General features: G+C 73.5%; 48 protein-coding genes and 6 tRNA genes (2 of these 54 only partly in view). 28 read left to right on the plus strand and 26 right to left on the minus strand.

Features of this window, described 5'->3' with window-relative positions; genetic code table 11:
* A protein-coding gene (locus AC3EVP_RS26965) for an SLATT domain-containing protein (RefSeq protein ID WP_435134098.1) crosses the window boundary here: on the minus strand, positions 1–173 show its start. The gene continues 517 nt to the left of window position 1, outside the view; the window shows 173 of its 690 coding nt (coding positions 1–173); it begins with the start codon at positions 171–173; the stop codon falls past the left edge of the window.
* 241 nt (positions 174–414) lie between these two features.
* Between AC3EVP_RS26965 and purD the strand changes: the two genes are divergently transcribed.
* The 5 genes from purD to AC3EVP_RS26990 all read left to right on the plus strand — a co-directional run bounded on the left by purD (position 415) and on the right by AC3EVP_RS26990 (position 7911).
* A complete protein-coding gene (purD, locus tag AC3EVP_RS26970) occupies positions 415–1674 on the plus strand; it encodes a phosphoribosylamine--glycine ligase (protein ID WP_335970206.1) in 1260 nt (419 codons plus the stop codon).
* Positions 1675–2196: 522 nt separating this feature from the next.
* On the plus strand, positions 2197–3891 hold the full coding sequence (locus AC3EVP_RS26975; protein WP_435134101.1) for a M48 family metalloprotease: 1695 nt from the start codon (positions 2197–2199) through the stop codon (positions 3889–3891).
* A 177-nt stretch (positions 3892–4068) separates the two neighbouring features.
* A complete protein-coding gene (locus AC3EVP_RS26980; protein ID WP_335970211.1) occupies positions 4069–5568 on the plus strand; it encodes a N,N-dimethylformamidase beta subunit family domain-containing protein in 1500 nt (499 codons plus the stop codon).
* 163 nt (positions 5569–5731) lie between these two features.
* On the plus strand, positions 5732–6655 hold the full coding sequence (locus AC3EVP_RS26985; RefSeq protein ID WP_335970215.1) for a phosphoribosylaminoimidazolesuccinocarboxamide synthase: 924 nt from the start codon (positions 5732–5734) through the stop codon (positions 6653–6655).
* A gap of 161 nt (positions 6656–6816) precedes the next feature.
* Complete coding sequence (locus AC3EVP_RS26990) at positions 6817–7911, plus strand: esterase-like activity of phytase family protein (RefSeq protein ID WP_435134104.1); 1095 nt, start codon at positions 6817–6819, stop codon at positions 7909–7911.
* 74 nt (positions 7912–7985) lie between these two features.
* Here the strand turns inward: AC3EVP_RS26990 and AC3EVP_RS26995 are convergent.
* From AC3EVP_RS26995 to AC3EVP_RS27010, 4 genes are all read right to left on the minus strand, one after another.
* Positions 7986–8061: transfer RNA gene (locus AC3EVP_RS26995), tRNA-Gly, on the minus strand.
* Positions 8062–8194: 133 nt separating this feature from the next.
* A tRNA-Gly gene (locus AC3EVP_RS27000) sits at positions 8195–8270 on the minus strand.
* 57 nt (positions 8271–8327) lie between these two features.
* Positions 8328–8399: transfer RNA gene (locus AC3EVP_RS27005), tRNA-Gly, on the minus strand.
* Positions 8400–8562: 163 nt separating this feature from the next.
* Entirely contained in the window at positions 8563–8880 is a 318-nt protein-coding gene (locus tag AC3EVP_RS27010) for a histone-like nucleoid-structuring protein Lsr2 (protein ID WP_335970218.1), read from the minus strand.
* A 327-nt stretch (positions 8881–9207) separates the two neighbouring features.
* Here AC3EVP_RS27010 and purS point away from each other — a divergent pair, with 327 nt between their 5' ends.
* Genes purS through purL form a run of 3 tightly spaced genes read left to right on the plus strand, consistent with a single transcriptional unit; the run spans position 9208 to position 12400 of the window.
* Positions 9208–9453 carry a phosphoribosylformylglycinamidine synthase subunit PurS gene (purS, locus tag AC3EVP_RS27015; protein WP_335970220.1) on the plus strand — a complete coding sequence of 82 codons (246 nt, stop codon included), beginning with the start codon at positions 9208–9210 and terminating at the stop codon, positions 9451–9453.
* On the plus strand, positions 9450–10154 hold the full coding sequence (purQ, locus tag AC3EVP_RS27020) for a phosphoribosylformylglycinamidine synthase subunit PurQ (RefSeq protein ID WP_435134108.1): 705 nt from the start codon (positions 9450–9452) through the stop codon (positions 10152–10154). Before purS ends, purQ begins: the two co-directional genes overlap by 4 nt.
* Complete coding sequence (gene purL / locus AC3EVP_RS27025; RefSeq protein WP_435134110.1) at positions 10151–12400, plus strand: phosphoribosylformylglycinamidine synthase subunit PurL; 2250 nt, start codon at positions 10151–10153, stop codon at positions 12398–12400. The genes purQ and purL overlap by 4 nt, the downstream gene beginning before the upstream one ends.
* A 78-nt stretch (positions 12401–12478) precedes the next feature.
* On the opposite strand, the gene AC3EVP_RS27030 is transcribed toward purL, so the two are convergent.
* The gene (locus tag AC3EVP_RS27030; protein ID WP_435134112.1) at positions 12479–12880 is read right to left on the minus strand and encodes a PIN domain-containing protein; all 402 of its coding nucleotides are present in this window, start codon (positions 12878–12880) and stop codon (positions 12479–12481) included.
* Positions 12865–13119 carry a type II toxin-antitoxin system Phd/YefM family antitoxin gene (locus AC3EVP_RS27035; RefSeq protein ID WP_335970231.1) on the minus strand — a complete coding sequence of 85 codons (255 nt, stop codon included), beginning with the start codon at positions 13117–13119 and terminating at the stop codon, positions 12865–12867. The genes AC3EVP_RS27030 and AC3EVP_RS27035 overlap by 16 nt, the downstream gene beginning before the upstream one ends.
* 180 nt (positions 13120–13299) lie before the next feature.
* Here AC3EVP_RS27035 and AC3EVP_RS27040 point away from each other — a divergent pair, with 180 nt between their 5' ends.
* The 5 genes from AC3EVP_RS27040 to purM all read left to right on the plus strand — a co-directional run bounded on the left by AC3EVP_RS27040 (position 13300) and on the right by purM (position 18099).
* Complete coding sequence (locus AC3EVP_RS27040) at positions 13300–13503, plus strand: DUF4177 domain-containing protein (protein WP_335970233.1); 204 nt, start codon at positions 13300–13302, stop codon at positions 13501–13503.
* Positions 13504–13661: 158 nt separating this feature from the next.
* Positions 13662–14279 carry a Uma2 family endonuclease gene (locus AC3EVP_RS27045; RefSeq protein WP_435134115.1) on the plus strand — a complete coding sequence of 206 codons (618 nt, stop codon included), beginning with the start codon at positions 13662–13664 and terminating at the stop codon, positions 14277–14279.
* Between the two features lie 10 nt (positions 14280–14289).
* Complete coding sequence (locus AC3EVP_RS27050) at positions 14290–15102, plus strand: sterol carrier family protein (protein WP_435134118.1); 813 nt, start codon at positions 14290–14292, stop codon at positions 15100–15102.
* Positions 15103–15459: 357 nt separating this feature from the next.
* Positions 15460–16977 (plus strand): amidophosphoribosyltransferase, encoded by a 1518-nt coding sequence (purF, locus tag AC3EVP_RS27055; RefSeq protein WP_335970239.1) that lies wholly within the window; start codon positions 15460–15462, stop codon positions 16975–16977.
* Positions 16978–17025: 48 nt separating this feature from the next.
* A complete protein-coding gene (purM, locus tag AC3EVP_RS27060) occupies positions 17026–18099 on the plus strand; it encodes a phosphoribosylformylglycinamidine cyclo-ligase (protein ID WP_435134120.1) in 1074 nt (357 codons plus the stop codon).
* 108 nt (positions 18100–18207) lie between these two features.
* Here purM and AC3EVP_RS27065 read toward each other — a convergent pair whose 3' ends face one another.
* Positions 18208–18474 (minus strand): DUF3073 domain-containing protein, encoded by a 267-nt coding sequence (locus AC3EVP_RS27065; RefSeq protein WP_335970244.1) that lies wholly within the window; start codon positions 18472–18474, stop codon positions 18208–18210.
* 277 nt (positions 18475–18751) lie between these two features.
* Positions 18752–19894 carry a Leu/Phe/Val dehydrogenase gene (locus AC3EVP_RS27070; protein WP_435134123.1) on the minus strand — a complete coding sequence of 381 codons (1143 nt, stop codon included), beginning with the start codon at positions 19892–19894 and terminating at the stop codon, positions 18752–18754.
* A 178-nt stretch (positions 19895–20072) separates the two neighbouring features.
* Here AC3EVP_RS27070 and AC3EVP_RS27075 point away from each other — a divergent pair, with 178 nt between their 5' ends.
* Positions 20073–20930: a DUF8083 family protein gene (locus tag AC3EVP_RS27075; protein ID WP_335970250.1), complete on the plus strand. Its 858-nt coding sequence runs from the start codon at positions 20073–20075 to the stop codon at positions 20928–20930.
* Positions 20931–21424: 494 nt separating this feature from the next.
* A complete protein-coding gene (gene bldC, locus AC3EVP_RS27080) occupies positions 21425–21631 on the plus strand; it encodes a developmental transcriptional regulator BldC (protein WP_003949541.1) in 207 nt (68 codons plus the stop codon).
* A gap of 619 nt (positions 21632–22250) precedes the next feature.
* Here the strand turns inward: bldC and AC3EVP_RS27085 are convergent.
* The 5 genes from AC3EVP_RS27085 to AC3EVP_RS27105 all read right to left on the minus strand — a co-directional run bounded on the left by AC3EVP_RS27085 (position 22251) and on the right by AC3EVP_RS27105 (position 27428).
* Positions 22251–22325, minus strand: a tRNA-Asp gene (locus AC3EVP_RS27085).
* Positions 22326–22383: 58 nt separating this feature from the next.
* Complete coding sequence (gene hrpA, locus AC3EVP_RS27090; protein WP_435134128.1) at positions 22384–26349, minus strand: ATP-dependent RNA helicase HrpA; 3966 nt, start codon at positions 26347–26349, stop codon at positions 22384–22386.
* 193 nt (positions 26350–26542) lie between these two features.
* Positions 26543–26616 (minus strand) — tRNA-Phe (locus tag AC3EVP_RS27095).
* A gap of 4 nt (positions 26617–26620) precedes the next feature.
* Positions 26621–26695: transfer RNA gene (locus tag AC3EVP_RS27100), tRNA-Asp, on the minus strand.
* 244 nt (positions 26696–26939) lie between these two features.
* Entirely contained in the window at positions 26940–27428 is a 489-nt protein-coding gene (locus AC3EVP_RS27105; protein ID WP_435134130.1) for a MarR family winged helix-turn-helix transcriptional regulator, read from the minus strand.
* Between the two features lie 87 nt (positions 27429–27515).
* Between AC3EVP_RS27105 and AC3EVP_RS27110 the strand changes: the two genes are divergently transcribed.
* The 3 genes from AC3EVP_RS27110 (at position 27516) to AC3EVP_RS27120 (ending at position 29644) form a co-directional block, all read left to right on the plus strand.
* A complete protein-coding gene (locus AC3EVP_RS27110; protein WP_435134133.1) occupies positions 27516–28103 on the plus strand; it encodes an NADPH-dependent FMN reductase in 588 nt (195 codons plus the stop codon).
* A 45-nt stretch (positions 28104–28148) separates the two neighbouring features.
* Positions 28149–28991: a PhzF family phenazine biosynthesis protein gene (locus AC3EVP_RS27115; RefSeq protein ID WP_435134136.1), complete on the plus strand. Its 843-nt coding sequence runs from the start codon at positions 28149–28151 to the stop codon at positions 28989–28991.
* A gap of 137 nt (positions 28992–29128) precedes the next feature.
* Positions 29129–29644: a hypothetical protein gene (locus AC3EVP_RS27120; protein ID WP_435134138.1), complete on the plus strand. Its 516-nt coding sequence runs from the start codon at positions 29129–29131 to the stop codon at positions 29642–29644.
* A gap of 22 nt (positions 29645–29666) precedes the next feature.
* Here AC3EVP_RS27120 and AC3EVP_RS27125 read toward each other — a convergent pair whose 3' ends face one another.
* The 8 genes from AC3EVP_RS27125 to AC3EVP_RS27160 all read right to left on the minus strand — a co-directional run bounded on the left by AC3EVP_RS27125 (position 29667) and on the right by AC3EVP_RS27160 (position 41598).
* Positions 29667–31415, minus strand: coding sequence for a TIGR03767 family metallophosphoesterase (locus AC3EVP_RS27125; protein WP_435134141.1), 1749 nt, complete (start codon positions 31413–31415; stop codon positions 29667–29669).
* A gap of 177 nt (positions 31416–31592) precedes the next feature.
* Positions 31593–32420 carry an FHA domain-containing protein gene (locus tag AC3EVP_RS27130; protein WP_435134144.1) on the minus strand — a complete coding sequence of 276 codons (828 nt, stop codon included), beginning with the start codon at positions 32418–32420 and terminating at the stop codon, positions 31593–31595.
* A 154-nt stretch (positions 32421–32574) separates the two neighbouring features.
* On the minus strand, positions 32575–34653 hold the full coding sequence (locus AC3EVP_RS27135; RefSeq protein ID WP_435134146.1) for a serine/threonine-protein kinase: 2079 nt from the start codon (positions 34651–34653) through the stop codon (positions 32575–32577).
* 110 nt (positions 34654–34763) lie between these two features.
* Positions 34764–36698 (minus strand): ABC transporter ATP-binding protein, encoded by a 1935-nt coding sequence (locus tag AC3EVP_RS27140; protein ID WP_435134149.1) that lies wholly within the window; start codon positions 36696–36698, stop codon positions 34764–34766.
* A gap of 511 nt (positions 36699–37209) precedes the next feature.
* Positions 37210–38973 (minus strand): sodium/solute symporter, encoded by a 1764-nt coding sequence (locus AC3EVP_RS27145; RefSeq protein ID WP_435134152.1) that lies wholly within the window; start codon positions 38971–38973, stop codon positions 37210–37212.
* Complete coding sequence (locus AC3EVP_RS27150) at positions 38970–39476, minus strand: DUF485 domain-containing protein (protein ID WP_435134155.1); 507 nt, start codon at positions 39474–39476, stop codon at positions 38970–38972. Before AC3EVP_RS27150 ends, AC3EVP_RS27145 begins: the two co-directional genes overlap by 4 nt.
* Positions 39473–40420 carry a LytR/AlgR family response regulator transcription factor gene (locus tag AC3EVP_RS27155; protein ID WP_435134158.1) on the minus strand — a complete coding sequence of 316 codons (948 nt, stop codon included), beginning with the start codon at positions 40418–40420 and terminating at the stop codon, positions 39473–39475. Before AC3EVP_RS27155 ends, AC3EVP_RS27150 begins: the two co-directional genes overlap by 4 nt.
* Positions 40417–41598, minus strand: coding sequence for a sensor histidine kinase (locus AC3EVP_RS27160; RefSeq protein ID WP_335970279.1), 1182 nt, complete (start codon positions 41596–41598; stop codon positions 40417–40419). Before AC3EVP_RS27160 ends, AC3EVP_RS27155 begins: the two co-directional genes overlap by 4 nt.
* 250 nt (positions 41599–41848) lie before the next feature.
* Here AC3EVP_RS27160 and AC3EVP_RS27165 point away from each other — a divergent pair, with 250 nt between their 5' ends.
* The 9 genes from AC3EVP_RS27165 to AC3EVP_RS27205 all read left to right on the plus strand — a co-directional run bounded on the left by AC3EVP_RS27165 (position 41849) and on the right by AC3EVP_RS27205 (position 48979).
* Positions 41849–42484, plus strand: a complete 636-nt coding sequence (locus AC3EVP_RS27165) for an acetate uptake transporter (protein WP_435134160.1) — start codon at positions 41849–41851, stop codon at positions 42482–42484.
* A gap of 86 nt (positions 42485–42570) precedes the next feature.
* A complete protein-coding gene (locus AC3EVP_RS27170; RefSeq protein WP_435134163.1) occupies positions 42571–43224 on the plus strand; it encodes an HAD-IA family hydrolase in 654 nt (217 codons plus the stop codon).
* A 131-nt stretch (positions 43225–43355) separates the two neighbouring features.
* The gene (locus tag AC3EVP_RS27175; protein WP_335970286.1) at positions 43356–44378 is read left to right on the plus strand and encodes a DUF5954 family protein; all 1023 of its coding nucleotides are present in this window, start codon (positions 43356–43358) and stop codon (positions 44376–44378) included.
* Positions 44379–44507: 129 nt separating this feature from the next.
* Entirely contained in the window at positions 44508–44804 is a 297-nt protein-coding gene (locus tag AC3EVP_RS27180) for a DUF6191 domain-containing protein (protein ID WP_435134165.1), read from the plus strand.
* 97 nt (positions 44805–44901) lie between these two features.
* Positions 44902–46458 (plus strand): pentapeptide repeat-containing protein, encoded by a 1557-nt coding sequence (locus AC3EVP_RS27185; protein WP_435134168.1) that lies wholly within the window; start codon positions 44902–44904, stop codon positions 46456–46458.
* 45 nt (positions 46459–46503) lie between these two features.
* A complete protein-coding gene (locus tag AC3EVP_RS27190; protein ID WP_335970294.1) occupies positions 46504–46833 on the plus strand; it encodes a hypothetical protein in 330 nt (109 codons plus the stop codon).
* On the plus strand, positions 46833–48254 hold the full coding sequence (locus AC3EVP_RS27195; protein WP_335970295.1) for a C2 family cysteine protease: 1422 nt from the start codon (positions 46833–46835) through the stop codon (positions 48252–48254). Before AC3EVP_RS27190 ends, AC3EVP_RS27195 begins: the two co-directional genes overlap by 1 nt.
* A 4-nt stretch (positions 48255–48258) precedes the next feature.
* Positions 48259–48543, plus strand: a complete 285-nt coding sequence (locus tag AC3EVP_RS27200) for a hypothetical protein (protein WP_335970297.1) — start codon at positions 48259–48261, stop codon at positions 48541–48543.
* Complete coding sequence (locus tag AC3EVP_RS27205) at positions 48527–48979, plus strand: hypothetical protein (protein WP_435134173.1); 453 nt, start codon at positions 48527–48529, stop codon at positions 48977–48979. The genes AC3EVP_RS27200 and AC3EVP_RS27205 overlap by 17 nt, the downstream gene beginning before the upstream one ends.
* A 40-nt stretch (positions 48980–49019) precedes the next feature.
* On the opposite strand, the gene AC3EVP_RS27210 is transcribed toward AC3EVP_RS27205, so the two are convergent.
* Positions 49020–50504, minus strand: a complete 1485-nt coding sequence (locus tag AC3EVP_RS27210; RefSeq protein WP_435134176.1) for an MFS transporter — start codon at positions 50502–50504, stop codon at positions 49020–49022.
* Between the two features lie 54 nt (positions 50505–50558).
* Here AC3EVP_RS27210 and AC3EVP_RS27215 point away from each other — a divergent pair, with 54 nt between their 5' ends.
* The gene (locus tag AC3EVP_RS27215; protein WP_435134179.1) at positions 50559–51332 is read left to right on the plus strand and encodes a helix-turn-helix transcriptional regulator; all 774 of its coding nucleotides are present in this window, start codon (positions 50559–50561) and stop codon (positions 51330–51332) included.
* A 22-nt stretch (positions 51333–51354) separates the two neighbouring features.
* Here the strand turns inward: AC3EVP_RS27215 and AC3EVP_RS27220 are convergent, their stop codons facing one another.
* The 3 genes from AC3EVP_RS27220 to AC3EVP_RS27230 all read right to left on the minus strand — a co-directional run.
* Complete coding sequence (locus AC3EVP_RS27220) at positions 51355–55029, minus strand: discoidin domain-containing protein (protein ID WP_435134181.1); 3675 nt, start codon at positions 55027–55029, stop codon at positions 51355–51357.
* Positions 55030–55108: 79 nt separating this feature from the next.
* Positions 55109–55360, minus strand: a complete 252-nt coding sequence (locus AC3EVP_RS27225) for a hypothetical protein (RefSeq protein WP_435134184.1) — start codon at positions 55358–55360, stop codon at positions 55109–55111.
* Between the two features lie 330 nt (positions 55361–55690).
* Positions 55691–56671, minus strand: partial view of an HAD-IC family P-type ATPase gene (locus tag AC3EVP_RS27230; protein WP_435134187.1) — the end only. 1845 nt of this gene lie beyond the right edge of the window; only the last 981 of its 2826 coding nucleotides appear in the window; its start codon lies off the right edge, out of view — the gene reads right to left on this strand; the stop codon is at positions 55691–55693.

Raw genomic sequence — 56671 nt, forward strand, 5'->3', positions numbered from 1 at the left:
GGAAGGCGGCCGCGCAGGTACCAGTCGGCGGTGCGCAGGGCGCTCTCCTCGGCCCAGCGGTAGAGCGCTTCGAGGCGCGCGGCGGGCTCGGTCCAGTCGCCGGGCGGGAAGGGCTGCGCCCGCAGGTCCCCGGAGCGGGGCGCCCCCTCGGGAAACGTGTCAGGCTGGCTCACTGCGAGTGCTCCCTCGACCGCTGCGTACCGGGCAGACCGGCGGCCAGGCGTTCCGGGCGCACACGACTCCCCGGCACGCGCCGGTTGAAGCCCTCTTCTTACCGCCGAACGGCTGAGACGGAAGCACCGATATCCGGAATTCAACCTGAAAAGGGTCCGTGATCAGGTATGGGGCCCTTGTCGTGATCCCTCGAAAGAGTGACGGCACCCGGGCCCGGCCGGGCCCACTACCCTGGTGCGCGTGAAGGTCCTTGTCATCGGCGGCGGTGCCCGCGAACACGCCCTGTGCCGCTCCCTGTCCCTCGACCCCGAGGTCACCTCGCTGCACTGCGCCCCCGGCAACGCCGGCATCGCCGAGGTCGCCGAGCTGCACCCGGTCGACGCCCTGGACGGTGCCGCCGTCGCCGACCTCGCTGTGCGGCTCGGCGCCGACCTGGTCGTGGTGGGCCCCGAGGCGCCGCTGGTCGCCGGGGTCGCCGATGCCGTGCGCGAGCGGGGCGTCGACTGCTTCGGCCCGTCCCGCGAGGCCGCCGCGCTGGAGGGCTCCAAGGCGTTCGCCAAGGACGTGATGGCCGCCGCCGGGGTGCCCACCGCCCGGTCGTACGTCTGCACCACGCCCGAGGAGATCGACACGGCGCTGGACGCGTTCGGCGCCCCGTACGTCGTCAAGGACGACGGGCTCGCCGCGGGCAAGGGCGTCGTGGTCACCGGTGACCTGGCCGTCGCCCGCGCGCACGCGCTCGCCTGCGACCGGGTGGTGATCGAGGAGTACCTCGACGGCCCCGAGGTGTCGCTCTTCGCGGTGACCGACGGCGAGACGGTGCTCCCGCTCCAGCCCGCACAGGACTTCAAGCGCGCCCTGGACGGCGACGAGGGCCCCAACACCGGCGGCATGGGCGCCTACTCCCCGCTGCCCTGGGCCGACCCGAAGCTGGTCGACGAGGTGGCGCGGACCGTGCTCCAGCCGACCGTCGACGAACTGCGCCGCCGCGGCACCCCCTTCGCCGGGCTGCTCTACGCCGGCCTGGCGATCACCTCCCGCGGGGTGCGGGTCATCGAGTTCAACGCCCGCTTCGGCGACCCCGAGACCCAGGTCGTGCTGGCCCGCCTGCGCACCCCGCTCGCCGGGCTGCTCCGCGCGGCCGCCACCGGCCAGCTCGCCACCCTCCCCGAGCTGCGCTGGAGCGACGGCGCCGCCGTGACCGTCGTCATCGCCTCGCACAACTACCCCGACACCCCCCGCACCGGCGACCCCATCACCGGCCTCGCCGACGTCGCCGCCCACGACGACCACGCCTACGTCCTCCACGCCGGCACCCGTACGGCCCAGGACGGCCAAATCGTCTCCGCCGGCGGCCGGGTCCTGTCCGTCACCGCCACCGGCTCCACCCTCGCCAAGGCCCGCGAACGCGCCTACCGCGGCGTCGCCCGCATCACCCTCGACGGCAGCCACCACCGCACCGACATCGCCGCCAAGGCCGCCACCCCGCCCCACCAGTAGCCCTTCCTCCGTACTCGGGCACCCACCCTCCCCCCGGCCGGCCCGTGGTAGCCGGTGAGCCGAAGGGGGCGCCGGTGTCGAAAGGGAGAGCGCGCGGAGTCCCCGAGGAACGAGGGGTCGAGCACGGTCGACCGTCGACACCGGGTTAAAGCCCCCGGAGGTGAACCGGCGGCAAAAAAAGGGGCTTGAGCGGTGCCGCCGCGTAAGAACGGCTCGCACGTACCCCGAGCGCCGCGTAAGAACGGCCCCCACGTGACCCGAGCGGTACGTGCGAACGGCCCCCCGTACCCCGCCCCCACCCCCACCCCAAAAGCGCAAGGCCCCGCGCGAAAGCCACTCCAAGGAGTGATGCGTGGGCCATACGGCTGACTCCTCGGCGGCGCCCAACTATGGTGCCCGAAAGGCGCACCCCGGGGGCATTGCGGCAAACAGCCGCGCGGCATTGCGATGTCCGTGGGCGGTGCGACAGTGGGGAGAGGCCGTCACCGGGGCGGCCACCGCCAGCGCAGGGGGTGCCAGCCGATGGCCGGAGAAGCAGGTGAGGCCGCTGCGCGGGCACGCGCGGGCGCGGTCCTGCGGCTGCGCGGGTCGGCGCTCGCCGTGGCCCTGCTGCCCGCGGCGGCCGCGGTGGTGCTGCACGTCGGCGCGGCCACCGGCTGGATCGACGGGGCCGGGTGGAGCGGCGTGCGGTGGGGCGTCACCGCCGCCGCGGTGCTGGTGCTCGCCGCGGCCGCGGCGGTCGGCGCCGTGATCGTGCGGGCCGAGCCCGCGGTCAGCCCCACCGTGCCGGTCGCGGAGTCGGCCGCGCCGGACCTGTATCTGATGGTGCGCGACCTGGCCGACCGCCTCCAGGTGCCGCCGCCCTCGGGGATAGAGCTGACCCCGGACTGCGACAGCTGGCTGGAGGACCGCCGGCGGGAAAAGCAGGAGAAGCGGGAGAAGCCGGAGAAGCCGGAGAAGCGGCAGGATCGGCCCTCGGGCGGCGGCTGGGGCACCGAGCGGCGCCCCGGGCCGGTCCTCGTGGTCGGCTCGCCGTTCATGTGGTGGATGCGGGTCGGCGAGCTGCGCGCGCTGCTCGCTCCCGTCGTCGCCGGCACCGCCCCCTCGGCCGACCCCGAGATATCCGCGGCCCGTCGCTTCGTCCGCGGCCTGGACGCGGCGGCCGCCGTCGCCGCGCAGGGCCGGGCCCGTACCGGCGGGCGGGGCGTGCTGGGCCGCCCGCTGTACGCCGCCCTCGGCGGTGTCGTACGGCTGCTGCTGCGCGCCTGCCGGGGGCATGCGGCGGAGATGGAGCGCGGGGTGGCCGCCTCGGCGTCCGAGCGCGCCCAGGCCGTCGACTACGGGCTGCGGATCGTCGCCCAGGAGCAGGTCGGGCTCGCCTACGCGGGCTGGGACCGGCTGCTCACCCGGGTCGCGCTGCCCGCCTGGCGGACCGGCCGCTGGCCGTCGCGGCTGCACGCGGGTGTCGTCGCCGCGCTCACCGAGCTGTCCCGGCGGGACCGGCTCGCCGACGGTTTCGAGACCCGGCTGGGCGAACGCCCGGCCTGCGACCTGCTCGACGAGCCCGGCGCGGTGGACGAGGCGGTCTCCCTGCTCGCCGCGCGGATCTTCCACGGCGGCCCGGAGCGGTCCCGGCCCGGCTGGGAGCCGGTGAGCTGGGCCCGCTACCCGGCGGAGGTCGTCGAGCGGCTCTGGCGGGAGGAGGCCGGCCGCCTCATACGCGTCATCGACGAGATGCGGCCCTCCGTCGAGCCCGCCGCCGCGCGGTCGTTCCCGGCCGCCGCGGGGCGCGCCCTGCTGGTCGGCGGGGAGGACGAGGCGCCCTTCGGCGCGGTGACCCTGGAGCGGGTGATCGACCGGCTCGCCGTGCCCGGCGGCCACGAGGGCGAAGCCGTCGCCGCCCGGCTCGCCGCCGCACCGCCCCCCGGGCCGTACGCGGAGCCCGCCACCGCCTACCCGCTCGTGCCCGAGCGCACCGGGCGGGAACTCCTCGCCGACCACGTCGTCGCCGTGGTCTGCTGCGCCGCCGTCGACACCGCCGGCGCCGGCGCCGGGCTCGACTGGCTCGACGGCCCCGCGCTGCGCCTCGCCGGTGTGCGCCGCACCGAGCTCAGCTCGGCCGTCCTCCACCTCGTCGAGTCCGGCGACCCCAGCCCGCTGCACGAGTGGCTGACCTCCACCCCGATCCGCCCCACCAAGCCCTTGCGGCTGCCGTAGCGGCAGAGCCCTGGTGGGACCCCGGCGGAACCCCGGCGGAACCCCGGCGAGGCCGTACACCACACGAAAAAGGGAAACTCTACGAAACGTGACTGACGCGCTGCAATGTGTGATGTGCTGAGCGTGAGCACACCGCACGGTTGCACCGCGCGGAGCGCAGACGCGGGAGGCGATGTCGTGGGGGAAGTACGACGCTGGGAGTCGGGCGCGCTGGCGCACGGGGTCTCGGACCCGTTCGGCCAGGGCCCGCTTCCGTGGCTGACGGGAGAACCCCAGTACCCGGGCGACGACGGCCGCGTGGTGCCCTGGTACGTGGACCTCGCCGCGAGCAACGGGAAAGCGCCGCGCAAACCGCACCTGCCGGGCCCGCGCACCGCGGACGACGTGCGCCGGCAGATCAAGGGGTTCGCCGCCCAGTCGGCCGCGGCGCCCGGCGAGGCGATCGACTTCAGGATCACCGTGGACCCGCCGCAGGAGTTCACCGTCGACGTCTACCGGATCGGCCACTACGGAGGCGACGGCGCCGCCCAGGTCACCGCGAGCCCGCGGCTGTCCGGCATCGCGCAGCCCGCCCCGCTGGTGGCGGGCCGCACCGTCTCCTGCCACCACTGGTGGCAGTCGTGGCGACTGCACATCCCGCCGTACTGGAAGACCGGCGCCTATGTCGCGGTGCTCACCACCGCCGACGGCTACCGCAGCCATGTGCCGTTCACCGTGCGGGATCTGGAGGCCCCGGCCGATCTGCTGCTCCTGCTGCCGGACATCACCTGGCAGGCGTACAACCTCTATCCGGAGGACGGCCGGACCGGCGCGAGCCTGTACCACGCGTGGGACGACGAGGGGCGGCTGCTCGGCGAGGAGGAGGCGGCGACCACCGTCTCCTTCGACCGCCCCTACGCGGGCGCGGGCCTGCCCCTGCACATCGGCCACGCCTACGACTTCGTCCGGTTCGCCGAGCGCTACGGCTACGACCTGGCGTACGCCGACGCCCGCGATCTGCACGCGGGCCGGATCGCCCCCGACCGCTACCGGGCGCTGGTCTTCCCCGGGCACGACGAGTACTGGTCCACCCCGATGCGCCGGGCGGCCGAGCAGGCCCGGGAGGGCGGCACCTCGCTGGTCTTCCTCTCGGCGAACACCATGTTCTGGCAGGTGGAGCTGGCCCCGGCCGCGGACGGCGGCCCGGACCGGCTGCTGACCTGCCGCAAGCGCCGCGGCGAGGGCGGCCAGGGCGAGGCGGCGAAGGGCCGGACCGCGCTGTGGCGCGACCAGGGCGAGCCGGAGCAGCTGCTGATCGGGGTGCAGTACGCCGGCCGGGTCCCGCAGCCCGCGCCGCTGGTGGTGCGCAACGCCGACCACTGGCTGTGGGAGGCCACCGGCGCGACCGAGGGCACCGAGATCCCCGGGCTCGTCGCGGGCGAGGCCGACCGCTACTTCCCGCGCGTCCCGCTGCCGGACTCCACCGAGCGCATCCTGCTCGCGCACTCCCCGTACGAGGCGACCGACGGCCGGATGTGCCACCAGGAGACGTCGCTGTACCGCGCGCCCAGCGGGGCGTACGTCTTCGCGTCCGGCACCTTCGCCTGGTCGCCCGCGCTGGACCGGCCCGGCCATGTGGACGCGCGGGTGCAGCGGGCGACCGCGAACCTGCTCGACCGGATCTGCAAGCGGGACTGACCCCGTTCCGCACGGGGGACCGGCCGCCCCCCTCGGACCGCCCCCGCCCCCGCCACCCGGACCTGCCACCCCGGACCTGCCCGGCCGGGCGGGCCCTCGCGCGCCGCGGCCGCCCCCGTAGGCGAGAATCGGAGCCGAGCCACCGACTGGGGAGGACCCGCACATGCCCGGATTCGTCGACAAGCCCGAGCCCGCACAGGTGCCCGGCCTGACCCACCTGCACACCGGGAAGGTCCGGGACCTGTACCGGAACGAGGCCGGCGACCTGGTGATGGTGGCCAGCGACCGCACCTCCGCCTACGACTGGGTGCTGCCCAGCCTCATCCCGGACAAGGGCCGGGTGCTGACCCGGCTGTCCCTGTGGTGGTTCGACCAGCTCGCCGACCTGGCGCCCAACCACGTGGTCTCCACCGAGGTGCCCGCGGGCGCCCCCGCCGACTGGGCCGGGCGCACCATGGTCTGCCGGTCGCTGCGGATGGTCCCGGTCGAGGCGGTGGCCCGCGGCTACCTGACCGGCTCCGGCCTGGCCGAGTACGAGCGCAGCCGCACCGTCTGCGGGGTCGCGCTGCCCGAGGGCCTGGTGGACGGCTCGCAGCTGCCCGCACCGATCTTCACCCCGGCGACCAAGGCCGCGGTCGGCGAGCACGACGAGAACGTGTCGTACGAGGAGGTGGCCCGGCAGGTCGGCGCGGAGACCGCGGCGCTGCTGCGGCAGAACACGCTCGCGGTGTACACCCGGGCCCGGGACATCGCCGCCGAGCGCGGACTGATCCTCGCGGACACGAAGTTCGAGTTCGGCTACGACGACGGCGCCGCGGCCCAGGACGGCAGCGCGCCCCTGGTGCTCGCCGACGAGGTGCTGACCCCGGACTCCTCCCGGTTCTGGCCCGCGGACGGCTGGGAGCCCGGCCACGCCCAGCCCTCGTACGACAAGCAGTTCATCCGGGACTGGCTCACCTCGGACGCGTCCGGGTGGGACCGGCACGGTCAGCTGCCCCCGCCGGAGCTGCCGCAGGACATCGTCGAGCAGTCCCGCGCCCGCTACCTCGAGGCGTACGAGCGGCTGACCGGCCTGCCCTGGTCGTAGCGGTGCGAGGCCGTGCGCCACCGCCCGCAACCGCGGCGGCGCACGGCGGCCCGCCGCGGGCGTTCGACTGCTCGTCGTGCTCTGTTTCACCCCGCGGCCCGCAAGGTCGTGCAGAATCGTGCGGCGTAATGACTCCTGCCACCGAACGTGGAGTGTCACCTGTGCGCACGAAGGCTCTTCTCGCCGCCCCGACCGTCCTGTTGACCGCGCTCGCCTGCCTCGGCGGCGCGGGCACCGCCCAGGCCCACGGCGGCGGACCGGCCGGCCGTCCCGGGCAGCCGGCGGCGGGCACCTGCTCGGCGAACGTCGGCATCGACGGCTACTCCGACGCCCTGGACAAGACGACCTTCGACGGCACCTTCGTCGGCAACTTCTCCGCGCTCGCGATGGACGCGCACGGCACCCTGGACGCGCTGTCCGACCGCTCCTCGCTGTTCACGCTGAGCGGCCACACGCTGGACGACCTCACCCCGCAGAAGGTGGTGCGGCTCGCCGACGAGAACGGCAAGGAGCTGGACTCCGAGGCCCTGGTCGTGGACCGGGACGGCACCCGGCTGATCACCTCCGAGACCGAGCCGTCGATCCGCCGCTACAGCCGGGACGGGGCGACGATACTCGGCAGCCTGCCGGTACCCGGCGCGCTCGAGGTCGCCCCCGCCGGGCGGGCCACCTCCAACCTGACCTTCGAGGGGCTGGCGCTCCAGCCCGGCGGCCGCACCCTGGTGGCGTCCATGGAGGGCGCGCTGTCCGGCGACAACTCCGACCTGGTGCGCTTCCAGACCTGGCAGCGCAAGGGCAACGGCCAGGACTTCGCGCTCGGCCGGCAGCTGGCGTACCAGGTCGACACGGACCCCAACGGCACCCTGCTCGGGGTCTCCGACATCGCGCCCACCGGTGACGGCCGGCTGCTGGTGCTGGAGCGCGGCTACACCTCGGGCTACGGCAACACCGTGCGGCTCTACCTGGCCGACCCGTCCCGCGCCACCGATGTCAGCCGCGTCACCGACCTGACCGGGCAGAAGAGCGTCAAGGTCATGCCGAAGACGCTGCTCGCCGACATCGGCTCCTGCCCGTCGCTGGGCGCCACCGCCAAGCAGGCCCAGCCGAACCCGCTGCTGGACAACATCGAGGGCGTGGCCGTCACCGGGCACACCGCGGGCGGCGGGCTGCGCCTGATGCTGGTCAGCGACGACAACGCGGGCGCCACGCAGGTCACCCGCTTCTACGCGCTGACCGCGCGGCTGCCGCGCCGCTGAGGCCCCCGCGCCGCCGAGTCCGGCCGAGCGTACGACGAAGGCCCCGGTCGAACCGACCGGGGCCTTCCTCCTGCTGGAGCGGACGACGAGATTCGAACTCGCGACCCTCACCTTGGCAAGGTGATGCTCTACCAACTGAGCCACGTCCGCAGGGCGTGTCCACACTCTACCCGATCCGCCAGGGCAGCGGAAAAACGGTTTCCGACCGCACACCGGACCGTCGCACCCGGAGGCCCTGCACAGCAGAAAGCCCCGGACCGGTGATCGATCCGGGGCTCTCCCCTGGAGCGGACGACGAGATTCGAACTCGCGACCCTCACCTTGGCAAGGTGATGCTCTACCAACTGAGCCACGTCCGCAGGTGCTGCGACCACTGTACCCGATCGGCCCAGTGGGCCGAACGAGCCGGTGATCAGAGCGGGTGACAGGGATCGCACACTGCGCCTCCCCCCTGGAAGGGGGGCGCTCTACTACTGAGCTACACCCGCGTGACCTCCGCTGACCTGGGCTTTTCGGCCCCGTCCTGCGGTGTGCCCTTAGATTAGCGGACGACCCGGGGGGCCTGTCCAATCGACACCGCCCGCGCGGCGAACGGGCGTTGGCAAGCGGCGGCCGGGGCCGCCGCTCCGGGCCGGCGGACCGCCCGGCGGCTCAACTCGCCTTGTTGAACGCCTCGTAGACCTTCTTGGGGATACGGCCGCGGGCGGGCACCTCGAACCCGTTCGACTGCGCCCAGGCGCGGACGGTCGCCGGGGTGGGGGCGATCGGGGTGCGCTTGTAGGCGTGTCCGGAGAGGGTGCGGCGGCGGCCGGCCTCGACGTACGGAGCGAGTTCCCGGCGCAGTCTGTCCGCGTTCTGCGTCGAGAGGTCGATCTCGTACCACTGGCCGTCCACGCCGAAGGCGATGGTCTCCTCGGCGGTGCCGCCGTCGAGATCGTCGGCCAGGGTGACCAGTACGCGCTGCGCCATCGGGATCGGTCCTTTCTCGAGCCGGCTGCCTGCGGTCGCGTCGGGGGCGGACCCTGGCGGGGTCCGCGACCGGGGCGCCCGAGGGGGGAATGGGGCGGTGGGGTTACCCGTTACTGCTGTTAATTCCCGCTGCATCCACGCCGCAAGCCTCTTCGCTTCCGGGACCCTATGTTTTCCGCCGCCAGGTAACCCAGGTATTTCGTCAGCCGATATCCAAACGTGATCGGCGATCTGCGACCGATGTCACGTTGCGGTATATCTACTCGCGTAGATTTCCTCACCCGGTAGGCTGAGAGAACCTCACGCACCACACCATCGGGAGTGCCAGTGGCACGCGTCGTCGTCGACGTCATGCTCAAGCCGGAGATCCTCGACCCCCAGGGCCAGGCCGTACAGCGCGCGCTGCCCCGGCTCGGCTTCGACGGGATCTCCGACGTCCGTCAGGGAAAGCGCTTTGAACTGGAGGTCGACGGTCCCGTCGACGACGCAGCGCTCGCCCGTATTCGGCAGTTGGCGGAAACCTTTCTCGCCAACACCGTGATCGAGGACTTCACCGTAAAGGTGGAGTCGTGACTGCACGCATTGGTGTCGTCACATTTCCCGGGACCCTTGACGACCGCGACACCCAGCGCGCCGTGCGCGTGGCGGGCGCCGAGGCGGTCCCGCTGTGGCACCGCGAGAAGGACCTGAAGCAGGTCGACGCGGTGGTCCTGCCCGGCGGGTTCAGTTACGGCGACTATCTGCGGGCGGGGGCGATCTCCCGTTTCTCGCCGGTGATGGAGTCGGTCATCGAGCAGGCGCGGGCCGGAATGCCCGTCCTGGGGATCTGCAACGGTTTCCAGGTGCTCACCGAGGCCCACCTGCTGCCCGGCGCGATGCTGCGCAACACCGAGCTGCACTTCGTCTGCCGGGACCAGAAACTGCGGGTCGAGACCAGCGGCACCGCGTGGACCGCGGACTACGCGGCGGGCCAGGAGATCTCCATCCCGCTGAAGAACATCGACGGCCGCTACACCGCGGACGAGCGCGTGCTCGACGAGCTGGAGGCCGAGGGCCGGGTGGTCTTCCGCTACGCCACCGACGGCCCCGCCGCGGACGGCTACGGCAACCCGAACGGTTCGCAGCGCGACATCGCCGGGATCACCAACGCGGCCGGCAACGTGGTCGGCCTCATGCCGCACCCGGAGCACGCGGTCGAGTCGCTGATCGGCACCGGCCGCACCGACGGGCTGGGCTTCTTCACCTCGGTACTCAAGAAGTTGGTTATCGCGTGACCCTCGATACAGTCCAGCATGCGGAGCAGACGCCTGAGGTGGAGCTGCCGTGGAAGGCGCTCGGCCTCAAGGAGGACGAGTACCTGCGGGTCCGGGAGATCCTGGGGCGCCGTCCGACCGGGGCCGAGCTGGCGATGTACTCGGTGATGTGGTCGGAGCACTGCTCGTACAAGTCGAGCAAGGTGCACCTGAAGCAGTTCGGCGCCAAGGCCCCGCAGACCGACGCGCTGCTCGTCGGCATCGGCGAGAACGCCGGCGTGGTCGACGTCGGCGAGGGCTACGCGGTCACCTTCAAGGTCGAGTCGCACAACCACCCGTCGTACGTCGAGCCCTACCAGGGCGCGGCCACCGGGGTCGGCGGCATCGTGCGGGACATCATCGCGATGGGCGCGCGGCCGGTCGCCGTGGTGGACCCGCTGCGGATGGGCGCGGCCGACCACCCCGACACCAAGCGGGTGCTGCCCGGCGTGGTCGCGGGCATCGGCGGCTACGGCAACTGCCTGGGCCTGCCGAACATCGGCGGCGAGCTGGTCTTCGACGCTTGCTACCAGGGCAACCCGCTGGTGAACGCGGGCGCGATCGGCGTGATGCGGCATGAGGACATCCACCTCGCCAAGGCGTCCGGCGCCGGCAACAAGGTGATCCTGTACGGCGCCAGGACCGGCGGCGACGGCATCGGCGGCGCCTCGATCCTCGCCTCGGAGACGTTCGACGCCACCAAGCCGAGCAAGCGGCCGGCGGTGCAGGTCGGCGACCCGTTCCAGGAGAAGCTGCTGATCGAGTGCACCCTGGAGGCGTTCGCCGAGAAACTGGTGGTCGGTATCCAGGACCTGGGGGCGGCGGGCCTGTCCTGCGCCACCAGCGAGCTGGCCTCCAACGGCTCCGGCGGCATGCGCGTCGAGCTGGACGACGTACCGCTGCGCGACTCCACGCTCTCGCCCGAGGAGATCCTCATGAGCGAGTCGCAGGAGCGGATGTGCGCGGTGGTGGAGCCGGCGAAGGTCGAACGCTTCCTGGCGATCTGCGAGAAGTGGGACGTCATCGCCACCGTCGTCGGCGAGGTCACCGACGGGGACCGGCTGGAGATCTTCTGGCACGGCGAGAAGATCGTCGACGTGGACCCGCGTACGGTCGCGCACGAGGGTCCGACGTACGAGCGCCCGTACGCCCGGCCGTCCTGGCAGGACGCGCTCCAGGCGGACGACGCCGGTGCGCTGGCCCGCCCGGAAACCGGTGCGGAGCTGCGCGCGCAGGCGCTGCGGGTGCTCTCCTCGCCGAACGTCGCCTCGAAGGCGTGGGTCACCGACCAGTACGACCGGTTCGTGCAGGGCAACACGGTGCTGGCCCAGCCCGAGGACGCGGGCATGATCCGGGTCAACGAGGAGACCGGTCTCGGCGTCGCCATCGCCACCGACGGCAACGGCCGCTACACGAAGCTCGACCCGTACACCGGTGCGCAGCTCGCGCTCGCGGAGGCGTACCGCAACGTGGCGGCGACCGGCGCGAAGCCACTGGCGATCTCGGACTGCCTGAACTTCGGGTCGCCCGAGGACCCGGACGTGATGTGGCAGTTCGTGGAGGCGATCCGCGGGCTGGCCGACGGCTGCCTCCAGCTCGGCACGCCGGTCACCGGCGGCAATGTCTCGCTCTACAACCAGACCGGTGAGGCGGCCATCCACCCCACCCCGGTCGTCGCGGTGCTCGGCGTGATCGACGACGTGGCGCGCCGCACCCCGATGGCGTTCGCCGACGAGGGCCACCTGCTCTACCTGCTCGGGGAGACCCGGGAGGAGTTCGGCGGCTCGGTCTGGTCGCAGGTCGTGCACGACCACCTCGGCGGGCTGCCGCCGGCGGTGGACCTGGAGCGGGAGCGGCTGCTCGGCGAGATCCTGATCTCCGCGTCGCGGGACGGCATGGTCGACGCCGCCCACGACCTGTCCGACGGCGGGCTGCTCGCCGCGGTCACCGAGTCCTGCCTGCGCGGTGGGCACGGGGCGCGCCTGGTCGTCCCCGACGGCCTGTCGGCGTTCACCTTCCTGCTCTCCGAGTCCGCCGGCCGTGCGCTGGTCGCGGTGCCGCGCTCCGAGGAGCTCCGGTTCACCGACATGTGCGGTGCGCGGGGCCTGCCGGCCACCCGCGTCGGTGTGGTCGACGGGCAGGCCCTGGAGGTCCAGGGCGAGTTCGAGATCCCCCTCGAAGAGCTCTCCCGGGCCCACCACACGGCCATCCCGCAGCTCCTCGCCTGACGGCCCGTCGTATCCGCGGTAAAAGGGGCGCCCCGGCCGGTATTCCGGCGGGGCGCCCCTTTGCGCGGCGCGGACCGCTCAGGACGCCAGATCCGCGATGCGTACCCCGGGCAGTTCGGCGAACGCCGCTTTGCGGTCGCGCGTCACCACGGCCCGGGCGGTGGCTGCCGCTGTGGCGGCGATGATCAGGTCATGCGCTCCGCGCGGCTTGCCCGCTCGCCGTACGTGCGCCAGCAGGCGGGCGTGGACCCGGGCGACATCGAGGCCGTATTCCTCGACCGGTACGACCGCGAGCACGGCCGTGACGAAGTCCTCGCGCGGCTGGCGGCGGACCTCGTCGGCGAGTTCGACACCGAGGAGCAACTCGGCCGCGCTCACCGCGGCGATGGCGACGTCATCGTCGTCGGCGAAGGTGACAGGGGTGCCGGTGCGCTCGATGCCGATCAGCACACCGGTGTCGAGGATCAGGCGTCGGGCCACGTTGCCGTCATCTCGTCGGTCAGCAGCTCTCGGGCCGCGGCCACGTCGGCGGCGAACGCGTCGTCCGTCGGGAGGGTCGTGAGGATTTCGTTGAGCGCGGCGCCGTTCCCCGCGCTGGCGGGCCCGATCTGGGCGAGGCGGCGTCCGGCCCTGGTGATCACGATGGTCTCGCCGTGCTCCGCGGCATCCAGGATTGAGGCGAAGTTCCGCGAGGCTTCGGTGGCGGTCATCAGCTTCATGGAATCAGACTATCTGATTCCGCCGTCGGACGCCGGGCCGGGCGAGGTGCGCGGACGGCCCGCACTGCGGCTCCCGGACTCGCCTGACCCCTGGCGCCGGGAGGGAACCTTCGGGTGGGGGTGGGGCGTCAGCAGGGGGTGACGGGGCATGGCGTTCCGCACCACCGAGAGAGGCCGTACATGTACGAGTACAAGGTCGTCACCTTCCGCGAAGCGCTGATCGGGGACGCGCTCGACAGCGACAAGCTGGAGAAGACGCTCAACAAGCACGCCGAGGACGGCTGGGTGCTGAAGGACATCACGTCCGGCGACGTGAAGGGCCGGATCGGCCCCGGCGCTGTCGACGGCCTGCTCATCACCTTCGAGCGGCCCCGCCAGGGCTGACCCGGGGCCGACCGCCCCACGCTCCGCGACCCGCGCGGCTACGCTCGTTGTCCAGGTGAATGGACATACGTGAGCGTGGCCGCGTGGTCACGTTCGGCTGATGGACGTCTATACGATCAGAAGCCGAGCGTGAGAATCCGGGCACAGGGAGGTACAGGGTGACCGCCGTGGATGACCGGCCGCGAGCGCGGGTGCAAGGGGAACTCCGACCTGAGGAGTTCGAGATCATTGCTGCCGACGCGGCCCGTGACGTCGAGGGTCTCCGCCTTGAGTTCATCGGCGGAAAGTTGGGGTTCAAGACAGTGCCGGACGCGGTTCACACGGCGATCACGATGTGGCTGCTTCGGCAGTGCATGCAGCAGAAGCCGCAGTGGGATCTTCACATCGGACAAGGGCTGCGGATCGAGACGTACCGGGAAGGCAGGGCCATCCCTGACGGCGTACTCGCGCCGGTCGCGAACTTCGTGGGGCAGAGTGGAGAGTGGGTTGACCCCGATGGCGTGCTGATGGTCCTTGAGGTCACGTCCTACGACCGTGACACCGAGCAGCGCGATCGTATCGACAAGCCGCGTGCGTACGCCGAGTCCGGCATTCCTGTCTACCTGCTGATCGACCGAGATGCCCGTGCCACGAAGGTCTACAGCGAACCGGCGGCGGGGGAGTACCACGAGCAGTACCTCATCCCGTTCGGCAAGGTCGTGTTGTTGCCCGAGCCGGTCGGGATCAAGCTGGACACCCAGCAATTGCTGACCTGGGCCTCGGCGCCCGAAAGCTAAGCTCGGGGGTATGCCGAGCCCGAGTGAGAGCCGCCGCCGTGTTCGTACGTACGACCCCGCGCGGACGTGGCGGGCGTTGGGTGCGCAGGTGGGCCATGCGCGGGTGGCGGTGCGCGGGTTGACCGGGGAGCAGTGGAAGTGGCCGTCGGGGCTGCCGGGTTGGGACGTGCGGCTGCTGGTGGTGCACATGGTGCGGCAGGTGGAGGCCGTGGGGGTGCTGCTCGACGAGGAGCCGCCGCCGGCCGGGGCGAGGACGGTGGGCCTGGACACCTGGGCGCTGTCCACCGCCGGGATCGCGGCGGAGCTGGACGCGTCCACCCGGGCGGAGGAGGCGCGGACCGCCGATCCGCTCGCCGCGCTCGACGCCGCGGCGGACCGGCTGGCGGCGCTGGCGGACGAGGCGACCGGGAGCGACCGGCTCGTGCCGAGCCCCTTCGGCGCGATGCGGGCGGCCGACTTCCTGGTGACGCGGCTGGTGGAGCTGGTCGTGCACAGTGACGACCTGGCGCGGGCCGCCGGGGTCGAGGTCGGGTTCGACCGGCACGCGGTCGCCGGGGCGGTGCGGGTGCTGGCGGACGCGCTGGCCGCGAAGGCGCCAGGGAACGCGGTGGAGGTGCGGGTGCCGCCGTATGCGGCCGTGCAGTGCGTGGAGGGGCCGCGGCACACCCGCGGGACACCGCCGAACGTCGTCGAGACCGACCCCATGACGTGGCTGCGGCTGGCGGCGGGGCGGGCGGGCTTCGCGGACGAGGTGGACGCTGCCCGCGTCTCCGCCTCCGGCGAACGGGCCGACCTCGCGCCGTACCTCCCCGTCCTGGGGTAGTGCCTCCGGCGGGGCGGGCCGCACCCCCCGGGCTGCCTCGTCCTGCCGGTCGCGGGGCCACCTGCCGGTGGGGGGCTTGTCGCGCAGTTCCTCGCGCCCCTTTGCCCTCCGGGGCTGCCTGGTTCTGTGGGTTGTGGGGTGACCTGCTGGTGGATGGCTTGTCGCGCAGTTCCTCGCGCCCCTGGCGCTGGTTCGCCGAGGGGCGGGTGGCTGGAAAGAGACCTTGGGGCGCGGTCGCCGGGAGGGCGTACGGTGAACATCACATTGCTTGCGGCGTAAGGGATGACGCGCGTAGACCCGAGGAAATGAAGGTTCGTCCGTTCGGATGAGGGGCATTCCTGCCCTAGACTCGAGAACGTGCCTCGTGGTGACGGACGACTCAGCCACGACCTGCTCCCCGGTGAGAAGGGCCCCCAGGACGCCTGCGGCGTCTTCGGTGTCTGGGCCCCGGGAGAAGAGGTCGCCAAACTCACCTACTTCGGGCTGTACGCCCTGCAGCACCGCGGACAGGAGTCCGCGGGCATCGCAGTGAGCAACGGCTCCCAGATCCTGGTCTTCAAGGACATGGGCCTGGTCTCCCAGGTCTTCGACGAGACCTCCCTCGGCTCGCTGACCGGCCACATCGCCGTCGGCCACGCCCGCTACTCGACCACCGGCGCGTCCGTGTGGGAGAACGCGCAGCCCACCTTCCGCGCGACCGCGCACGGCTCGATCGCGCTCGGCCACAACGGCAACCTGGTGAACACCGCCGAGCTGGCCGAGATGGTGGCCGCGCTGCCGCAGGGGCCCGGACGGGCCACGAAGGTCGCGGCGACCAACGACACCGACCTGATCACCGCCCTGCTGGCGGGTCAGGTCGGCGAGGACGGCACCCCGCTGTCGGTCGAGGACGCGGCACCACAGGTGCTGCCGAAGATCAAGGGTGCTTTCAGCCTCGTCTACATGGACGAGCACACGCTGTACGCGGCCCGCGACCCGCAGGGCATCCGCCCGCTGGTGCTGGGCCGGCTGGAGCGCGGCTGGGTGGTGGCCTCGGAGAGCGCCGCCCTGGACATCTGCGGCGCCACCTTCGTCCGGGAGATCGAGCCCGGCGAGCTGATCGCGGTCGACGAGCAGGGGCTGCGCTCCTCCCGCTTCGCCGCGGCCCGCCCCAAGGGCTGCGTCTTCGAGTACGTCTACCTCGCCCGCCCCGACACCGACATCGCCGGCCGCAACGTCTACCTGTCCCGGGTCGAGATGGGCCGCCGGCTGGCCGCCGAGGCCCCGGTCGAGGCCGACCTGGTGATACCGACCCCGGAGTCCGGCACGCCGGCCGCGGTCGGCTACGCGGAGGCCAGCGGCATCCCGTACGGCTCCGGCCTGGTGAAGAACTCCTACGTCGGCCGGACCTTCATCCAGCCGTCGCAGACGATCCGGCAGCTCGGCATCCGGCTGAAGCTCAATCCGCTCAAGGAGGTCATCCGCGGCAAGCGGCTGGTCGTGGTGGACGACTCGATCGTCCGCGGCAACACGCAGCGCGCGCTCGTCCGGATGCTCCGCGAGGCCGGCGCCGCCGAGGTGCACGTGCGGATCTCCTCGCCGCCGGTGAAGTGGCCCTGCTTCTTCGGCATCGACTTCGCCACCCGCGCCGAGCTGATCGCCAACGGCATGAGCGTCGAGGAGATCGGGCAGTCGCTGGGCGCGGACTCGCTGGCGTACATCTCGATCGACGCGATGGTCGAGGCGACCACGATCGCCAAGCCCAACCTGTGCCGGGCCTGCTTCGACGGCGAGTACCCGATGGAGCTGCCCGACCCCGAGCTGCTCGGCAAGCAGCTGCTGGAGGTCGAGCTGGCCGGTGGCGCCGACGCCGCCGACGCGCTCCGCCGGCCGTGAGCCCGCGCCGACCCGACCCGTACGACCGACACGAAGGTTCCCCCAGCCATGTCTGAGACAACCGGTGCCAGCTACGCAGCCGCGGGCGTCGACATCGAGGCGGGCGACCGCGCCGTCACCCTGATGAAGGAGTGGGTGCGCAAGGCGTCCCGCCCCGAGGTGGTCGGCGGGCTCGGCGGCTTCGCCGGGCTCTTCGACGCCTCGGCCCTGAAGCGCTACGAGCGCCCGCTGCTCGCGTCGGCGACCGACGGCGTGGGCACCAAGGTGGACATCGCCCGCCGGATGGGGGTCTACGACACGATCGGCCACGACCTGGTCGGCATGGTCGTGGACGACCTGGTGGTGTGCGGCGCCGAGCCGCTGTTCATGACCGACTACATCTGCGTCGGCAAGGTCCACCCGGAGCGGGTCGCGGCGATCGTCAAGGGCATCGCGGAGGGCTGCGTGCTGGCCGGCTGCGCGCTGGTCGGCGGCGAGACCGCCGAGCACCCCGGGCTGCTGGGCCCCGACGACTTCGACGTGGCGGGCGCGGGCACCGGCGTGGTCGAGGCCGACGGGCTGCTGGGCGCGGACCGGGTCCGGCCGGGCGACGCGGTGCTCGCGATCGGCTCCTCCGGACTTCACTCGAACGGGTACAGCCTGGTGCGCCACGTGCTCTTCGACCGGGCCGGCTGGGCGCTGGACCGCGAGGTGCCGGAGTTCGGCCGGACGCTCGGCGAGGAGCTGCTGGAGCCGACCCGGATCTACTCGCTGGACTGCCTGGCGCTGGCCCGCACCACCGAGGTGCACGCCTTCTCGCACATCACCGGCGGCGGTCTGGCCAACAACCTCGCCCGGGTGATCCCGGACCACCTCCAGGCGGTCGTCGAGCGGGCCACCTGGACGCCGGGGCCGGTCTTCGGGCTGGTCGGCGAGCTGGGCGGGGTGCCCCGCGCGGAGCTGGAGAAGACGCTGAACATGGGCGTGGGCATGATGGCGGTGCTGCCGCGCGCGTCGGTGGACGTGGCGCTGGCGGTGCTCGCCGACCGCGACGTGGACGCCTGGGTGGCCGGCGAGATCCGGGCACGCGAAAGCGGCGCGCCGGCCGTGGAGCTGACCGGCGACCATGGTGCCGCCGGCTGACCCGGCCGGGTCGCGCGTGAGGTGCTGACTACCCGCGGTACGCGGGAGCGCCCACGACGAAACCCGGCCCGGGGCGGACCCCGGGCCGGGCCTCAAGCGTTGACGGCGTCAAGCGCGACGGCGTTGAGACGACGGTGACGGCTCGGACTGTTCGTCCTGGTCGTCGTCCTCGTCATCGTCGTTGTAGAGATCCGCGTACTGAGCGTACGGGTCGTCGTCCAACTCGTCATCGTCCTCGACTGGCTCCGGATTAACCGGCCTCGACGGCGATGCGCCCAGCTCGTCGGCCAGACGTGAGAGATCCGTGCCGCCGCTGTTGTACTTCAGCTGGCGGGCGACCTTCGTCTGCTTGGCCTTGGCCCGGCCGCGCCCCATGGCTCGACCCCCTTAACGGCGGGGCTCGACGGCCCCGAGTCTTGACACGCGTTCATGATCCGGACGGCCTCCGCGGAGAGAGACCTGTCCGTAGGGCCTCAACGGTACCTGCTTCCGACGCCGCACGGTACGTCGCCCGCACGACGCGCGTCGGAACAGGGGATATTTGCGGCCCTGTCGTTCCTGGTCAGGCCCGATTTTACCTTCTTCTAGCGCGAACTTGCTATCGGGCCGTGCTGTCGGTCACGCCGACGGCACGGCCCGGGGCCCGCCGGGCTCAGCCCAGGCTCGGCCGCAGCCACTCCGCGGCGGGGGTGCGCTCGGCCATCCGCTGCTCCGCGAGGCGGTCGGCGGCCACCGCGGGCGGCACTCCGTCGGCCCTGGCCCGTTCGAATATGGCCAACGTGGTGTCGTGGATCTTCGCGGCCTTCGCCTTGGCCCGTTCGAAGTCGAAGCCGTGCAGCTCGTCGGCGACCTGGATGACGCCGCCGGCGTTCACCACGTAGTCGGGGGCGTAGAGGATGCCGCGGTCGGCGAGGTCCTTCGCGACGCCGGGGTGGGCGAGCTGGTTGTTGGCCGCGCCGCAGACCACGGTGGCGGTCAGCGCGGCCACGGTCGCGTCGTCGAGCGCGCCGCCCAGCGCGCAGGGGGCGTAGACGTCCAGCGGGGTGCGGACCAGGCGGTCGGCGTCGGCGACGGCGGTCACGCCCGGGTACCGGGCGGTGATCCGGGCGACGGCGTCGGCGCGTACGTCGGTGACCACCACCTGGGCGCCGTCGTCCACGAGGTGGCCCACCAGGTGGTGGCCGACCTTGCCGACGCCCGCGACGCCGACCCGGCGGCCGCGCAGCGTCGGCTCGCCCCACTGGGCCTCGGCGGCCGCGCGCATGCCCTGGAAGACGCCGAACGCGGTGAGCACCGAGGAGTCGCCGGCGCCGCCCTGCTCGGGGGAGCGGCCGGTGGTCCAGCGGTTCTCGCGGGCGACCACGTCCATGTCGGCGACGTAGGTGCCGACGTCGCACGCGGTGACGTAGCGGCCGCCCAGCGAGGCGACGAACCGGCCGTAGGCGAGCAGCAGTTCCTCGGTCTTGAGGGTGCCGGGGTCGCCGATCAGGACGGCCTTGCCGCCGCCGTGGTCGAGGCCGGCCAGGGCGTTCTTGTACGACATGCCGCGGGAGAGGTTGAGGGCGTCGTCCACGGCCTCCTCGTCGGAGGCGTAGGCGTGGAAACGCGTACCGCCCAGGGCCGGGCCCAGGGCGGTGGAGTGCAGTGCGATCACGGCCCGCAGGCCGGTCGGGCGGTCCTGGCACAGGACGACCTGTTCGTGTCCGCCCTGGTCCGATCGGAACAGTTTGGCGATGACGGCGGCGCCGTTGCCGCCGTCGGTCTGACGTACGTCGGTCACGGTGGTGACTCCCATAGTCCGGTGGTGCGTGCGGTCCCATTGGGTTCGGGTCGTCTCGCCCCCCGTAGGGGTGGCGGAGGGTTCGATGGGCACAGCGTAGCCCTGGGCGCAGTGGCCGGGATCACCTCCGGCGGTGGCGGACCCGTGGGACGATCGGAGGCGTCGGCAGGCGGCACGGCGGTGAGGAGCGGGCGTGGGCGATTCGGCGGTTCAGGTCCCGTACACGTCGTATCTGCGGGTGTACGAGCCGCTGGCGGCCTTTCCCGAGCCCGAACGGACCCACTGGCACCGCTACGCGGTCGCGGGCCGGGCCCGTGGCGCCCAGGACGAGCTGCGGCAGTCGCTGGCCGGGCTGGTGCCGGTGCCGCCGATCGCGGTGCCGGTGCACGAGAGCCCGGACGCGTTCGTCGCCGAGGTGGGCGGGATCATCCACGTCTGCCCGTGGCGGACCCGGCTGCGCGGCTGGATGGCGCTGGAGCAGCTGGAGGGCCAGCTGCCGGGGCCGGTGCTGGACGCGATGGTGCCGCCGGTGGTCCGGCGGCAGGCCGCGGCCGACCACGAGGCGTGGCGGGAGCGCCACCCGGACGCGCGGCCCTGGATTCGCTCGGCGACCTGGCACGTGCCGGTGCGCTGGTTCATCCTCGTCGGCGACGACGAGCGGGAGTACGAACCGGTCGGCGCGGCGGACTCCGCGGGCGGCTCGAAGCAGCCGGTGATGCGCTACCGCACCCCGATGGTGCAGGCGCGGCGCCGGGTGGCGCGGGGCCTGCGGGTGCTCAGGGAGGCGCTGGACGAGAGCCCGTTGGTGGACGGGCTGGTCGACGTGGGGCGCTGGCTGGAGGAGTTCCACCCCCGCTCCCTGGTCGAGCTGGACTACGGCGGCCTGGTGCACGTGATCGGCCCGGAGGCGCTGGCGGCCGACCGTTCGGCGGCGGACGCGGCCGAGGGGCTGGCGGCGCTGCGCGAGGGCGACTCGGCGGCGGCCGGTACGGCGTACGAGCGGCTGACCGACCGGTGGCGGGCGGTGCGGGAGTTGCAGTTCGCCAACTGAGGCGCGCGGCGGGGCCGTCGTGGATCTGACGGGCTGTTGTCTCCGGGTGGGCCGGGTGTTGTCTCCGGTCCGGCCGGTGCGGTGCTTCTGCCCCTGGTGATGGTGCTATTGGCCCAAGCGTGACGCAGAGCACGTAAGCGGACTCTTGCCTGCATCACCATCTGTCATGCCAAAATGGGACATCGGGTCCGTCTCGGGCTCGCACCGACGGTGGGGATGGGGCGGATGATCGCGCTGTGACTGATCGTCACGTTGGTGTGACTGTCCGCTATGGCCCGGTCCATCGGCTTCCGTCGAGCTTGAACACCTGAGAGGGCAAATCCATCGGTTTGGCCGACGCGGCTGGACGGATGGTGTAGTTGTAGTGCCGAGGACAAGCCGTTCGTCCTATTACCGACTCGGCCCGCGTTCGCCCATATCGGGCAACGCGGGTCAAGGTGCAGAATTTAAGAGGAAAGAACCGCGTTGGTTCGGTTCTCTCGAGGAGGCCGCTCATGACCGCTCGCACCCCTGATGCCGAGCCGTTGCTTACCCCTGCTGAGGTCGCCACCATGTTCCGCGTCGACCCGAAGACGGTCACGCGCTGGGCCAAGGCTGGCAAGCTCACGTCGATCCGCACGCTCGGCGGGCACCGCCGCTACCGCGAGGCGGAGGTCCGCGCGCTGCTTGCGGGGATCCCGCAGCAGCGCAGCGAGGCCTGACAGCCCTTTTGGGCGGCTTGTGGGGCCCCTACCCCATACGTCGCCGTCCGACGGTCGTCCGCCCCCATCGGGTGGCCGGCGGGGAGGGTGGAACAGCAGGACGTATGACCGTATGACCGTAAGAAGATCGCATCGGGCTCCGCCGGGCTCGGTGCGATCTTCTTTTTTGTGCGCCCGATCACATGGGTGAGCGGGACGTACCATTGCACATATTAAATTGAGCCCCTCGTGAGGGGTCCCGAGCTCCTTATGCTGCGCACAACTTGGCGTGACTACCGTCACATGTGCGGCACTTGAGGGTCTTCCCTGCGATGCGGTAGAGAAACGATCCTGTGCGTCGGGGACTTGACGGAGCGGCTTCTCCCGCGGGCCGTCCCGCCGTCGCCCGAGTGCGGTACGGCGGCTCCCAACTCCCCTGTGGCGGGCGGGACTTGCTTCGGACGGTAACGCGGCCCACCCCGCCCCCGGAACGGCCCGCACACGGCCTCCTGGACCCCGTACGGAGAGTGGCGGCCGTTGCCCGTGCGGACGGGCCACGCGCCTGCGGACGGCCCCTGAACAGCAAGAAGCCCGCCACCGGTCTCCCGGGGGGCGGGCTTCAAAGATGCTTCATCTGCTGCGGTCCTGACGGGATTTGAACCCGCGGCCTCCACCTTGACAGGGTGGCGAGCACTCCAAACTGCTCCACAGGACCTCGTTGCGAGACAGACTGTACAGCAGGTCAGGGGGTGCGGTCGAACTCGGGACCGGGGTCAGGACCAGGCGGCGTCGAGGGCCTTGAAGACGCGCTTGTCCGAGACCGGGAACGCGGTGCCCAGGGCGTGGGCGAAGTAGCTGACCCGCAGCTCCTCGATCATCCAGCGGATGTCGCGGACCGCGGCGGGCACCGGGCGCCCGGCGGGCTGGGAAGCCAGCAGTTCGGCGTACTCCGCCTGGATCTCGCGGACCTTCTCCATGCGGGTGGTGTCGCGCTGGACGCCCGTCGGCATCTGCTGGAGGCGGCGGTCCGCGGCCACCAGGTAGCGCATCAGGTCCGGGAGGCGCTTCAGGCCCGCCGCGGTGACGAACCCGGGGTACACCAGGCCGCTCAGCTGCTCCCTGACGTCCCGCACGTTCGCCAGCAGGACCGGGCTCGCGGTGTCCTTCAGCCGGCTCTCGCAGGAGTGCCAGGCGGCGAGCACCTGCTGGACCTGCCGGACCGCCCGGCCGGTCAGCTCGACCAGGTCGGCACGCACCGCGTCGAAGAGCTTGCGGTAGCTCTCCTCGTCCCAGGCCGGCCCGCCGTGGTCGGCGATCAGCCGGTCCGCGGCCGCGGTGGCGCAGTCCTCGAAGAGGCCCTGCACGCTGCCGTGCGGGTTGCGGGACAGCGCCAGCTTCTGCTGGTTGGAGAGCTGGTCGGCGGCGAACTTCGCCGGGTTGACCGGGACGTTCAGCAGGATCAGCCGGCGGGTGCCGCGCCACATCGCCTCGGTCTGCTCCGGCTCGGTGTCGAACAGCCGCACCGCGACCGTGGCGCCCTCGTCGACCAGCGCGGGGTACGCCTTGACCGGCTGGCCGGCCCGCCGGGTCTCGAAGGTGCGCGGCAGGGCGCCGAGCGTCCAGTCGGTCAGGCCCGTGCGCTGCTCCAGGGTGGCCAGCGCCGGGTCGGAGGCCCGTTCGAACGCCTTGGTGATCGCCGCCCGCGTCTTCGGCCGCAGCCGCTGCTTGAGCGCCTCCAGGTCCTTGTCCTCCGCGGGGCCGGCGACCTTGCGGCGCCGCTCGTCCACCACCCGGAAGGTGATCCGCAGGTGGTCGGGCACCTTCGACAGGTCGAAGTCCTCCGGGTCGACCCGCACCCCCACCATCTTCTGCAACTCGCGGGCCAGCACCGCCGGCAGCGGGTCCGGGCCGGCCGCGACCCTCTCCAGGAACGCCTTCGCGTAGTTCGGCGCGGGGACGTAGTGGCGGCGGATCGGCTTGGGCAGCGAGCGGATCAGCTCGGTGACGACCTGCTCGCGCAGGCCGGGGATCTGCCAGTCGAAGCCGTCGGGCACCACCTGGTTGAGCACCTGGAGCGGGATGTGGACGGTCACGCCGTCCGCGTCGCCGCCCGGCTCGAACTGGTAGGTCACCCGGAACTTCAGCGCGCCCTGCCGCCAGGAGTCGGGGTAGTCGGCCTTGGTGACCGCCTCCGCGTTCTCGTTGATCAGCATGGAGTGCTCGAAGTTGAGCAACTCCGGTTCCTCGCGCCGCTTGTGCTTCCACCAGGAGTCGAAGTGGGCGCCGGACACCACGTGTTCGGGCAGCTTGCCGTCGTAGAAGTCGAAGAGCGTCTCGTCGTCCACGAGGATGTCGCGGCGGCGGGCGCGGTGCTCCAACTCCTCGACTTCGCCGAGGAGTTTGCGGTTGTCGTGGAAGAACTGGTGGTGGGTGCGCCAGTCGCCCTCGACCAGGGCGTTGCGGATGAACAGCTCGCGGGAGGTCTCCGGGTCGATCCGGCCGTAGTTCACCTTGCGCTGGGCGACCAGCGGGACGCCGTAGAGCGTCACCTTCTCGTACGCCATCACCGCGGCCTGGTCCTTCTCCCAGTGCGGCTCGCTGTAGCTGCGCTTGACCAGGTGCTGGGCCAGCGGCTCGACCCACTCCGGCTCGATCTTCGCGTTGACCCGCGCCCACAGCCGGGAGGTCTCCACCAGCTCGGCCGACATGATCCAGCGCGGCGGCTTCTTGAACAGCGCCGAGCCGGGGAAGACCGCGAACTTCGCGCTGCGGGCGCCCAGGTACTCGTTCTTCTCGGTGTCCTTCAGGCCCAGGTGCGACAGCAGCCCGGCCAGCAGCGACACGTGCACGCGCTGCGGGTCGGCCGCGTCCTGGTCGCCGGCCGGTTCCGGGCCGACGGTGATGCCGAGCGACCGGGCGACCTGGCGGAGCTGGCTGTAGATGTCCTGCCACTCGCGGATGCGCAGGTAGTTGAGGAACTCCGCCCGGCAGGTGCGGCGGAAGGCGGAGGAGGACAGCTCCTTCTGCTTCTCCCGCAGATACGCCCACAGGTGCAGGAAGGACAGGAAGTCACTGCTCTCGTCCTTGAACCGGGCGTGCTGCTGGTCGGCCTGGGCCTGCTTGTCGGCGGGGCGCTCGCGGGGGTCCTGGATGGACAGGGCGGCCGCGATCACCATCACCTCGCGTACGCAGCCGTTGCGGTCGGCCTCCAGCACCATGCGGGCCAGCCGCGGGTCGACCGGGAGCTGGGCGAGCTTGCGGCCGGTCTGGGTGAGCCGCTTGCGGGGGTCCTTCTGCTGCGGGTCGAGCGCGCCGAGTTCCTCCAGGAGCTGGACGCCGTCCTTGATGTTGCGGCTGTCCGGCGGGTCGATGAAGGGGAACTTCGCGATGTCGCCGAGCCCGGCCGCGGTCATCTGGAGGATCACCGAGGCGAGGTTGGTGCGCAGGATCTCCGCGTCGGTGAACTCCGGGCGGGCCAGGAAGTCGTCCTCGTCGTACAGCCGGATGCAGATGCCGTCGGAGGTACGGCCGCAGCGGCCCTTGCGCTGGTTGGCGCTGGCCTGGCTGATCGGCTCGATCGGCAGCCGCTGCACCTTGGTGCGGTGGCTGTAGCGGGAGATGCGGGCGGTTCCCGGGTCGATCACGTAGCGGATGCCCGGGACGGTCAGCGAGGTCTCCGCGACATTGGTGGCCAGCACGATCCGCCGGCCGCTGTGCGCCTGGAAGACCCGGTGCTGCTCGGCGGAGGACAGCCGCGCGTACAGCGGCAGCACCTCGGTGCCGCGCAACTGCCGCTTGGTGAGGGCGTCGGCGGTGTCGCGGATCTCCCGCTCGCCGGAGAGGAAGACCAGGATGTCGCCGGGCCCCTCGGCCTGGAGTTCGTCGACCGCGTCGGCGATCGCGGTGATCTGGTCCCGGTCGGCCTCGGTGGAGCCCTCCTCCAGCAGCGGCCGGTAGCGCACCTCGACCGGGTAGGTGCGGCCGCTCACCTCCACGATCGGGGCGTCGCCGAAGTGCCGGGAGAAGCGCTCCGGGTCGATCGTGGCGGAGGTGATGATCACCTTGAGGTCGGGGCGGCGCGGCAGCAGCTGGGCGAGGTAGCCGAGGATGAAGTCGATGTTGAGGCTGCGCTCGTGGGCCTCGTCGATGATGATCGTGTCGTAGGCGCGCAGCTCGCGGTCGGTCTGGATCTCGGCGAGCATGATGCCGTCGGTCATCAGCTTGACCAGGGTGGAGTCGCCCACCTGGTCGGTGAAGCGGACCTTCCAGCCGACCGCCTCGCCCAGCGGGGTGCGCAACTCCTCCGCGACGCGCTCGGCGACGGTCCTGGCCGCGATCCGGCGCGGCTGGGTGTGGCCGATCAGGCCGCGCACGCCCCGGCCCAGCTCCAGGCAGATCTTGGGGATCTGGGTGGTCTTGCCGGAGCCGGTCTCGCCCGCGACGATCACCACCTGGTGGTCGCGGACGGCCGCCAGGATCTCGTCCTTCTTCTGGCTGACCGGCAGCGCCTCGGGGTAGGTGATCCGCGGCACGGCGGCCTGGCGGGCGGCTATCCGGGCCTCCGCCCGGCCGATCTCCGTGTCGAGCTCGGCGAGCACCGCGGCGCGCGCCTCCGGCTTGCGGATGCGGCGGGCGCCGTCGAGCCGCCGGCCGAGGCGCTGCTCGTCGCGCGAGGAGAGCGCGGGCAGCCGCGCGGCGAGTCCGGCGAACTCGGCGGGGGAGGAGGGTTGCGTAGACATACGCGATCCAGCATCGCACCTGCCGGGGAGGACGGGCGAACCCATTTTTCCGCGGGTTCGCGGGGGGTGCGCGGCCGGTGCGGGTGCGGCGCGGGAGCGGGACCGGCGGGTGGCCCGGCGGGCAGCGCGGCCGGGGTGACGCGGATCACGACGAAGGGCCCCTCTCCGAGGAGAAGGGCCCTTCGTCGTGCGGTGGCTGGGGCCGGGGTCGAACCGGCGACCTACCGCTTTTCAGGCGGTCGCTCGTACCAACTGAGCTACCCAGCCGCAGCGGTCCTGACGGGATTTGAACCCGCGGCCTCCACCTTGACAGGGTGGCGAGCACTCCAAACTGCTCCACAGGACCTTGCTTGGTGCGGCACAAGTGTGACACATGATGTGCCCCGCTCTCGCACCGGTTTTTCGCGACGCCCAGACCAGGCCGTCCCGGTCACCGGAAATCCCGGGGGACTTCCTGTTTCCGTTCGGACATTTCGGCGGGCTGATGTCGCTGGATCAGCGTAGCAGAATCGGGGCGGTGCCCCGTACGCACGAGGTCCGGGCGGGTGCCGTGGCCGGATCGGCGGCGGTTGGGGTGCGGTGCGGCGGGTCTAGGACGCGTCGTCGCCGGCGGCCTCGCTGCGACGCGGCTCCAGGCGGTCGACCGCCCGCTCGCTCCACTCCCGGATGGCTGATGCCTGCTCAGGGGGCAGCGGGTCGAGGAAGTGGCGGCGGATGTTGCGACCGTGCACGAGGACGGCGCTCTGGGCGGCGCGGCTCCCCTCGGCGGTCAGCCCGACCCCCGCGCGGCGGCCGTCGGCCCCGTAGCGGGTGCGCTCGACGAAGCCGCGCTTCTCCATGCGCGTCAGCTGGTGCGAGACGCGGCTCTTGTCCCAGTCGAGCGACTCGGCGAGCTCGCCGACGCGCACCTCGCGGCCGGTGGCCTGCCACAGCGTCACCAGCACGCTGAACTCGGCCTTCGAAATGTCGCAGTCGCTTTGCAGGCCGCGCTCCAGCTCCCGGGTGAGCAGGCGCTGCGCGCGCATCCAGACGTTCCAGAACTCCCAGTCCTCGGGTTCCAGCGACCGCGTCTCCGTCATGTCGCCGAGGATACCGCGACCAGCAGAGTTGTCGCTTCAACTCATCTCGGCCTAGAGTTGACGTGACAACTCACTCGGAAGGAAGCCATGCCGCTCCGCATCGCACTCATCCTCGGAAGCACCCGCCCCGGACGCCGCGGCGACCAGATCGCCGCCTGGGCACTTCAGGCCGCCCGGGCCCACGGGGGAGCCGACTACGAACTCGTCGACCTCGCCGACCAGGGCCTCGGCAACCTCGACGAGCCCGGCAACCCGAACTTCCAGCAGTACCAGCACGACCACACCCGCGCCTGGGGCGCACTCGTCGACAGCTTCGACGGCTACGTGTTCGTCGTCCCCGAGTACAACCACTCCTACCCCGGAGCCCTGAAGAACGCCCTGGACCACGTCTACCGGGAGTGGAACGACAAGGCCGCCGGGATCATCAGTTACGGGGGCTGGGTCGCCGGGGCCCGGGCCGCCGAGGCGCTGCGACTCGTGCTCGCCGAACTCCAGGTGGCCACGGTCCGCGCCCAGCCCACCATCTCGACCCATCCCTCGTTCCACACCGGCGCCTTCGTCCCCCAGGAGGGCCTCGACACCGCCGTCGGCGGCATGCTCGACCAGGTGATCGCCTGGTCCGGCGCTCTGCGCGGGGTGCGCCAGGCCAAGGCGTCGGCGTCCGCGGCTGCTTGAGGCCCGACTCCTGGACGGTTGCCGGGGAGGCGCTAGCGTGCGGGCATGGACGTGCTGAGGTATGTGGCCTTCGCCACCGACGCCGCCGGGGGGAACCCCGCGGGGGTGGTGCTCGACGCGGGCGGGGCGGGGGCGGCGGAGATGCTGGCCGTGGCCGCCGAAGTCGGGTACTCCGAGACGGCGTTCGCGGTGCCGCGCCCGGACGGCGGCCTGGACGTCCGCTACTTCAGCCCGCTGGCCGAGGTGCCCTTCTGCGGGCACGCGACCATCGCGACCGCCGTCGCCCACGCGTACGAACACGGCCCGGGCGAGCGGGACTTCCACACCGCGGCCGGTCCGGTCCGGGTGGCGGCCGCGCTCGGGCCCGACGGCGTCATGACCGCCGAGCTGGTGAGCGTGCCGCCCCGCTCCCGGGAGCTGCCCGCGGCGGACCTGGCCGAGCTGCTCGCGGCGCTGCGCTGGTCCGCGGCCGACCTGGACCCGGCGCTGCCGCCCCGGGTCGCCTACGCGGGCGCCTGGCACCCGGTGATCGCCGCGGCGACCCGGGAGCGGCTGGCCGCGCTGGACTACGACATGGCCGCGCTCGGCGACCTCATGCGCCGCCGGGACTGGACCACGGTCGACCTGGTGTGGCGGGAGTCGGCGGCGGTCTTCCACGCCCGCAACCCCTTCCCGCCCGGCGGGGTGGTCGAGGACCCGGCGACCGGCGCCGCGGCGGCCGCGTTCGGCGGCTACCTCGGCGAACTCGGCCTGGTCGACCGGCCGGCCGTGCTCACCGTCCACCAGGGCGAGGACATGGGCCGGCCGAGCGTGCTGACCGTCGGCGTCCCCGCGGACCCGGCCGCCGGCGTCAGCGTGCGCGGCGCGGCCGTGCCGATCCCGCACTGACCCATCCCGCCGGACCCGGTGGCGCACCGGCCCGCGCGCCCTCACCCGTACGCGGGGCGGTACGGGACCGGTCCCGCGCCGGAACGGGTAGACCTGGGGAGAGCCGCCGGACCGGTGGCGCGAAAGGGGTCGAGCTGATGGCCGGACACACGCGGTGGGGATACGGCGTGGCCGGGGTGCTGGCCGCCTTGGCGCTGGCGGGGTGCGGGTCGTTCGGGGCCGGGGCCGGTCAGGGGGCCGCCCCGGCCTCCTCGGACCCGGCGGGCGGCGGGCTCCCCGTGGCCACCAGCACGGCGGCCGCACCGGTGCTGTCGCCGGTCCGTACGACGGCGCCGGTCCGTACGACAGCTCCGGTCCGTACGGCGGCGCCCGCGCGGACCAGCGGCGCCGCCGACCTGCGGTCCTGCTACGACGGCAGCTGCGAGATCACCGTCGCCGGGCCGGTGACGGTCCCGGTGGACAGCCGGTTCGGCTTCTCCTCGTTCAAGGTCACGCACGTCGGCGCCGACGGGGTGACCGTCACGGCCGACGGGGGCGGCACCCACCTGGAGTCGGGCGTCAGCCCCGGGGGCACGGCGGCGCTGAACAGCATCTCGGTCCGCGTGGTGTCGGTGCGCGGGCACACCGCCGTGCTGGCGGTCACGCACCACTGAGCCGCCCCCGTCGGGCGCGGGGTCAGGCGCCCGGTTTGGCCAGCAGAAGCTCGGTGTTGTGGTCGGCGGAGGTGCCGAGCTTGGCGGCGGGGGTGGCGTAGGGGTCGTTGAACGACAGCTCGCGGTAGAGGGCGGCGAGGTCGGCCTCGCCGGTGCTGGTGAAGTCGGTCGCGTACGGAGCGGCCGACTCCACCAGCGTGGTGAACAGCGAGAGGGTGCCGTCCTGGTTGTCGGCGATCTCGATGAGCCGCGCGTGCTGCGGGAAGTCCACGTGGGAGGCGGTGTTGATCTCCCAGAACGCGCGCTCGGGCACGGCGTGGCCGTGCGGGGTGATGAGGTTGGCGTGGGTGTGGCCGTTCACCCAGGCCACCACGTTCGGGTAGCGCTGGAGCAGCGTGACCAGCTCGGTGCCGGTGTGGCGGCCGTCGAACAGGTTGTACGGGTCGGGCAGCGTGTTGCCCATGGTGGTGCTGGTGTGGTGGCTGAACAGGACGACCAGCTGGTCCTGGGAGCCGCGCCGCACCACGTTGCCGTCGGTGTCGTACCAGTGGGTGCTGTACGACTGGAGGACCGCCTCCAGCCACTTCAGCTGCGCGGAGCCGATGGAGCCGTCTGCCCACCCGGCGCGGTTGGTGGTGTCCAGGCTGATGCCGAGGACGCCGTCGGCGATCGGGAAGGTGTAGTAGAGCTTGCCGCTGTCGGCGGCCGCCTGGGTGAAGCCGTGGCCGTACGGGCCGGGGCCGGTGACGGCGGTGGCGAGGTGCGCCTGCGCGAACTGCTTCGGGGTGAAGGGGGCGCGGCGGGCGTCGGGGGTGACCGAGCGGACCGGGCCGCCGCCGCCGATCAGGCCGAGCAGGATGGTGACCGCGGTCGCCGGGTCGTGCTGGACGGCGTCGGCGAGCTTGGCCGCGGTCGCGTCGTCGACGCCCTCGATCTTGCTGCCGCCGGTGTAGAGCGAGCCGAGCAGGCCCAGGTCGGGCAGGGTGCCCTCGATGCTGTCGTCGTGGTTGCCGACCGTGGTGTACCAGGGGGTGCGCAGCCCGCTCGCGGTGAACGGCCGTCCGGCGGCGGCCAGGAAGCCCGGCACCTGCGGGAAGCCGGCCTTCTTGTAGGTGTCCTGGAAGGCGGACTCGGGGTTCCAGTACTGCGCGGAGCCGGAGTTCTGCACGCCCTCGTAGCGGGAGGTGTCGCCGGTGTTCGGGGTGATCGCGCCGCCGCTCATCACCGTGAGGTACCAGTCGAGTTCGACCTGCTCGTGGTTGTCGGTGTTGTCGCCGGTCGCCATCACCAGGGAGAAGGGCAGGCCCGTGTAGGGGCCGCCGGCAAGGGAGTTGACCCGGTCGACCAGGGAGGCGGCGCCGCGCACGGTCAGCGCCTCGTGCGGGCGGTAGGCGGAGTCGATGTACTGCGCGAGGTACTCGAAGCGCACCGGCGACTCGGTGTCGGCCAGGTGCAGGTCGGTGAACTGCACGAACGAGGCGAGCCCGGTGCGGGTGGTGTCCCGGCCCGCGCCGCCCGCGGCCAGTTCGGTGCGCACCACCAGCGGCCAACCGGGCCCGCCCGCGAGGCGCTTGTAGGTGCCGCTGCCGGTGGCCGTCGCGGCCTGGGCGAGGGTGGTGCCCTCGACCGCGACGGCACGCGCGGCCGTGGCGGCGACCGCGCGATCGTGGGCCGCCGCCGATGCGAACGGGCTGTCCGCCAGGGTCAGGGCGGCCGCCGCCGCGGCGGCGGAGGCACCGGAGAGGAACTGGCGTCTGCTGGCTGCGCGCATGGACAAGTCTCCTGACGGTGGTCCTGGCGGGTGGTCGGGGCGGGCCCCGGGTGTGCCCGGTGCGCGCCCCGCTCCGTATTACCAGTGGGTAACGGCCAACCGCCAGAGTGCCGTCGCGTCCTCACGCCCGCTTGGCCGCCGCGTGAACCGGCCGTGAAGCGCCGACGGCTGCCAGGACTAGGCGATGCCGCCGCCGCTCCCGGTACGCGGGTCGAGGTCCGCCGGGCCCGGGTCCATCAGGTCCGGGTCCATCAGGTCCAGGTCCGGGGGGACGAGCGTGGTGGACTCGACCAGGCCGCGCAGCAGGTTGTGCAGGAGGTTGTTGTCCCAGGGGGTGCCGTCGTCGCCGTCGTGCATCAGCGGGTAGGGGAAGCCGCCGTCGTGCAACCGGCGCCGCAGGGCGGCGAGTTTGTACTCGATCCGGCGCACGCTCCAGTTGCCGTCCGGGCGCAGGCAGGCGAGCTGCTCGGCGGTGCGGCGGTAGGCCAGCGGGCGCGGGCCGTCCTCGTAGAGCAGGTAGTGCTGGCCCATCACGACCAGGAGCAGCCGCTCGTCGTCGTCCAGCGGCCAGACCTTGGGCGGCAGGGTCTCGGCGCGGCGGCGCGGTACGGCGCCGCGCTCGTCGTGGCCGGTGACGTAGAGCTCGACCAGGTGCTCGCGGAAGCCGGAGCCGCGGACGAAGACCGGGGTGTAGCCGGGGGCGAGGGGGATCGGTTCGGTGCTGCTGTGCATGAGGCGGCCGTGCGGCAGCCGGACCAGCTGGCGGCCGGTGTTGCGCAGCCACCACTGGCGCTTGCGGTAGGTGAGTTCGCCGTGGCGGCGGCTGACCCGCAGGTCGTCCTCGCCGACCGGCAGGTCCACGTCGTCCGGCCGCTCGCCGCGGCCGAACCTGATCACCAGACCGGTGCGCGGTGCCACCTTCAGGCCGCCGGTCACGGTGCGGGCGTGGAGCGTGCCGGGGCTGGCGGGCGCGGCGCCCCGCGCGAGGCTGTCCGGGCTGGTCACTGTCTCCTCCTCGAGCCGGGTCGGGGGTGGGCCGCGCGCTCCCCTCCGGTGCGCGGCCCCGGGGCCCCCGCGCGCCTTGCCTGCCGTGGCGCACCTCTTTGTCCGAGTGTGCCCGGCCGGCCCGGGACCCCTCCGCAAGCGGGTCGGGGAGGGGTCAGCCGGCGGGCAGGCGGGCGGCGGCCGCGGTGGCGAGGCGGGTGGCCATGGTGCGCAGCCGCGCGTCGCCGCCCGAGCCGCTGACCGCGAGTTCGAAGGTCTCGGCGAGGTGGTCGCCCTGGCTGCCGGTGTAGGTGCGGTGGACCACGTCGACCACCACGCTGCCGTCGTCCGGCGGTTCGACGAAGGCGCGGTGGCCGCCGAGGCGGGTGGCGGTGCCGTCCCCGGCGGTGGGCGGCTCGCCCCGGTCGAAGGTGAGGTCGACGTCGAGGTCGCTGGTGGTGCTCCGCCAGGAGCAGCCCCAGTTGCCGTAGGAGACGTCCGGGTGGTCGGCGTCGATGCCGGGGACGACTTCGAGGGCGGTCGCGGGCAGCAGGGTGCAGGCGTCCGTGGCGGCGAGCGAGCTGTCGGGCAGCGGCGGTTGGCGGCGCGGGAGCCGGCCGCCGGGCGGCACGGCGTTGAGGGCGGCGACCGCGGCGGTGGTGGCGGTGTCGGCCATGCCGCACAGGACCGCGGCGGAGGGGGTGGAGTCGTCGGCGGGCTTCGCGGTCACGACGGCGTGGGCGCTGCCGGTGCGGTGCCGTGCGCCCTGCCCGGAGCCGCTGGTGCCGCTCCCGGTGCCGGTGCCGTCTGGGCCGTCGCCGCCGCTGCCGTTGGACGTGGCGCCGTCGAGCAGGAGCGTACGGTCGCACTCGCCGCCGTCGGCGGGTTCGGCCACGACGCGCACCCGGCCGTCGGTGCGGACGGTGCCGGGCGGCTGGGCGGAGCCGTCGGCGAACTCCACCTCGATGTCGATCCGCGGCCCGGCGCCGGTGTCCACGATGACGTCGCACCGGTCGAAGTTGCCGTAGGCCGGGTCGAGTTCGGCGTCGCCGTAGCGTGCCAGCGCGGCGGGCTTCGCGAGCGCGCAGGGGTCGGCGGTGCGCTGGTCGCCGAAGAGGGCGGCGGACGCGGACCCGGTGGCGGTGCCCGTACCGGGCGCGGGGTCCGGCGCGGCCGAGGCCCCGCCCGAGCCGCCGGTGGCCGCCCACACGCCGGCGGCCACGGCCAGCAGGGCGACCGCCGCCGCCACGGCGGTCACCGGCCGCAGGTGGGCCCGCAGGAAGCGGCCCGCCCCCTGCGGCAGCAGGCCGCGGTCACGGCGGCGCACCGAACGGAACGGCACGGGCGCCCAACTGCCCCCGGCCGCCACTGAGTCCTGCGACGCGGACGGCAACGGGTCGGGCAGCTCCGGCAGTTCGGCGACCGGGCCCGCCACCGTACGCAGCAGCTCCCGCGCCTCGGCCGCGGTCGGCCGCGCGCCCGGGTCGCGGCGCAGCATCGCCGTCAGGGGCGCACGCAACTCACTGACCTCGGCGGCGACTTCGACGGCTCCCCGGGCGTGCGGGCCCGCCCGGTAGGCGCTCGCGCCGTCGCCGGGCACGCCCGGGGGCCGCGGCGCGTCGCCGGTGACCAGGGCGTGGACCGCCGCGGCGAGCGAGAACACGTCGGAGGCCGGCTCGGGCCGGCCGCGGACCACTTCGGGGGCCGCGTAGTGCGGGGTGTAGCCGATGGCGCTGTTCGGGGTGATCGTCTCCTTGCCGCCGACCCGGTAGGCGGCGCCGAAGTCGGCGAGCTTCACGGTGCGGGGGCCGGTGGCCACGACGTTGCCGGGTTTGATGTCGCCGTGCACGATGCCCTCCGCGTGCAGGGCGATCAGCGCGTCCGCGACCTGTGCGCCGAGGTGGGCGGCGAGGCGGGGCGGCAGCGGCGGGCGGCGGTCGAGGCTGCCGCCGGGGGCGTACTCCATCACCAGGTAGGTGGTGGCGCGGGTGCGGCGCCCCACGCGGACGGCGTCGTGGAGCGTCACGACGTGGGGGTGGGAGAAGCGGGCGAGCACGCGGGCCTCGGCGCGCAGCCGGTCGAAGGCGGTGGGGCTGTCGTCGCCCAGGACTCTCTTCAGGACGACGTCCCGGCCCAGTTCCTCGTCGTGGGCGAGCCAGACCTCGCCCGAGCCGCCCCGGATCGGACCGTCCGTCAGGCGGTAGCGTTCGCCGACCTTCGTACCCAGGCGCACCGCGTCTCCCTCACCCGTCACGCGTGACCCAGCCAGTATGGCCCCCGGGGCCGCCCGGGTCGGGGGTTGCGCGGGTTCACCACCCGGCCGCGCGCCTTCGCGCGTACGGCCGCCCCCCGGCAGGCCGGCCGTCAGGGCTGGAGGGAGGCGTAGCGGCCGTTCAGGGCGAGGAGTTGGGCGTGGGTGCCCGACTCGGCGATCTCGCCGCCGGACAGCACGAGCACGCGGTCGGCGAGGGCGGCGAGGGACATGTCGTGGCTGACGACGAGGGTGGTGCGGCCGGCCGACAGGCGGCGCAGCGCGGGCAGCAGGTGGTGGACGGCCTGGGCGTCGAGCCCGGTGGTCGGTTCGTCGAGGACGAGGACGGGGGTGTCGCGCAGCAGGGCGCGGGCGATCGCGATGCGCTGGAGCTGGCCGCCGGACAGCCGGGTGGTGCGGGGGGAGAGCGCGGTGAAGTAGCCGTCGTCGAGAGCGGTGACGAAGGAGTGGGCGCCGGCCGCGCGGGCCGCGTGCTCGATCTCCTCGTCGGTGGCGCCGGGGCGGCCGCAGGCGATGTTCTCGCGGACGCTGCCGCTGAGGATGTGGGTGCGCTGCGGCAGCAGCGTGACCTCCTGCCGCAGCCGGTCCAGCGGCAGGTCCCGCAGGTCGGTGCCGTCCAGCCGGATCGTGCCCGCGTCCGGGTCGTAGAAGCGGGTGAGCAGGGCGAGCAGCGTGGACTTGCCCGCGCCGCTCGGGCCGGTGACGACCACGAACTCGCCGGGGGTGACGGTGCAGGAGACGTTGCGCAGCACCGGCGCGGCGGCGCCGGGGTGGCCGAAGCGCACACCGCGCAGGTCCAGCCGCCCGGCGCCGCGGGCCGCCGCGGGTACGGCCGCGGGCGCCGGGAGTGCGGGATCGCCCACCGCCGGGCGTGCGTCGAGGATGTCGGCCAGCCGCTCGGCCCCGGCGGAGGCGGCCGTGGCGGTCAGCGTCAGGCCGCCCAGGGAGCGGATCGGCGGGTAGAGGTAGCCGATGAACGCGGCGAACGCCAGCAGTTGCCCCAGCGACATCCGGCCCGCGGAGATCTCCCAGGCGCCCAGGCCGATGATGCCCAGCACGCACAGTGTCTCGATGACCTCGATCGACTGCTGGTAGCACTCGTCGAGCCGGGCGCCCCGGACGGCGGCGCGCAGCCACGCGCGGGCCGCACCCTCCAGCCGCCGCTCCTCGGCGCGTTCGCGGTTGTACGCCTGCGTGAACAGCATGTTGTCCAGCGACTCGTCGACCACGGAGGTGAGGGCGCCGTCGGCCTGCCGCTCCTGCCGGGAGACCGAACTCATCCGCCCAGACAGGCCCTTGGCGGCGTACAGGAACAGCGGCGCGGTCAGGAAGGTGGCCAGCGCCAGGTCCCAGCGCAGCCACAGCGCGGCGGCGGCGTAGAGCAGGGCGCTCAGGGCGGCGGAGGCGCCTTGCAGCACGCCGGAGACCGCCATCTGCTCCACGGCTTCCACGTCTCCGGTGAGGCGTTCGACCAGGTCGCCCTGGCGGTGGCGCTGGAAGTAGTGCGGGGGGAGGGTCTGGAGGTGCCGGAAGACGGTGGCGCGCAGCCGCAGCACGAAGCGCTCGGCCAGCAGCGCGGACAGGGTGTTGCCGAGGTAGCCGCACAGGGCGGTCGCGACGGCCACGGCGAGCCACTGGGCGGCGGGCGTCCAGAAGCCGCCGAGGTCGCCGTCGCGCAGCGCGCCGTCGGTCAGTTCGCCGAAGAGCAGGATGGCGGCGGTCTCGCCGAGCGCGGTGCACAGGGAGAGGGCGCCGACCAGCACCATCCAGCGGCGGTCGCCGGCCGTCAGCGGCCAGAAGCGGCGGGCCGCGGCCCGTACGGAGGTGCCGGGGCCGGTCGGCTCCGGCGCTTCGGGCGGGGCCGGCGCCTCGGCGGATTCCCCTGCGGGTGCCGGGTCCGTGCCGCCCGCCGCGTCCACGGCGTGCGCGGGGTACGACGCGTCCGCAGGGTACAGCCCGTGCGGCGCGTCCGCGGGGCCCCGCCGGTCCGAGGCGCCCGGCACCCGGCCGTCCAGCAGCGTGTCCATCCGTCCCCTCCTCTTCTTCCTCTGCTTCCTCGTCCGGTTTTCCGGCCCCGCACACGCCGAGGCGGGTTCCGAGGGCCCTGAGCCCTGGAACCCGCCTCGCCGGCGCCGGTGGGGGCGCCGGCGTCGACGTCAGTTGCGCGCGTGCTTCGGACGCGGCGCCGGCGCGGGCTTGCGGGTCTTGCGCTTGGCCGGCTTCGGCGCGGGAGTGGACTTGTGCTTGGCGGGAACGATCTTGCGGAAGCTCATGATTTCTCCTCAGTGGATCTTCGTCCGGTGTTTTCTGTTGCCCCGTTCGGTGGCGACACCAGAAATCTACGATGGATTCGAGCGTGAAATCCACCAGATCCGCTGAGATCTGCCTTAATTGGCCGGCGGGGAGTTTTAATCGAAGGAAAGGAACCATCGGTGCAGGTGGCGGCGCTCACACCTGCCTATTGCTCACCTCGATTTTATTTACTTACGCCGCCCACACCTGTTTCCCCGCGCCAGGAATTGGCGGTGTGCCCGGCGGCTATTCCGGTGCGGGTCCTGTGACTTCTTCGGGCAGGTGCATCCGCAGCATCACCCGGTCCACGGCGGCGGCCGAGACGCGGCCGCGGGTGAGCAGTGAGCCCGCGACCATGACCGCGAAGGCGATCGGCACCGTCCAGGCGGCGGGTTCCTCCAGGAGCGCGGCGGCCCAACCGTGGCCCGGCCCGCGCACGGTGGTGACGACGACGGCCGCCGCGGCGAGCCCGCCGCCGGCCACCAGCCCGGCCAGCGCGCCGCGATCGGTGAGCCCGCGCCACCAGATCCCCAGCACCAGCAGCGGGCAGAAGGAGGACGCGGCGACCGCGAAGGCGAGCCCGATGGCGTCGGCGACCGGCAGCCCGGACGTCATCGTGGCCATCACCAGCGGCGGCACCCCCGCGACCAGCGAGGCCCACCGGAATCCGCGCGCCGACCCGCGCAGCAGGTCCTGCGAGACCACCGCGGCCACCGACACGGTCAGCCCCGACGCGGTGGAGACGAACGCCGCGAACGCGCCCGCCGTCGCCAGCGCCGCCAGCAGCCGCCCCGCCTCGCCGCCCTGCACGATCTGCGGCAGCACCAGCACCGCGGTGTCCGTCCTGCCGGTGAGCAGGAGTTGGGGCGCGAACACCCGGCCGAGCGCCCCGTACACCGGGGGCAGCAGGTAGAAGACGCTGAGCAGCACCAGTACGAGCAGCGTCGTACGGCGCGCGGCCCGCCCGTCGGGGTTGGTGTAGAAGCGGACGAGGACGTGCGGCAGCCCCATCGTGCCGAGGAAGGTGGCGAGCAGGATCGAGTAGACCGCGTACAGCGGGTGGGCGCGGCCGCCCGCGCCGGACAGCGGCCGGGCCCACGCCGCGCCGGTCGCGGGCGCCAGGCCCGCCTGGTGCGGCACCGGCACCCCGGCGGGGAAGGTGAGCCGTACGCCGGCCCCGGCGGAGTGCTCGCCCGCCGCCAGCCGTACGGCCTGCGGCGCCGACTCCCGCCCGCCGGACCGCTGTTCGCGCCCTGGGCCGTACCTGCGCCCGTCCAGGGAACCGTCGACCGCGACCGTCACCGGTGCGCGGACGTCGAAGCGCACCGGGTCCTGGACACGGACCACCGTACGGTGCGCGAAGCGCGGCACGTCGCCGCCGGTGAGCGCCGGCGACCCCGCGCTGTGCCAGGCCAGCACCAGGAACAGCGCGGGCACCGCGATCGCGACCAGCTTCAGCCAGAAGTGCAGGCCCTGTACGAGGGTGACGCTGCGCATGCCGCCCGCCGCGGACACCACGACCACCGCGCCCGCGACCACCACCGCCCCCGCCCACCGCGGAGCCCCGGTCACCGTCTGCAACGTCAGCCCCGCGCCCTGGAGTTGGGGCACCAGGTACAGCCAGGCGATCACCGCGACGAGCAGCCCGGCCACCCGGCGCACCGCGGTGGAGCCGAGCCGCTCCTCGGCGAAGTCCGGCAGCGTGTAGGCGCCGGAGCGGCGCAGCGGGGCGGCGATCAGCAGCAGCAGGACCAGGTAGCCGGCCGCGTACCCGACCGGGTACGCCAGCATGTCCACGCCGTAGGCCATCACCAGTCCGGCGACGCCCAGGAAGGACGCCGCCGACAGGTACTCGCCGCTGATCGCGGAGGCGTTCCACAGCGGGGAGACCTCGCGGGAGGCCACGTAGAAGTCGGAGGTGGCGCGGGACAGCCGCAGCCCGTAGACGCCGACGGCGACGGTCGCCACCAGGACGGCGCCGAGCGCGACCAGCCCGAGCACGGGGTTCACCCGGCACCGCTGTTCTCGGCCCCGCCCGCGGGCGCCGCGCCGGCGGAACCTTCCTGCGCGGTAGGCGGGTTCGCGGCTCCTCGCGCGGTGCCGGGTGCCGCCGCCGGGTCGGGGCCGTTGAGCAGGTCGGTGAAGTCGCGTTCCACCCGCTCGGCGTGCCGGATGTGGAACCAGGCCATGCCGACCAGCACCGGGTAGGCGACCACGCCGAGCAGCAGCCAGGCCAGGCGGAAGCCGAAGACCTCGGCGGTGCGCAGCCCGGGCAGCAGGGCGAACGCCGCGGGCAGGCCGCCGAGCACCACCACCAGCACCGCGAACACGCCGAGTGCGAGCCGTAGTTGGTCGCGGACGAGGGAGCGTACGTAGACCTGCCCGAGCCGGGGCTGCGTGTGCAGGTCGGCGGCGCGGGTACGGGCGGACCAGCCGCCGGGGCGGTGCCTGCGCGGCCCGGACACCGCGGTCCTGCGGGGCGGCGGCGCGGGCGGCTGGTGGCCGCCGGTCACCTGCGGCCGCCGGGACCGGAGCCGGACCCCGGGCCGAGACCCGAGCCGTGACCCGGGCCGGACGCCGGGCCGTGCCCCGAGCCGTGACCCTGGCTGTGCCCCTGGCCTGGCCCCGAAGTCCCGGGGCCGGCCGCGGGGTTGCCGTATCCCGGGCCGGGGCGCGGCGCCCACCGCGTCAGCAGTTCGCGCAGCTCGCGTGAGTGCCGCCGGCTGACCGGGAGTTCGCCGCCGGCGACCCGTACCGTCCAGTGCCCGGCGTCCGAGCGCAGCTCCTCGACATGGCCCAGCGCCACCAGGAACCGCCGGTGGATGCGCAGGAAGCCGTGTGGCGCCCAGCGCTCCTCCAGTACGGACAGCGGGACGCGGACCAGGGGCGCGCCGCCGCGGGTGTGCAGGCGGACGTAGTCGCCCTGGGCCTCCACATAGGACACCTCGTCGCGGGAGACGAAGCGGGTGACCCCGCCCGCCTCCACGGGTATCCGGTCCTCGGGCGGGGCCGGCGGCGCGGGCCGCTCCGGCGCCGGACGGGCGTACCCGGCGCCGTCGGGCACCGCGCCGCCCGGCGCGCCGCCGCTCCCGATCAGCGCGGCCACCCGGCGCACCGCCTCCGCCAGGCGCTGCGGGCCGACCGGTTTGAGCAGGTAGTCGCAGGCGTTGAGGGCGAACGCGGAGACCGCGAAGTCGTCGTAGGCGGTGACGAACACCACCGCGGGCGGGTGCGCGAACCGGCCCAGTACCCGCATCAGTTCCAGGCCGGAAAGGCCCGGCATGCGGATGTCGAGGAAGACGGCGTCGGTGCTGCCGTCCTCCAGCAGCCGCAGCGCCTCCTCGCTGCCGCCGGCCGCCAGCACCCGGCCCACCCGGTGGTCGCCGCGCAGCAGATAGGTCAGCTCCTCCAGCGCGGGCGGCTCGTCGTCCACCGCGAGGACCTGTAGCGGTCTCACGAAGCGTGCACCCCGTTCCGGTACTTGGGCACCCTGACGTTGATCCTCGTCCCCGCACCCGGTGCGGTCTCCACCACCAGCCCGTACTCGTCGCCGTAGACCGTGCGCAGCCGTTCGTCCACATTGGCCAGGCCCAGCGAGTCCCCGCCGGCCTTTCCGGCGAGCTGCGCGCGCACCTGCTCAGGGTCCATGCCCACGCCGTCGTCCTCCACACTGATCCGGCACTCCGTACCGGCGTCCTCGGCCCGGATCGTGATCCGGCCCGAACTGGCCTTCGGGCCGAGGCCGTGCCGGACCGCGTTCTCCACCAGCGGCTGGAGGCACAGGAACGGCACGGCCACGGGCAGGACTTCGGGGGCGATCAGCAGGTCCACCCGCAGCCGGGCGCCGAACCGGGCGCGCTCCAGGCGCAGATAGCTGTCCACGGAGTGCAACTCCTCCGCGAGCGTGCTGAACTGGCCGTGCCTGCGCAGGCTGTATCGGGTCAACTCGGCGAACTCCAGCAGCAGTTCGCGTGCCTGGTCGGGGTCGGTGCGGACGAAGGACGCGATCGCGGTGAGCGAGTTGTAGACGAAGTGCGGGGATATCTGGGCGCGCAGCGCCTTGAGTTCGGCCTCGATCACCCGGGTCCGGGAGCGGTCCAGCTCGGCGAGTTCGAGCTGCGAGATCACCCAGTGCGCGACCTCGCCCGCGGCGCGGACCAGTCCGGCCGACACCTGCCGCGCGTACACCGACAGCGCGCCCACCACCAGGCCGTCCACCACCAGCGGCACCACGACGGCGCTGCGCACCGGGCAGTCCAGGTCCGCGCAGGCGATCGCCTCGGCCGGCACCACCCAGGGGCGGCCGGCGTCCATCGCGTCCCTGGCGTGCGCGACCGCGTCCGCGGCGTGCTTGCGGCCCGGGCCCTCCCAGGCGAGCAGCGTCTCCGCGCCGACCACCGCCAGGGCGGGCGTGCCCAGCAGCGCGCGCAGATGGCGGGCGGCGCGCCGGGCGGAGTCCGCGTTCAGGCCGTCGCGCAGCGGCGGCGCCGCCAGCGACGCCTGGTGGAGCGTGGCGAACGCGGCCCGGTCCGCGGGGGTGCCGAACCCGCGCCGCCCCCGGACCAGCCAGAAGAGGGCAGCCGCTGCGCCCGCGACCACCAGGGCGACCGACACCACGGTGATCACCGAGCTCATACGTCGCATTATGGCCATCGCACCGCACCCGGGACAGGGGCGCGCACCGCCTTCCGCCCGGCGCCGAGGGACCGTTCACCGTGGGTGGAGGACCGTTCACCGAGCGGCGGGGACCGCTGGGCGACCCGCGCGGTGTGAGGGACGTCACGTCCCCGGGGCGCGACCTAGCGTGGACCGGGGGCCGGGCACGGCCCCGGCGGCAGCCCGCTGCCGTCCCCCCGGCATTCCTCGACGAGGAGGAAACCCGCAGATGAGCACCGCCGCACCGGCTCCAGCCCCTTCCGCCGCGGACACCATCGCCGACCCCGGACCGCTCGGCCTGGCCGGGTTCGCGTCCACCACGTTCGTGCTCAGCTCCTTCAACGCCCACCTGATAGACCAGAACCTGCTCACCGTGGTGCTGCCGCTCGCGCTGTTCTACGGCGGGCTGATCCAACTCCTCGCCGGCATGTGGGAGTTCCGCAAGGGCAACACCTTCGGGGCGACCGCGTTCGCCTCCTACGGCGCGTTCTGGCTGTCGTACGCGGCCTACGTGAAGTTCGTCGTCGGCACGCTCCCGCCGGACACCGCACACCAGGCCACCGGCCTCTACCTGCTGGTCTGGGCGGTCTTCACGGTCTACATGACCGCCGCCGCGCTGCGCACCAACACCGCCCTGCTGTCGGTCTTCGCCGCCCTGTCCGCCACCTTCATCGTGCTGGCCATCGGCGAGTTCGCGACCTCGGTCGGCGTCACCAAGGTCGGCGGCTGGCTCGGCCTGGTCACCGCGGTGCTCGCCTGGTACACCTCCTTCGCCGTGGTCACCAACGCCACCTGGAAGCGCCCGGTGATCCCGCTCGGCTCCCTCGCCCTGCGCGGCGGCCCGGTCGAGGAACCCCACGTCTGAGACCCCCCGCGTCCCGCCCCGTCCCCACGCCCCCACCTGGCCGCCATCCCCGCCCCCGCCTCCCGGGCAGCGGGTACGGTGGCCGGATGGGGGACTTCCAACGACCGCGGCCGGCAGCCGACTTCCTTGACGGCATCGCGTACGACGCGGTGCTCTGCGACTTCGACGGCGTCGTCCACCTGTGGCCGCCCGACTCGATGACCTCGCTCGACCTCGCCCGCGGCCTGCCCGAAGGGACCCTGGCCGCGGCGGCGTTCCGGCCCGCGCTCCTCCAACTCGCCATCACCGGCGCGATCACCGACGAGGAGTGGCGGGCCCGAGTCGCCGCGGACCTGGCAGGCGTCTGCGGCTCGCGGCCGGCGGCCACCGCCATGGTCGCCGAGTGGACCGCCCGCACCGGCAGCGTCGACCCCGAGATGCTGGCGCTGCTCGCGGCCGTCCGTGCCCGCGGGGTGCCGGTGGTGCTGGTCTCCAACGCCACCACCCGGCTGGAGTCCTACCTCGCCGCCGCCGGTGTCGCCGACGCCTTCGACGCGGTGCTCAACACCGCCCGGCTCGGCGCCGCCAAGCCCGACCCCCGGGTCTTCGCCGCCGCGGCCGATCTGGCCGGCGCCGACCCGCGGCGGTGCCTGTTCGTGGACGACACCGCCGGCCATGTCGCCGCCGCCGAGGCGGCCGGGATGCGCGGGGTGCGGTACGACGGCGTGGCCGGGCTGCGGGCGGCGCTGGGCGGCCGGTGATTGCCCGGGAGAACCGGCAACGGCGGCGCGAGGGGCGCGAACTGGGGTTGTGCGGTGCACGGCCGCCGGGGCGGCTGTGAGTTCCGGGGGAAGGCTGGCAAGGATGCACCCTGTGTGAGCACAATGCCCGTATGAGTAGCGAGGAGCAGTGGCCCTGCCCGGACGGGCTGGTGATGCGGGTGCAGCCCCCCGAGCACCCGGTGGCGGCCGCGGAGGAGGCCGACGCGGCGGACGCCGCCCGCCGTTACGCGCACTACATCATCCGGGGCCCGCTGTTCGGGGTGGCCGCGCGCGGCCCGGGCGAGGTCGGCTGGCGGGTGGTCGCACCGGTGATGGAGGGCTTCCCGCAGGAGTCCCGCGACGTGCTCAACTCCTACCTGTGGCTGAAGGCCAAGGACGACACCGACGACCCGGCCGTACGCCGCGAACTGCTCGCCGCTGTGCACCGGTTGGAGAACGAGGCGGTCGACGAGCTGACGGTGTGCGGGGTGCGGTACCGGGTGGTGCGCGCCGAGGAGTACGTCTACACCAACGCGGACGGCCTGGAGCCGCCCCGCCCGTCCGACCGGGACGTCCTGGTGCCGGACTGGTTCGGGATGCCGGACGAGCCGGACCTCGACGAGGGGTTCGTGATCGACCACGCCGCGATCACCGGGATCGCCGCCGGCTCCGAGCGGCTGGCGCTGCGCGAACTGCGCTACCGCAGCGAGCGCTACCCCGAGGACGTGCGCGCCGACTCCCTCGCGGCGCTCGGGACCCACCCGGGCACCGTGGTGCTGCCGGCCGCCTTCCGCGTCGTCGAGCGCACCGACGACGGCTGGGAGCCCTTCTCCGCGGTCGTGGCCACCCCGCACGCGGCCCGCCGCACCCTGGTGACGGCCCTCACCGAGATGTGGCCGCGGATGTACGCCCTCGACGCCGACGAGACGGCCGAGTACGAGCGGATCGCCGACCGCTTCCGCGCGGCCGGGCGCGCCAACGAACTCGCCGTCGGCGACCGGATGTTCCACATCGTCCGGATCGGCCGCATGGTCCGGATCGGCCTGGACGGCCCCGAGCCGCCCCGCCCCTCCGACACCGACGCGTACGGCCCCTCGAAGATCCGCCCGACGATGGACGAGAACGGCGTCATCACCCACAGCTCCGAGGAGTGACCGCCGCGGCGCCGGGCCGCCCGGAGCCGCGGGTTGGCCGCGGGTTGGCCGCCGGTTCGCCGCCGGGGCGCCGCCGCCGCGGCGGCGGGCGTAGCCTGGGCTCATTGCCGAGGTGGACGGAGGGCCGCGATGTTCGACTTCTTCGACGAACTGTTCGCGCCGGGCCGCAGGCACACCGAGGAGGAGCGCAACCGGCTGGAGCTGACCCGGGAGGACGAGGGCAGCAGCGATCCGGCGCGCGGGCCGATAGACCTCACCTCGGGGACGGTCACCGTACGGCTGCCGGACAAGCGGGGTGAACAGGACAAGTCGTCCGCCGGCGGCGGACAAGCCCCCGGGGCCGGCCCTGCCCCCGCCCCCGACACCCCCGCCCCCGACACCCCGGCCGCCGAGGACCACGACAGCCCCGACGCGCCCGCCGCCTGAACCGCGCCCCCTCCGCCTGCGCGTGACCCGCCCCGTCCTCGGACGCCCGTTCGGTAGGGTGCGGGGTCAGCGGGCCGACGACAGGGGGCAGGGGCAGATGCAGCCGGACTTCGCCGAGGCGTACGCGCGCGCCGCGGAACAGCTGACCGGCCCGGACCCCGACGCCCGGCCCGCGGCGCTGCGGGAGCTGGCAGCGCTCGCCGAGGCGGACCCCGAGCTCCGCCTGGACGTGGTGGCCGCCGTCTGCGGCTTCCTGTGCGACCCGGCCGGGGCGGACACCGGTCCGGCCGCCGAACTGCTCGCGGCCCTGGCCCGCCGCCACCCCGCCGGGGACTGCGCACCCGGCTGCGCGGACTGCCTCGACGTCGACCTCACCGGCGCCGTCCTGACCGCGGACACCGACTTCGGCGGCTGCCGCTTCGGCACGGCCGCCTTCGCCGACGCCCACTTCCGCGGCGCCTGCTCCTTCGCGGGCGCCCGCTTCAGCGGGGAGGCGCTCTTCCAGCGGGCGGTCTTCGAGCGGGGCGCCCGCTTCACGGACGTCCGGTTCGGCGCCGCGGCCGTCTTCGGGCGCACCCGCTTCCGGGCGGACGCCGACTTCTCCGGCGCCCGCTTCGAGGGCCTGGCCTGGTTCGGCCGCGGCGAGGAGACGCTGTCGGAGGACGAGGAGGTCTGGGAGCAGGCCGAGACCTGGCGGCCGGTGGCCTGGGACGAGCCGGGCGAGCACGACCCGTGCTGGCCGCTGGCCGTCCTGGACATGGACTACCAGGAGTGGGCGGAAGGCGGCGACGGGGCGCGGTTCGGCGGCCGGGCGTCGTTCGCCGGGGCCCGCTTCGCCGACGCCGCCTGGTTCTGGAAGGCGCGCTTCGGCGGCGCCGCGGACTTCGGCCGGGCCGTCTTCGGCGGGCGGGTGCACCTCGTCCAGCCGGCGGTCGACCTCACCGGAGCCCGCCACACAGGGCGCGCCGTCCAAGCCGCCGGCACTGCCGAAGCCGCCACCGCCGCCACCGAAGAGCGCGAGTGGCCGCTCGGCTGGACCGCGGTCCCGCCGCCCACCGGTGCCGGCCTGCTCCTGGCGGAGGACCCCGCCGCCGCGCCGTACGCCCGCCAACTCGCCCACCCCGACGCCGAAGTGCGCCGCACCGGTCTGCGCCTGCTCGGCGAACTCGGCGACGCCCGGCCCGACATGCGGCAGCGCGCGGCCGACACCGTCTGCGCGTACCTGCGTTCCCCGCTGCCGTCCGAACCGGGCGCCCGGCAGGCCGAGTCGGCCGTCCGCGACGACGCCCAGCGGCTGCTCGCCGACCGAACCCGCCCGGCCGCGGGCGACCGCTTCTGGTCCGGCCTGCGCCTCCAGCTGTCCGGCGCCACGCTCACCGACTTCGACCTCAGCGGCTGCCGACTGGCGTACGGGGACTTCACCGGCACCCTCTTCCAGGGCGCCACCTCCTTCGCGGGCGCCGCCTTCGGCACCCGCCCGTACGACCCGGGCGCCGACTTCTGCCTCCCGGGCAGCACGCGCGGCCGGGCCGCCTTCCGCGGCCGCGCCGACTTCACCGCCGCCGCCCTCGCCCGCGCCTGGGGCCTCCAGCGCTGCCTCACCGGATGCGTTGTGACGGGTATCGAGGTTCCGGAAGAGGGCGCAATACCGTAATCTCCCCAGCGCAACAGCACGTTCGCCATACGAAACGGGGATCGCATGGGTGACGGGGGAGCGGGGGCGGAGACGCCCGCGCAGAAGAAGGCACGTGCCGCGGAGCTGCGCACCTGCGCACAGAAAGCGCGCACCATGGCCGGGACGCTCGGCACGTTCCTGGACACGACGGTCAACCAGGCCACGGCGAACCCGCCGATCTGGGCCGGGCCGTACGCGGAGACAACCACGAGCACGCTGGCCGAACGCCGCAACCGGCTGCGGGTGATGGCCGACGACCTGATCAGGGACTCGGTGCGCTGGACCAGCGAGGCGAGCCGGCTGGAGGACGAGGCGGCCAAGGACGGCGCCAAGAAGCCCGCGGGGAGCCACTGATGGCCTTCCACGGGTTCGACACCGGGCAGATCCGCACCATGTCCGGGCACATGAAGAACATCAGCCCATCCGCCCGGACGCTCCACGGCGACCTGGCGGGCCTGCTCCAGAAGGTGCAGGGGCTGATGGACGGCAAACCGGCCACCACCAGCGAGGCGCTGGAGCCGCTGCTCGTCCAGGTGTTCCCGCTCTTCTACTCCGGGCTGCCCGCCTCGCTGCACTCGGAGCTGGACAGCACCTCGGCGTCGATCGACCGGCGCTGCACCCAGCTCGACGCGTTGCAGACGCTGGAGAAGCAGGGCTACACGGTCGACCCGAGCCTGTACTTCGACGACGAACCGCCGCCGGACGAGCAGAAGGTCAAGGACGCGCTGGCGTACTTCGACGACCACATCGGCGACTCCGGCGGCTTCCTGTGGTCGAACTCCGCGCAGGGCGCCAAGGAAGTCCTCGACGACTTCAAGAAGCTGACCCCCGCCGAGCTGGACATGGTGATGTCGCGGATGTCGCCGAGCCAGCTGAAGAAGCTCAACGGCCAGCTGGGCGAGGGCTCTTCGTGGTGGGGCGCGGGCGACTCCGACGGCGCGGTCAAGGCGGCGTGGACGAACATGATCCAGTCGGAGTGCGGGCCGACCACGCTGGAGAAGATCGAGCCGGTGCTGACCAACCTGAAGTGGCAGCCCGACACCACCGTGGACGGCGCGACGTACAAGACGGTGGACGGGCCGCTGTTCGGCCCGGACGGGCCCGACCTGATGAACGACCTGCGCCAGGGCCAGGACGGCGACTGCTGGTTCCTGTCCTCGCTGGCCGCGATCACCGAACGCGACCCGAGCTGGCCCCAGCAGCACATCCGGCAGAACCCCAACGGCACCTACACGGTGACCTTCTACCGCAAGGGCGTCCTGCCGGGGATGCCGCCGACCCCGGTCGAGGTCACCGTCGACAACAAGCTGCCGGTCGACTCCCACGGCAACCCGGTCTACGCCGACACCCGCAGCGGCGCCACCTGGGTGGCGATCTACGAGAAGGCGTTCGCGCAGTACTCCGGCGGGTACAAAAAGATCGACGGCGGCTGGGGCGACGTCGGCATGTCCGACCTGACCGGCCAGGACGCCACCCGCAGCAGCCCCGGCGACGTCTCCTTCGCCGACATCAACACCAAGATCAGCAACGGCGAGGCGGTCACCATCGGCACCAAGGGCGACGACGACATCCACGACGACCGGCTGGTGTCCGGCCACGAGTACTCCGTGGAGCGCGTCGACATGAACGCCCACCCGCCGACGATCACCCTGCTGAACCCCTGGGGCTCGGGCCAGTACGAAGGCACGAAGCAGATGCCCCAGGAGGTCACGCTGACCGAGGACGAGTACCGACGCAACCTGAACGAAGTGTCGTTCACACGGACAGGAGTGTGAGCCGATGTCCACGGTCTACCGTCTCGGGCGCCGCGCCCAGTTCCGCCGCGGCGACCTCGTCGTCGGCATCGTGCGCACCAGCGCCGACCCCGCCGACCCGTGGGCCCGGCTCAACCTGGTGGACGACGGCGCCCTGACCGGCGACGTGGTGCAGGTGCGGGCCGGCGACGTGGTGCCGGTCGGCCGGCACGAGCTGACCCTGGTGGAGGTGGTCCCCGGCTCGCGGGACGGCTACGTGACCTTCACCGTCCGCTGGCCGGAGGGGGCGCCGGATGAACCGGCCGAGTAGGGGGCGGCTGTTCGCGGCGGGCGGCGGGCTGGTGGTGGTGTGCGCGGCGGCCGTGGCCGTGGTGATGCACTCCGGGCACCACTCCGGCGACGCCGACCGCACCCCGCCGCCGCTGGGCGCCCACCCGGCGGACGTGCAGCGGCTCCAGGTCGTCGCGTCGGGCAACCCGTCCCGCCCGACCGGCTACGCCAAGCGCTCCGACGGCGGCACCGTGGGTCTCGGCGTCCAGAACGACGGCAGGAAGCCGGCGGCGGGCCGGGCGATCCTGATGATCCGCGACGGCGGCGGCACCTCGGGCCCGGCGAAGGTCGAGGTGGTGCGGGTCGGCCAGACCGTCACCGCCTACGGCGTCGAGGTGAAGGTGCTGAAGATCTGGCAGATGCCGGACCCGGCGCACAACGCGATCGACATCCAGGTCGACCCGGCCGCCGGCTGACCAGGGGCGCTGCGGCAGCGGGCACGGGGAGCCGACGGCGCTACGGCAGCAGGCCCTGCGCATCGGGGCCGTGCGCGTCGTAGTGCCAGAACGGCCGCACCGCGAGCGCCGCGGCCACCACGAGGACCACGCACAGCAGGGCACTGCCCGACCAGGCGGCGGTCAGCGTGGTGGTCGCGGCCATCGCCCCGGCCCGCAGGTCCCCGAGCCGGGGGCCGCCGGAGACCACGACGGTGAAGACGCCCTGCATCCGGCCGCGCATCTCGTCGGGCGCGTAGGTCTGCAGGATCGTCTGCCGGTAGACGGCGCTGACCAGGTCGGCGGCCCCGGCCAGCACCAGCAGCAGCACGGCGAGCCACAGCGCGCGGGCGAAGCCGGCCAGCGCGATCGCGGTCGCCCAGCCGACCACGGCGAAGGTGAGCGCGACGCCCTGGCGCCGGACCCGGCCGATCCAGCCGCTGCACAGCCCGGCCAGCAGCGAGCCGACCGCGACCGCGGAGTACAGCAGGCCGACACCGCCGTGGAAGCGGGACGCGGCGGCCTGCGGGAAGAGCGCGCTCGGCATGGCCAGCGCCATCGCCGCGATGTCCGCCCCGAACGACATCAGCAGCACCGGGTTGCCGCCGATGAAGCGCAGCCCGTCGAGCACCGCGCGCAGCCCCGACCCGGCACGCGCGGCGACCGGCCTGATCGACGGCAGCAGGAACGTCGCGTACAGCGACATGGTGAACAGCACGGCGTCCGCGGCGTAGGCGTAGGCGAAGCCGTGCGGGAGCGAGATCAGCACCCCGGCCACGAGCGGCCCGGCGACCTGCCCGACGTTGCCGACGGTGAAGCTGAGCGTGTTCGCCGCGGGGACCAGGTCCGGCGGCACGATGCGCGGGATGATCGCGCCGCGGGTCGAGGAGGAGACCGCGAACCCGGCGCCCTGCACGGCGACCAGCGCGAGGACCAGGCCCACCGAGCGGGCGCCCAGCAGCGTCTGCGCGAGCAGTGCGAGCGTCACCGCCCAGGTGGCCAGCGAGGACCACAGGCACAGCAGGCGGCGGTCCACCGCGTCCGCGACGGCCCCGCCGTACAGGCCGAAGACGACGATCGGCACGAAGCCGGCCAGCCCGGCCAGGCCGACGTAGAACGACGAGTGCGAGACCGCGTAGATCTGCACCGGGATGGCGACCTCGGTGACCATCGTGCCGACCAGTGACGCGCCCTGCCCGATCAGCACCCGCCGGAAGGCCGGTACGGCCAGCGGCCGGGTGTCGACGGCGGCGGCGCGCAGCCGCCGGGAGAGGCCGCCGGTGCGGGGCGCGGGCTCCGGCGGTCGCGCGGCGCGCACGGCCGTGTCCGGGGCGCCGGGCGCGTCGTCCCCGGCGGCGGACGGACCACCCACCGGTAGGCCGTCGGCCGGCCCGCCGTGCCCCGGTATGCCGTCGGCCGCCATGACGCGCGCGGGCACGGGGCTTGCCGGGGCGTCCTCCTGGTCGGGATCGCCGCCGCGGGCCGCGCCCGCCCGTGTGGTGTCCATGGCGTCCACGCTGTCATGCGCGCGGCTGGCAAACTTCCCATAATCTGCCTACTTGTGTCGCACAACCGCCGCCCGCCCGGGGCGGACCTCCCCCCGACCCACGCCCATGACCACGCGCCCGGCGAGGTCATCGGGCGGCACCGGCACGACTACCACCAGCTCATCTACGTCAGCACCGGGGTGCTCGCGGTGCGGACCGAGGCCGGCGCGTGGGTGGCCTCCGGCGACCGGGCGGTGTGGAGCCCGGCGCACATCTGGCACGAGCACCGCGTTTACGGCCGCACCTCGGTGCACACCGTCGGCTTCCCCGCTGACGACCCGCCGCTGCGCGTCGACGGGCCGACGATCCTGGCCGTGGACCGGCTGTTGCGCGAACTCCTCATCGCCTGCACCGAACCGGGCCTGCCCGAGCCCGAGGCGCGGCGGCTGCGGGCGGTCCTCGGCGACCGGCTGCGCCGCGCCCACGTCCGGCCGCTCGCCCTGCCGGCTGCCCGGGACCCGCGGCTGTCCCACGCCTGCCGGCTGGTGGTCGCCGACCTGGGCACGCCGTGCACCCTGGGCGCGTTGGCCCGCCGGGTCGGGGTCGGCGAGCGCACCCTGACCCGGCTGTTCCGCACCGAGTTCGGCATGACCTACCCGCAGTGGCGGACCAACACCCGGGTCTTCCACGCCATGGTCCAGCTCGCCGAGGGGGCGTCGGTGACGGCCACCGCGCGCCGCTGCGGCTGGGCCACGACCAGCGCGTTCATCGACACGTTCGCCCGCACGATGGGCCAGACCCCCGGTGCGTACCGGTCCGCCGCGCACCTGACCGCCCCGCCGCTGTGACCGCCCCCGCCGGCGTGCCGGATCACAGCCGCCGCAGCGGCATGTTCAGCGCCTCCGCGGTGAAGCGCGGCTCGCCCGAGGGCAGCGCCCGGGACGGCCAGGACACGGTGACCTCGCGGCTCTCACCGGGCAGCAGCCACAGGTAGTTGTCGCTGTAGCGGGCCGGCAGCACCCGGGTGTCGCGGTGGGCGTCGCGCACGCCGAGGCGCAGCAGCGCGGCGACCCCGGCCCCGTCGTTGCGGACGGTCAGCGCCGCCTCGTCGCGGCCCCGGCGGCGGACCGCGGTGTGCAGCTTCGCGGGTGCGAGGCCGCCCAGCGCCTTGACGTCGCCGGGCGCGCGGTAGCGCAGGTAGGTGTTGTCGGAGACGCGGGTGCCGTGCCGGTCGGTGAGGGTCAGGCGCAGCAGGTGCGCGGCGGGCAGGGCGGCGCCGAAGGGCACGGTGAACGCGGGCGCCGCCGAGGACGCGGGCACGTCCAGCACCTGCTGCCGCGGCGCGGCCAGCGCGGTGCCGTGCAGGTCCACCAGCCGCGCCTCGACCCTCGCGCCGGTCAGGTCCGCGGCGGTCTGGTTGACCGCGTGCACCTGCCAGTCGGCCAGGCTCGCCTGGACGTGCAGCGGCTCGCACCCCTTGCGGGCGCCGTAGTAGCTGCCGTTGACGTCGAGGTCGTAGTCGTAGGTCTGCCAGACGGTGCTGTGGTGCGCCGGATGGGACATCCACAGCAGCACCCCGGAGGCGTCGTCCCACATGTGCGCGTTGTACGCCTCGAAGATCGCGCGCATGCTCTCGTAGTTGACGAACTGGGCGCGGGCGCAGAAGTCGTCGAGGGTGTCGGAGGCGCCGAACCGGTCGTCGATCGCGGCGCGGTAGGTGTCGGGGTTCTGGCCGCCGCGGGTGCACCAGTCGTGGTGGTACCAGACGTCGCCGATCGGCCAGGACGGCTGGTCGGCGGCCAGGCGGCGCATGCTCTCGGCGACCGGCACCGTGGGGATGCCGATCTCGGAGTGGAAGCCGTAGCTGCCGATGGAGTAGGTGTCGCCGGAGAAGTACGCCGCCGGGTCGATCCAGGAGTAGGGGCCGTGGCCGGTGACGATGCCGCCGGCGGAGTTGCCCTGGTAGAGGATGCCGGGGTGCAGCGAGGCGACCGCGTCGCGCAGTCCGGTGTCGACCGCGGCGGGCGGGTCGCTCTCGTTGGTGGCGCACCAGACCGCCAGGCACGGGTGGTGGCGGTAGCGCAGCACCGTGTCGGCGGCGATGTCGAGGAACACCGGCACCGAGCCGTCCGGCGGGAAGATCGCGTCGCCCTCCCAGAAGTCGTTCCAGACCAGGATGCCGTTGCGGTCGCAGGCGGCGAAGAACTCCTCGCGGTTGCTGGAGCCGATCCAGTTGCGGATCATCGTGAAGTTCATGTCGCGGTGCATGCCGACCGCGTCGTCGATCCGGTGCGGCAGGGCCCGGCGCAGCAGTTCGTCGAAGCCCCAGTTGCCGCCGCGGCACAGCACGCGCACGCCGTTGGCGGAGATCTGCAACTGGGTGCCGGTGTTGCGGACGGACTGCACGTCGGTCCAGGTGGCGCCGTCGTCGGAGACCTGCACGGTGAAGGTGAGCGCGTAGGCGGTCTCCCAGGTGACGACCACCTGGTCGAAGGCGGTGGCCGCGCCGAGGTCGACCTGAATCCACTGGTCGTCGGAGTAACCGGAGGACCAGCGGGTGGAGTTGTCACCGTCGACGGCGTTGCCGGGCAGGTCGTTGGCATTGTCGCTGGAGGAGGCCGTGGCGGTCTTGCGCAGGGCGAGGTCGGTGTCCGGGTCGGAGCTGTCGCGCACCGACAGCGTCCACATGGAGGCGCCGAAGCCGGTGGCGCGCTTGCCGCACTGGATGCGTACGTAACGGGCGTGCTGTGCCGGCAGGTTGACAGTCTGCGGCGCCGAGTGGCCGTCGGAGCCGATCACGATGGGCTGTTCGCTGTGGTAGCCGAACTGGCGCAGGCCCACCTGGACGGTGCGGCGGTCGGAGGTGCGGCCGGCGGTGGCGGCGGTCAGCACCAGGTCGTGCAGGGTTGCCTCGCCGTAGCCGTTCGGCCACCACAACCGCGGCTGGTCGATGACGAGTTGGGGGTGGTCGGCGGGGGTGAAGGTGATCTCGCGGCTTTCGCCGGCCGCGAGCTCGACGCTGCCGCTGACCCGCGCGCCGTGCAGGGTCGCGGTCACGGTGGCGGTCCGGGCGGTGCTGCCCGCGTTGCGGACCGGGACGACCACGGTCACCTCGGCGGTGTCGGTCGCGGGCAGCGCCGGCAGCACCGTGTCCACCCGCGGGTCGCCGAGCACCACGTCGCCGGTGGTGCGCAGCCGCACGTGGTTCCAGATGCCCGCCGCCCGGTCGCGTACCGCGGGCATCCAGTCCCAGCCGCTGATCGACAGGTACGTCGGCGAGTCCGCCTGCGGGGCGACGGAGTTGAGGGTCGAGACGCCGGAGGGGCCCTTGTCGCCGGGGTTGCCCGGGTGCGGCATCGGCGCGACGCGCACCGCGAGCACCTGCTCGCCGCCGCCGAGCAGACCGGTCACGTCGAGGGCGGCGCGCGCCACCGGGTACGTCACCTCGCCCGCTTTGCGGCCGTTCAGCCACACCTCCCCGGCGTGGTTGACGCCCTCGAACTCCAGCCACACCCGGCGGCCGTGGCCCGTCGCCAGTCCCGCGGGCAGCCGGAACGCCCTGCGGTACCACCAGTCGTGCCGGGACAGCGCCTCCGGGGCCCGCATGTTGTTGAAGCCGACCGTCGGCTCCGGCAGGTGGCCGGCCGCGACCAGCGACGCGTGCACGGTGCCGGGCACCACGGCGGGCAGCCACCGGCTCACGTCCACCCCGTGGGCGGACAGCACCGCGCCGTCCGCCGAGCCCGCCCAGTCGTCCATGGTCAGGGTCCACCCGGACGCCAGCGGCAACGTGCCGTCGGCGGCGACCTCCAGCGGCGGGGCCGGCGCGGTGTGCCGGCCCCAGTCGGTCCAGCCGGTCGCGGCGGGGCGCGGGACGTCGCACTGCCCGTACACCTCGAAGCCGTTGAGGCCGACCGGGTTGCCGTTCGCCTGCTCGGTCGAGGTCATCCGGACCCAGCGGGCCGTCACCGGCTTCGGCAGCGCGACCTCGGTCCGCCCGCCGGTGCCGTTCGACGTGCGGTACACGGTGCGCCAGGAGGCGCCGTCGTCGGACACGTCGAGCGTGAAGGCGACCGCGCAGCTCGACAGCGCCTCGAAGCCGGTGGTGTGCAGGAAGGGGTTGATGCCCGGGTCCGGGGTGAAGCCGGGGTCGTCGCGGTCCGCCTCGAACACGAGCACCACGGAGTCGATCGCGCACGGCGCCTGGAGGTCCACGCTGATCCACTGCGGGGTGCCCGCGGCGGCGTCGGCGGAGGCGCGCCAGCCCGAGCCGCGGACCCCGGTCTCGGCGAGGCCGTCCACGGCGAACGAGGCGGGGGTGGGGGCCCAGTCGGTGGAGGACGCCGCCACCGGGCGGTAGCGCGCGAGGTCGGTGCCGGTGCTGCCGCCGGTGCCGGCGTGGCCGGTCGCTCCGGTGTCGGCGCCGGCCGCGTGGGCCGCTTCCGGCAGGGCCGCGGACAGGGCGAACCCGGCGAGCAGTGTCGCGTTCGTACGGAGGAAGGCGCGGCGGGACGGTCTCGGGCTGTGCTCGGGTGCTGCGGGCATGGACGGCTCCAGGCGGTGCGGTGCGGTGAAGTGCGGTGCGGCGGGCTGGGCGGGGGAGTACGGGCGCGGACCCGCGGCGTCAACTCCCCAGGGACTCGGCCTCGGAGAGGGTCGTCGCATCGGGGGCGGTGAACGCCCGGTCGCTGCGGTGGTGGACGACGCTGGGGTGGGTGCCGTCGTCGGTGCCGGCGGTCGAGCCGCTGATCAGCGTGTATCCGGCGGGCGTGTGCGGGTCGGCGGCGCCGCTGCGGACGTACGGACCCCGGCGTGCGGCGAGCCTGCCGAGAGCAGTACGCCGGCGGGTTCGGGAACGGGCTGCGGGCACCGCCATGGTCGGGCTCCTCACGTTCGCGGAACTGCTTCCGGCACGGGCGCCCGACCCGCCGCGGGCGGAGCGGGTCCAAGCTGATGACAACGTTGACATCGCGGGTAGTCTCAGTGGCTGTGGCAACGTTGTCAACACCCTGTGCGCGGGCCCGACGGAGCACGGAGCGGTCCGCGGACCGGGGTGCCGACCCGGGCGCCGACCGGTCCGCGGACCGGGACTTCGGCCGGGAGGCGGTCCAAGTGCCGCCGGTCGCCCGGCGGTTGGCGAAGGGCGCGATGCGGGAGGGACGGGCGGGGTGGTCCGGAGCGGGCGGGGCCCGGGGGGGCCCGGGGGCTACGGCCGCGCGTCGGCGGGGCGGGCGCCGTCCGAACGCAGCCTGGCCGCGCGGGACTTGGTGGCGAGCAGCACCGCCGCGTACACGGCGAGGATCGCGCTGAGCAGCAGGTAGTAGGCCAGCGGGAGGGTGGTCAGGCCGAGCGCGCCTGCCAGCGGCGGCAGGGGGAGCAGCAGGCCGATCATCGCGAGTGCGGCCGCGGCGGTGCGGATCGGCGCCGGGGCCCGGTTGCCGCCGCGCAGCAGCACCATCACCAGCGCCTGGGTGATGAGGTTCTCGGTGAACCAGCCGGAGTGGAAGGCGGCTTGGCCGGAAGCGTGGACCGAGTCGGGCACGAGCAGCGCCAGCGCGGCGAAGGTGGCCAGGTCCGCGGCGGCGTTGACCAGGCCGAAGGCGGTGATGAAGCGCAGGAAGTCGCGGGTGCGCAGCGGGGTGGGGCGGCGCAGCGCGGCCGGCCCGGGCTGGTCGTGGGCGAGGGCGAGTTGGGCCGCGTCGAAGCAGAGGTTCTGCAGCAGCACCTGGGCCGGGAGCATCGGCAGGAAGGGCAGCAGCACTCCGGCGGCGAGCATCGCGATCACGTTGCCGAGGTTGGAGGACAGCGCGATGCGCAGGTAGGTGGCGATGGTGCCGGTGGCGTGCCGGCCGGCGGTGACGGCGTGGTCGATCGCGGTGAGGTCCTTCGCGGCCAGCACCACATCGGCCGCCTCGCGGGTGACGTCCACCGCGTCGCGCGGGCAGATCCCGACGTCGGCGGCGTGCAGTGCGGGCAGGTCGTTGACGCCGTCGCCGAGGAACCCCGTGGTGTGGCCGGCCGCGCGCAGCGCGCGCACCACCCGCACCTTGTGCTGCGGGGTGCAGCGGGCGAAGACCGCGGTGTGTTCGGCGCGCCGGGCCAGGGCGGCGTCGTCCATGGCGTCGATACGGTCGCCGGTGAGCACCCGGCCGGGCGCCAGCCCCAGGTCGCGGCAGACACGGGCGGC

Source organism: Actinacidiphila sp. bgisy144 (genome assembly GCF_057708105.1).

Coding starts and splice junctions, on each gene's coding strand:
- AC3EVP_RS27170 (WP_435134163.1), top strand. CDS start 42,571: ATGGGGGACTTCCAACGACCGCGGCCGGCAGCCGACTTCCTTGACGGC.
- AC3EVP_RS27165 (WP_435134160.1), top strand. CDS start 41,849: ATGAGCACCGCCGCACCGGCTCCAGCCCCTTCCGCCGCGGACACCATC.
- bldC (WP_003949541.1), top strand. CDS start 21,425: ATGACCGCTCGCACCCCTGATGCCGAGCCGTTGCTTACCCCTGCTGAG.
- AC3EVP_RS27050 (WP_435134118.1), top strand. CDS start 14,290: ATGCCGAGCCCGAGTGAGAGCCGCCGCCGTGTTCGTACGTACGACCCC.
- purM (WP_435134120.1), top strand. CDS start 17,026: ATGTCTGAGACAACCGGTGCCAGCTACGCAGCCGCGGGCGTCGACATC.
- AC3EVP_RS27160 (WP_335970279.1), bottom strand. CDS start 41,598: ATGAGCTCGGTGATCACCGTGGTGTCGGTCGCCCTGGTGGTCGCGGGC.
- AC3EVP_RS27115 (WP_435134136.1), top strand. CDS start 28,149: ATGGACGTGCTGAGGTATGTGGCCTTCGCCACCGACGCCGCCGGGGGG.
- AC3EVP_RS27040 (WP_335970233.1), top strand. CDS start 13,300: ATGTACGAGTACAAGGTCGTCACCTTCCGCGAAGCGCTGATCGGGGAC.
- AC3EVP_RS26975 (WP_435134101.1), top strand. CDS start 2,197: ATGGCCGGAGAAGCAGGTGAGGCCGCTGCGCGGGCACGCGCGGGCGCG.
- AC3EVP_RS27175 (WP_335970286.1), top strand. CDS start 43,356: ATGAGTAGCGAGGAGCAGTGGCCCTGCCCGGACGGGCTGGTGATGCGG.
- AC3EVP_RS27120 (WP_435134138.1), top strand. CDS start 29,129: ATGGCCGGACACACGCGGTGGGGATACGGCGTGGCCGGGGTGCTGGCC.
- AC3EVP_RS27220 (WP_435134181.1), bottom strand. CDS start 55,029: ATGCCCGCAGCACCCGAGCACAGCCCGAGACCGTCCCGCCGCGCCTTC.
- AC3EVP_RS27140 (WP_435134149.1), bottom strand. CDS start 36,698: ATGGACACGCTGCTGGACGGCCGGGTGCCGGGCGCCTCGGACCGGCGG.
- AC3EVP_RS27070 (WP_435134123.1), bottom strand. CDS start 19,894: ATGGGAGTCACCACCGTGACCGACGTACGTCAGACCGACGGCGGCAAC.
- AC3EVP_RS27105 (WP_435134130.1), bottom strand. CDS start 27,428: ATGACGGAGACGCGGTCGCTGGAACCCGAGGACTGGGAGTTCTGGAAC.
- AC3EVP_RS27200 (WP_335970297.1), top strand. CDS start 48,259: ATGTCCACGGTCTACCGTCTCGGGCGCCGCGCCCAGTTCCGCCGCGGC.
- AC3EVP_RS27180 (WP_435134165.1), top strand. CDS start 44,508: ATGTTCGACTTCTTCGACGAACTGTTCGCGCCGGGCCGCAGGCACACC.
- AC3EVP_RS27225 (WP_435134184.1), bottom strand. CDS start 55,360: ATGGCGGTGCCCGCAGCCCGTTCCCGAACCCGCCGGCGTACTGCTCTC.
- AC3EVP_RS27035 (WP_335970231.1), bottom strand. CDS start 13,119: ATGAAGCTGATGACCGCCACCGAAGCCTCGCGGAACTTCGCCTCAATC.
- AC3EVP_RS27110 (WP_435134133.1), top strand. CDS start 27,516: ATGCCGCTCCGCATCGCACTCATCCTCGGAAGCACCCGCCCCGGACGC.
- hrpA (WP_435134128.1), bottom strand. CDS start 26,349: ATGTCTACGCAACCCTCCTCCCCCGCCGAGTTCGCCGGACTCGCCGCG.
- AC3EVP_RS27210 (WP_435134176.1), bottom strand. CDS start 50,504: ATGGACACCACACGGGCGGGCGCGGCCCGCGGCGGCGATCCCGACCAG.
- AC3EVP_RS27205 (WP_435134173.1), top strand. CDS start 48,527: ATGAACCGGCCGAGTAGGGGGCGGCTGTTCGCGGCGGGCGGCGGGCTG.
- AC3EVP_RS26985 (WP_335970215.1), top strand. CDS start 5,732: ATGCCCGGATTCGTCGACAAGCCCGAGCCCGCACAGGTGCCCGGCCTG.
- AC3EVP_RS27125 (WP_435134141.1), bottom strand. CDS start 31,415: ATGCGCGCAGCCAGCAGACGCCAGTTCCTCTCCGGTGCCTCCGCCGCC.
- AC3EVP_RS27190 (WP_335970294.1), top strand. CDS start 46,504: ATGGGTGACGGGGGAGCGGGGGCGGAGACGCCCGCGCAGAAGAAGGCA.
- AC3EVP_RS27010 (WP_335970218.1), bottom strand. CDS start 8,880: ATGGCGCAGCGCGTACTGGTCACCCTGGCCGACGATCTCGACGGCGGC.
- AC3EVP_RS27065 (WP_335970244.1), bottom strand. CDS start 18,474: ATGGGGCGCGGCCGGGCCAAGGCCAAGCAGACGAAGGTCGCCCGCCAG.
- AC3EVP_RS27195 (WP_335970295.1), top strand. CDS start 46,833: ATGGCCTTCCACGGGTTCGACACCGGGCAGATCCGCACCATGTCCGGG.
- AC3EVP_RS27185 (WP_435134168.1), top strand. CDS start 44,902: ATGCAGCCGGACTTCGCCGAGGCGTACGCGCGCGCCGCGGAACAGCTG.